Source organism: Romboutsia sedimentorum (genome assembly GCF_030131845.1).
Taxonomy (GTDB): Bacteria; Bacillota; Clostridia; order Peptostreptococcales; family Peptostreptococcaceae; genus Romboutsia_D; species Romboutsia_D sedimentorum.
Window position 1 is genome coordinate 57672 of the sequence record NZ_JASKYM010000003.1, and the last position, 57671, is coordinate 115342.

Here is a 57671-nt window from a genome sequence, read left to right on the forward strand (position 1 = left end):
AAATAATCCTAAAATAAATAAATTTAAAAATAATCTTAAATTTAAAATCCCTCTTATAAAAAATATAACAAACTTAGTTATAACAACCAGATTTTGTAGAGCATTAAATATGTTAGTAGCAAGTGGCGTTCAAATTGTAAAAGCGATAGACATATCTGCACAAACAATAGATGATAAATTTATTTATGAAAAACTATTAATATCAAAAGAATATATTGAAAAAGGAAACAGCATAGGAGATTCTTTAATGAAAGTAAATATTTTCCCTAAGCTATTTATATCTATGATAAATATAGGCGAAGAAAGCGGGAAGCTAGATGATAGTTTAAAGACTATTGATAGTTTTTGTAGCAATGATTTAGATATAAAAATAGAGCAGATTATGAAAATTATAGAACCTTTAATAATAGTAATAGTTGGGGTTTTTATAGGTATATTTATGGTGGCTATGGTTATACCTATGTTTGATGCGATAGTTTCAATATAGATAGAAGGAGAATAAAAATGAAAAATAAAAAAAGAAAACCTGGATTTACACTAGTTGAAATGGTAATAGTTGTTACTATACTAGGGATTTTATCAAGTTTAGGATTTATGAAATTTGGACAAGTTCAAGAAAATGCAAAACTTAATTCAGATTATGTAGCAGCATCTAGCTTAGCGACGGCAACAAATTTAGCGCTAAATGATAATAAAGTAAAAGTTGGAGATAAAGTTACTCCTCAAGTTTTACAAGGTCATGGGTATATAAGTACAGTGCCTAAATCTCAAAGTAAGGATACTGATTTTGAAATAGCTATTGAAAAAGATAGCCAAGTAATTGTAAAAGTAGGGGATGTTGTATTTTATCCTAAAGTAGAAAAACAAAACAGCGCTAGCTAAAAACTTAAATAAAAATTTTCACTATAACGTGAAATTGTGTAAAAGAATTTAGGAGTGATATTATTAAAAAAATAATAAATGTTGAAATAAATAACAATCAAATAAAAATAACTCTTTTAAGAAAATCAAAAAACGAAATAACAATATTCAAATCATCAGAAAAAACAATTCCAAATAAATACATACTAGAAAATGATATAAATATACAGTCAGATTATATATCGCATGTAATAAAACAAGAAGTAAGGGGCGTAGAAAAATCATATAAAAATATAGTCTACAATATTCAAGATGACAAAACAATAATTATAAATATTGAAACACTAAACATTAAAAATAAAAAGGACTTATTAAAAATAATAAAGTGTGAAATTAAACAATATACACCTATAAATATAGATGATTATAGAATCAAATATAAGATAATAAATTCAAATAAAAATAAATTGAATTTGCATGTTATATTAATTGAAAAAGTAACAATAAATTTATGCAATCAAATTTCAACAAAACTAAAAAGTAAACCTAGAATACTAAACGTAAATTGTGATATATTGCAAAAATTATTGAGTTTAAACTTAATACAGGATTTTTCAAAAGAAGGTGTATTTATAGAATGTAAAGATAGAGACTTTATAATAAACATTGTAAAAGAAAATAAAATATATGAATCTCATATACTTCCTAGAACTATTCAATCTTATGAATCAGTAGTAAATTCAATTAAAGATTTTAAAACTATATATTACTATGGAAAAAATGATCCTTTTATAAAAAGTTATCTAAGTGATGATTTCAAAATAAGACCATTAGAAATTGATGATAATATAAAATTAATAAAAAATAAAAAATTACTAAGAGATAAAAGTATAAATTACATAAACAGCATAGGAATGATAATATAATGAAAAAATATAAAACTTTAAATTTTCTTGAGGATAATAAATATGATTTTATAAACAAGTTAGCTTTATTTAGTGTTTTGGTTTTTATATTTTTAAATTTATTAATCCACTTAATAAATTTAAAAGAGTTAAAATCAGAAATAGTAAATAGCGAAACTCAGAAGATAACTACTAATAAAGTTGAAAAAATAAAAGAAGTAGATACAAATAATATAAAATTAATTTATTCAATGTTTGGTCCTGAAAATATAGATGAGATGAAACTTTCAAACGAAAATATTGAGGTGCGTGGAAAATGTAGTGATTTAAATTTACTTTATGACATTGAAGACGTAGAATTGATTAAAAATGCATCAGTAGATGGTATAAAAAAAGAAGAAAATTACTATATGTTTAGATTAGAATATCAAGCTAGGTGATAAATATGAATTTTAATAAAATAACGAAAAAATTTATAGGTGTATTTATAATAATTATAATTGGGATTTTTATAAATAAAATTGTGATAAGACCAGTTGAAGTTGAAATTAATAATTTAGAAAATAAAAAAGTAAAAACAATAACTAATGAACAAAAAAAAGAAATAAAATATAAAAAAGAAAATGACGATTTAGTTTTAAAGATAGAAAACGAATTTAGCAAATTTATTGATGTATTGTATGTAAATAAATTTTTAGAGTGGGATGAAAATAATAACGAATTTATAAATATAGAATTAAAAGTAAGCGGAAGTATAGAAGAATTACTTAAGTTAAATGATGAAATAAAAAAAATAAAAGGAAATAATTCTATACAAAATATACAAATTAATAAAAAAAATACTAACAATGTAGAAATAAAAGATGAGATAAAAGTCGATATTATAGAATGCATAATGACGCTTAGAGTCGGATAGAGAGAGAGATTGAAATAACGGATATGTTAGTATCGATTTGTGATATATATTAAGGGAATTAGTATGAACTTAATTAGAAAAACATAAAGGAATTTAGGTTAATCTTATAGAAAATCTATAAATAATGCATTTAAATGTTATACCAAAGCTTAATAATATACATAAAAATAATAAAATAATATTATAATTATAGAATCGTTGGATAAAAAATGGTATAATAATAAATTGTACTTTAATTTAATTTTAAAAATGAAGGAGTGAAAGTCACATTGTTAGGGAGAAATGAGTTATGCCCTTGTGGCAGCGGCAGAAAATATAAAAGATGTTGTTTAAATAAAGATGTTGTTTCAGAAAGAGCAGGGAGAAAAGTTGTGCTTTCACAAAAACAATATTCAGAATTGTATACAAGAATACAAGAGTATTCAAAACAAGATAAATTTAAAGAAGAATATGAAAAAGCTAAAGAAATGTTTTACATAGTGGAAGATGAATCAATTAATGCAAAGTTTGAAAGATTCTTCAATACTTATTTTGTACAAGACCATATAATGGAAAGCAAAAAAGTTATGACTGTTGACTTCTATGAAGCTAATAGAGATAATTTAAATACAAAAGAAGTAGAAATATTAAGAAACTTATTTGAATCTTACGTAGGTATATATGAAGTTAAAGAAGTTTTAGATGGACAGATTTTATTAACTGATTGTTTAACACAAAAAGAAGTTTATACAGAAGATGTAAACTTATTAAAAGACTTCAAAGTAGGAAGCTGTATGATAGCTAGAATAGTTAGTGTTGAGGATACAAGTATATTAATAGATGTAACTATAAGCATATCTAATGCAGTTAAAGATATTATATGTAGTGACATAGTAAACTTATTCAATCAATACGAAGATTTATACAAAGATATGAGTACTTTCTTAATACATCATACTCATATATTATATAAATATATGCAACAACTATTAGACCCAAGTATAGCTGAATATTTAAAACAACAAAAAGACGAAAAAATGAATAAAGCAACACAAGAAGTAGCATTAACATCTGAAGATTCAAATGAAGATGAATGTAGAGTATGCTTTGCTCTTAGACAAAATGTTGAAAAAGATAATATAGATTCATGCATAGCGTTTTGGAATGAGTATAAACAAGTTCATGGAGAAGTAAAAGGATCTGAAAATGGATGGGCTGCAGCAGTTGAATATCATATTAAAAAAGTTGCTGGAGAAAATATAACTCAAGCACAAATATCTAAAAAATACGAAATAAGTCCTAGTACATTAGGAAAAAGATACAAAGATCTTAAAGTATCTTAGATTTTATTAAAAATTTATAAGGTATTATTTATGAAATTTTATCTATAGTATGATTAAAAAAGTTTATTTAAGAGAATAAATAAACATATATAAAATAATTTAGGAATTATATTAAATATAGTTCCTAAATTTTTGCTCAAAAAAATACAAATAAGTACAAAAAAATTAAATTTAATATAATTTATTAAAAAAAGGTTTTAAAATTTGCGAATAATGTATAATATAATAAATATAAAAAATGTATGGAAAGAGGTATAGTTATGAGTCTTAGTTTAGGAAATGCAATAGCAGTATCAACAAACTTTATAAAATCTAATCCAGCAGTACCTGTATATAAGGGAGAAGAAAATCCAAGTAATCTTTATGCTGTTATTTATCATATAGAGATAGCCTACAATGAAGGTAAAGCTCAAAAAACTAAACAATACATAATAATAGATTATAAAGAATTTAATTTATCTATAGATGCAAAAAATGAATTGATAGAAGTTGCTAAACAATATTGTAGGGCAAATTCAATATCAGAAGATGAACAATTAGAAATAGCTCTTTTAGACAACGAAGAAGCAGAAAACTTCTTAGAAAAAATATTTAACAATATGAAGGTTATAAGAGGTCTTATAACTAAAAAGGACTAACTAATATGAATTTAGTAGGAATTGAAAACATAACACCTTATGAAGGTGTAGTAGAATTTAAAGTATATAAGTATGATGATGAAATTGAATTAGGGAATAAAGACTTATTTGTATGTGATTTAAAAATAGTAATGATTAAAATTAATCCAGCTTACGTACAAAGAATAGGTAAATCAATAGATGCACTAGCTTTAGTTACTAATTTGAATTGCAATATAGAAAAATCATCTATAAAAGAAGAAATCAAAGATTTTATATTAGATGAAATTTATGAAGAAAATCTAGAAAAAGAGAATATAGATATTATGTTTATAGAAAGCTAGGTTTAAAATCCTAGCTTTTATATTGCATTAAATTAAGCGTTGTAAACAATAAAAAATAAAGATAGGAGTAATGAAATGATAAGAATATCTAATTTGAAACTGGGAATAGATGAAGATGTATCAGTATTAAAAAAACTTGTATTAAGAAAATTAAAAATAAAAGAAAATGAACTTATAAAGCATCACATATATAAAGAAGCTATTGATGCTAGAAAAAGAGGTAAAATAGATTTTGTTTATACTGTAGATGTTGAAGTTAAAAATGAAGATAAGTTATTAGAAATGAAGATTAAAGATGTTATTAAAGTAAAAGAAACTAAATATATAGGTGTAGAAATAGGTAGTGAAAAACTAAAAAATAGACCTGTAATAATAGGTAGTGGACCAGCTGGATTATTTAGTGCACTACTTTTAGCACAAAGAGGATATGCACCTATGTTACTAGAACGAGGATTAGACGTTGATAATAGAACTAAAGATATAGATGATTTTTGGAAAAATAGAAAATTTAAAAACAATTCAAATGTTCAATTTGGAGAAGGTGGTGCCGGAACTTTTTCAGATGGAAAACTTACGACTAGAATAAAAGATATTAGGTGTAGAAAGGTTTTAGAAGAACTTGTAAACTTTGGTGCACCAGATGAAATATTATACTCTCATAAACCACATGTAGGTACTGATATATTAAAAGGTGTTGTTAAAAACATAAGAAATGAAATAATAAGACTTGGAGGAGAAGTTAGATTTGATTCTAAAGTAACTGATATTATTCTGGAAAATAATGAAATAAAATCTATAGTAGTAAATGAAAATGAAACTATAGAAACTGAAAATGTAATATTAGCTATTGGGCATAGTGCTAGAGATACTTATAAAATGCTTAATAAAAGAGGTGTAAGAATAATACAAAAACCTTTTGCTATAGGTGCTAGGATAGAACATCCTCAAGAATTAATAAATAAATCTCAATATAAAGAATTCTATAATCATCCTAGATTAGGAGCCGCTGATTATAGATTAATAGAACATACTTCTAATCTTAGAACAGCATATACTTTCTGTATGTGCCCAGGAGGAAGTGTAATAGCTTCAGCATCTAATGAGTGTGAAGTTGTAACAAATGGTATGAGTGAACATGCTAGAGACAAATCTAATGCAAATAGTGCTTTTTTAGTAAATGTATTGCCTGAGGACTTTGGAAGTGAAGATCCATTAGCAGGTATAGCATTCCAAGAAAAGTATGAAAGATTAGCATATGAACTAGGTGGAAAAAATTATAACGCTCCAGCTCAATTAGTGGGAGATTTCTTAAATAATAAAGTGTCAACATCTTTAGGTAGTGTAGAACCGTCATACAAGCCAGGAGTTGAGTTTGTAGATCTTAGAGAGTGTTTACCAGAGTTTGTTACAACTACTATGAAAGAAGCCTTAAAATCGCTTGACAACAGGCTACATGGATTTGCTATGCATGATGCAGTTTTAACTGGTGTAGAAACTAGATCATCAGCTCCTGTAAGAATAGTTAGAGATGAAGAAACATTACAATCATCAAATACTAAAAATTTATATCCTTGTGGAGAAGGCGCGGGATATGCCGGTGGCATAGTTACTGCTGCCGTTGATGGTATAAAATGTGCTGAAAAAATAATAGTTAAATATTGTAATAAATAGAAAATATCAAGTGAGATATTTTACAAAAATTTAACAAAGTATTAATATGAATTTAATATTTAACACAATCTTAACACAACACCCCTTGTATATTTGATAAAATACAAGGGGTGTTTATTTATAAATAAGAAAGACAACTAATCTTAGGAGGATATTTATTTTGGAAATTATAATAAATCTTATGGGAGGATTAGCTCTTTTCTTATATGGTATGAACCTTATGGGAGATGGGCTACAGAAATCCGCAGGAAGTAAATTAAAAAAGATAATAGAAATGCTTACAAGTAATTTAATAATGGGAGTTTTAGTAGGTGCTCTAGTTACAGCAGTTATACAAAGTTCAAGTGCAACTACAGTTATGGTTGTTGGATTTGTTAATGCAGGAATAATGACACTGACACAAGCGGTAGGAGTTATAATGGGTGCTAATATAGGTACAACTATAACAGCGCAGATAGTGTCACTAGATTTAGCTGGAATGGCTCCATTAGCTTTAGGAATAGGTATGATTTTATATTTATTTGCAAACAAACCAAAGCAAAAGCACTTATCAGAAATACTTATAGGATTTGGGTTATTATTTACAGGTATGGATTTTATGAAAGTAGCAGTAGAGCCCCTAGCAGAGTTTAAAGGGTTTACTGATTTATTACTTACTTTTGGTAAATTTCCTATACTAGGTCTTTTATTAGGATTTGGAATAACAGCGATAGTACAAAGTTCAAGTGCATCAATGGGTATGTTAGTAGCATTAGCATCACAAGGCATAATACCATTAAGTGCTGCACTACCTATATTATATGGACAAAATATAGGAACTTGCGTAACTTCTTTAATATCAAGTGTAGGTGCTAATAAAAATGCTAGAAGAGCAGCTATGATGCATTTAGTATTTAATGTATTAGGAACTGCAATATTCTTGATATTCTTAAGTAAACCAGTAGTTTCAATAGTAACAGCAATGGATCCAGGAAATGTGGCTAGACAATTAGCAAATACTCACACATTATTTAACATCGTGTCAGTAATAGCTTTATTACCGTTTACAAAGTTTATAATAAAAATTGCAATAAAATTAGTTCCAGATAAAAAAACTGATGAAGATGAAGAAACTAAAACAATAAAATACATAGATGATAGAATGATAGAAACACCTACAATAGCACTAGCTAATATAATAAAAGAGACTCTAAGAATGGGTGAGAAAGCTAAAGATAGTTTGAATTTAGCTATGCAAGGACTAATAGAAAAATCTCCTAAAAAGCTAGAAAAATCATTTAAAAGAGAAAAATTATTAAATGAATTACAAAAAATCATATTAAGCTATTTACTAAAGCTTTCTAAAGCATCTTTAGATGAAAATTCTAGGGAAAGTGTAGATATATTATTTAATACGGTAAATGATATAGAAAGAGTAGGAGATCATTCAGAAAATATTGCTGAGTTAGCAGAACTTGCCATAGAATCTGATGTTTCATTCTCAGAAGAAGGAAAAATAGAACTTACAGAAATGTACAATAAAGTCGTGTCTACATATACATATTGCCTAGAAGCTATGAGGACATCAGATGTAGATTTGGCTTGTAAAGTTATAAAAATGGAAGAGCAAGTTAATATGATGGAAAAATCATGCAGAGCAAATCATATGTATAGATTAAATAATAATATATGCAGCATTGATAAAGGCGTTATTTATTTAGATGTAATAATGAACTTAGAAAGAATATCAGACCATGCTGTTAATATAGCTCAACAAGTTATAGCAAGTGAAACAGGAAATAATTAAACAAAAAGTTGTCTCTTATGAGACAACTTTTTGTTTATAGGGATAAATTTTATTATTTGAGCAAATAAAAAAGACTGTTTCCGTTACAGTCTTTAAAAAGTGGGAGTTTTGGGGTTAAATACTATTTAAGGGAGATAGTATTTAATTAATTTTGCTTGATGTCTATTAATCTTGAAATTTATCTTTTCTTGTTGTCTATGTATATAGTATACAATTTTTTGTATTTTATTTCTATAATATAAATATATTTTTATATAAAAAAATTATTTTATCTTATTATTATTAATTTTTCTTAAAAAACAAACAATAAAGATAAAATTTTATTAATTTATTTTATAAAATTCATTTAAAAAGTTAAAATAAATGGATAAGTAATATTTTAAAAGGTTTTGTGATAATCTATAAATACAACTTGTTATTTTTTTGTTAATGTAAATAGCTATTTATGTTATAATTTTAATTAAATAATATAAAGGAAAGAGGTACGTTTATGGGAACTATAAACTTTGACTATAGTAATGCTATAGGATTTTTAAATCAACATGAAATAGACTCTATGCAATCTTATGTAGATGTAGCACACAAGATGGTACATGAAAAAACTGGATTAGGTAATGATTTCTTGGGGTGGGTAGACCTTCCAAATAATTATGATAAAGAAGAATTTGCTAGAATAAAAAAATGTTCAGAAAAAATAAAATCAGATTCAGATGTTTTGTTAGTAATCGGAATAGGCGGATCTTATTTAGGAGCAAGAGCTGCAATTGAGATGGCTAGTCATTCTTTTAGAAATAATTTAAACAAAGAAGACAGAAAATCACCAGAGATATACTATGTTGGAAACAATATAAGCTCAACATACATATTAGATTTATTAGATGTAATAAAAGATAAAGATGTATCTATAAATGTTATCTCAAAATCAGGAACTACTACAGAACCTGCAATAGCATTTAGAATATTTAAAGATTTCGTAGAAAAGAAATATGGAAAAGAAGAAGCAAGTAAAAGAATATATGCAACAACAGATGCTAAAAAAGGTGCTCTTAGAGTATTAGCAGATGAAGAAGGGTATGAAACATTTATAATACCTGATGATGTAGGTGGTCGTTTCTCAGTTTTAACACCAGTAGGGTTATTACCAATAGCTTGTGCTGACTTAGATATCGATGCTATGATGAAAGGTTCTCAAGATGCTTGCAAAAACTTAGCAGTATCTGATTTACAATCTAATCATAGTTACCAATATGCAGTAGCGAGAAACGTTTTGCACAGAAAAGGAAAAGACGTAGAGTTATTAGTTAATTATGAGCCACAATTGCACTATGTAGGTGAATGGTGGAAACAATTATATGGAGAAAGTGAAGGAAAAGATAACAAAGGTATATTCCCTGCTGCAGTAGATTTCTCTACAGACTTACACTCTATGGGTCAATATATACAAGAAGGAAAAAGAATTTTATTTGAAACAGTACTTAACGTACAAAATTCAAAAAGAAACATAACTATCGAAGAAGCTGATGTTGATTTAGATGGATTAAATTACTTAGCTGGAAAAACTGTAGATTTTGTTAATCAAAAAGCTTCACAAGGAACTTTACTTGCACATACAGATGGACAAGTACCTAATCTAATAGTAAATATACCTCAATTAGATGAGTATAACTTTGGATACCTTGTTTACTTCTTTGAAAAATCTTGTGCAATAAGTGGATACTTATTAGGAGTTAATCCATTTGATCAACCAGGAGTGGAAGCATACAAAAAAAATATGTTTGCGCTTTTAGGAAAACCAGGATTTGAAAAAGAAAAAGAAGAATTAGAAAAAAGACTTAATAGTTAAGGTTAAGTTAAGAAAAGAATAATATAATCATCATTAAGATATAGTACTTTTTACTACTTAATGGTGATTTTTTAATACTAAAAATAGTTAAAGTACATTTTGTTATATTTAAAATATAAGAATTGTAAATACTATATCAATATAACAAATAAAAAATAATTTTATTATCTAGGAGGGAATACTTTGGCAAATAAAAGAGGAATAGGACTTATTGTACTAGTTTGTATAATAACAGGAGTTTTAAGTAGCTTACTTACAGTAGTGTTAATGAAAGATGTGGTAGGGAAGAATAATAAGGATAACTCTTCACAAATAGTTGTAAATGATGCAGGAAGAAGTCAAAACATATACCACGCAGTGACAGATAAAGCGATGCCATCAGTAGTAGGAATAACTACAACAACTATAGATAAGAATAATATATTTGCAATACCTACTCAATCACAAGGAGTTGGTACAGGTGTTATAGTAGATGCAAATGGATATATACTTACTAACTCTCATGTAGTATCGGATGGTCAAGCAGTAGATGTTAATGTATTATTCAATGATGGGTCTACAACAAAAGGAAAGGTTTTATGGAATGACGACAAGCTTGACTTGGCAATGGTAAAAGTAGATAAAAGAGGATTAACACCAGCTGAACTAGGAGATAGTGATAAAGTTAGAACTGGAGATATAGCAATAGCAATAGGAAATCCATTAGGTCTTGAATTCCAAAAGAGTGTAACTCAAGGTATAATAAGTGGATTAGATAGAACAATACAAACAGAACAATCTAATATGACTGGACTTATGCAAACAGATGCAAGTATAAACCCCGGAAATAGTGGAGGACCGTTATTAAATGAAAAAGGTCAAGTGATAGGTATTAATACAGCTAAAGCATCACAAGCTGAAGGTTTAGGATTTGCAATACCTGTAAATACAGTTAAGCCAATAGTAGAACAAATAATAAAATCAGGAAACTTTGAAAAAGTAACTTTAGGTATAAAAGGAATAGATTTAGCTATATTTGAAGCGTCAACAGGTACTGACTTAGAAGCAGAAGCAGGCGTTTATATAGCAGAAGTAATGGCAAATACACCTGCACAAAAAGCTGGGATTCAAACAGGAGATGTTATAGTGAAAGTTGGAGATGATAATGTTACAACAATGTCAGACCTTAACAAATCATTATATAAATATTCAGTTGGAGACAAAAGCCAAATAGTGATTAACAGAGGTGGAAAAGAAATTAAAGTAGAAGCTAAATTTTAAAAATATATAAATTAAAAAAGCGTGGATTAAATTTTAAATCCACGCTTTTAATATATTAATTTGCAGCTTTTTGCTTAGTCTCAGATGGGCAACTATTTTTGCTAGAACACCCAGAACATCCACTACAACCATTTGATGTTTGTTTAGATACTAGTTTTTTTAGTACTACAGTTACAGAAATTGCTATTATTAATCCACCAATTAAAAGTTCTATTAAAGATCCAGATTGATGCATAAATAATGAATTTCCGATTACATTAACAATAAATGCTGCAACCCAAGCAAGAATAAATTGATAACTAAATGATATAAACATCATTTTATTTCCATATTCTTTTCTCATAGTTGCAAGAGCAGCCATACAAGGTGTGTATAGTGCAGAGAATACTAAAAATGCGTAAGCACTAACACCAGTAAATACTGTTGGAAGAACTGTATTTAAATCACCGTAAAGTACATTCATAGTATTTACAACTATTTCTTTTGCACCAAGCCCAGATAATATAGCAACTGAAGCTCTCCAGTCCCCAAATCCTAAAGGAGCAAATATAGGAGCAATAAGGTCTCCACAATAAGCTAAGAAACTATCATTTAGATTTTCAGTGAATCCATTAAGATTAAATGATGAAAGAAGCCATATAACAACTGACATTGCAAACATTACAGTAACAACTCTTGATAAAAATCCTTTAGATTTGCTCCAAGTGTTTTTAAAAAGAGCATCTATAGTAGGCATTTTATATTCTGGAAGTTCTAATATAAAAGGTTCAACTTCATTTTTAAAAGTACTCTTATTTAAGACTAGAGCAATTAATATAGCAACTACTATACCTAATAAATAAAGAGATGTAGTAACTAAAGCAGCATTAGCAGGGAAAAATATTGCTACAAATACCGCATAAATAGGTAGTCTTGCACTACAAGTCATAAGTGGGGCTATAAGAGCTGTTATTTTTCTATCTTTTTCACTTTCTAAAGTTCTAGTAGCCATTATTGCTGGAGATGAACACCCAAGTCCCATAACCATAGGTATAAATGCTTTACCAGACAAACCAACTTTTCTCATTATGTTATCCATTAAAAATGCTGTTCTTGACATATATCCACTATCTTCAAGTATAGATATTCCAAAGAATAAAGTAAATATTAGAGGGAAAAATGGTAGAGTACCTCCAACACCGCCAACTATACCGTCTAGAATTAGTGATTTAAACCAAGGGCTAGAATTTACCAATAAACCATCAAGCGGAGTAGCTATATAAGTTTCAATAAGTGTAGCTAAGCCTTCTTGCAGAGGTCCACCAACCCAATCAAAAGTAAACTTAAATAGAATTAATAAAGCGCCTATAAATATAGGGTAAGCTAAAATTGGATTTAAAACTATATCATCAACTCTATCACTTATAGATTTCTTTTGATTTGAAGAAGTTTGGCTACAGTTTTCTAATATAGCTTCTAACATTTTATATGTTTGTACTTCAGATCCAAAATCAGTAGGATATTCAAATTTGCTATCAACTGCATTTCTTATTGATATAGATATTTTATCAATACCATTTTTCTTTTTAGCTATTATTGGAACTACTACTACATTAAGTTCTTTTCCTAATTTTTCAGCGTCAATTTTTATACCTTTAGATTCCGCTATATCTAACATATTAAGTAGTAGAACTATTGGTTTATTAAATTTCATAAGCTGAGTTGTTAAATATAGATTTCTAGATAAGTTAGATGCATCAACTACATTAACTATAACGTCTACATCTCCATTTTCTAAAAAATCTTTTGATACTTTTTCTTCATTTGAGAAAGTATCCATTGCATATATACCAGGTAAATCTATAATTTTTATATCTTTATCTAAAATTCCCTCTTTTTTATCAATAGTAACCCCAGGCCAGTTTCCAACGTATTGATTAGATCCTGTAAGTAAATTGAAAACAGTAGTTTTTCCAACGTTAGGGTTACCAAGTAATGCTACGTTAATCATATATTTTCCTCCCTTACTTTAACGCGATGTTTTTAGCATCAGATTTTCTAATAGCAAGATCAAATCCTCTAAATCTTACTACAATTGGGTCACCAAGTGGAGCAACCTTTTTAACTTCTATTTCCGTATCATCTATACATCCTAAAGCAAGTAATCTCTTTGCTAATTTTGCATTTCCGTTTATATTATTAATAATACCTTTTTGGCCTATTCTTAAGTCGTAAACAGTCATCATTAACACCTCCTAATGAAATTCATTATCAATAAGATAAGTATAACAATAATGATATTAACTGTCAACTAACAATGAGTATTTATATATCATTTAATAAGTTTATATATGGTAATTTACAAATAACTATTATTGACAAATTAGAGAAAAATTTGTTATTATGTATATAAAGATAGACAATTTTGTAATAGTGGTGATCATTATGGTGAGTAGCGAGATAGAAGATTTAAAAAGGGAAATAGAAGCATTAAGAGATGAAATTAATACTTACATAGAATATCCAGAAATATTTAAAGAAGAATTAGTTGATTCTAGTGGTAAGATAGACATTTTAATAAACAAATATATGAGTTTAAGTAGTAAATAACCCACATATGTGGGTTTTTTTACGTTTTATATTAACTTAGCATATAAATTAGAAGTGTAGCTTAATATTGAATAGCTTAAGCTTAAAGTGAGAATATTAAATAACTAGAAGAGATTTACTATGAAAATTTAGATATTTAAGGAAGCGATTTATTATGTTAAGTAAAATTATAAATTCTATTTTTATTATAATAATTTCATACATTGTCCTAAAGATAATACATTATCTTTTAGCTAAGCTATTCAAATTCACTAGATTTGATACAAGATATGAAAATACGCTCTTTAGTGTATTTACATCAATTTCTTATTATATTATATTGACAATAAGCATAATATTAGTACTTAGAGAATTTCAAATAGTTGATGTAACTAAATTTGGAACGCTGGTAACTGGAGCAAGTATAGTTGGATTAATTGCTGGTGTTGCATCTCAAAGTATATTAAAAGATATATTTAATGGATTTTTTGTATTATTTGAAAAACAGTTACAAGTTGGTGACTTTGTTGTAATAAATGAACTTTTTAGAGGTACTGTAGAAGAGATAGGAATTAGAAGTACTAGTCTAAGAGATTGGGATTTAAAAAGAATAACTGTTCCAAATGGAAGTATAACTAGTATAAGGAATTACAGTAAAGAAAAAATGAGAGTAGTAGCTCACGTAAGAGTATCTTATGAAGAAGATCCTACAAAGGTGTTAGGGGCATTAGAAGAAGTATGTGGTATAATGAATGAAACATATAAGGATTATTTGTGGAAATCTAAATGTGGTGAAGTTTGTAGTCCATTTAAGATATATGGGGTAACCGATATAGAAGATAATCCAGTTGGAGCGAAGTATACAATTACTGGAGTTGTACAATCGTATAAATACTTTTCTGCGCTTAGGGATACTAAGTTACAAATATTAATAGTATTTAAAAAGAACGATGTACATGTAGCATATCCTACACATATAAATATATTATATCATGATGATACTAATCAAAAAGAGCTATAAATTTTAGCTCTTTTATACATTTAATTGTAAAATAGGGGGGAGATTAATATTATAGGTATGGTAAGTAATAAAGAGATAATAATAAGATTATTGATAGCCTTAATTATGGGAGGACTGACAGGTCTAGAAAGAGAAAAATCACATCAGTTTGCAGGATTTAGGACTCATATATTAGTTTCAGTAGGTTCATGCATTACAGCACTAACATCTCTAGCATTATTTCATGATTACAGTTCATATGCAAATATGGATCCTGCGAGATTGACGGCACAAGTGTTATCAGGAATAGGTTTTTTGGGGGCTGGAGCAATTTTAAAGACATCTAATGGAATAAGAGGGCTAACTACAGCTGCAGGAATATGGGCAACTGCATGTATAGGCATTACTGTAGGATATGGGTACTATGTACTAAGTATATCTGCATGGTTATTTGTAATGATAACTCTTTATATTTTAAAGAATATAGACAGCGTTTTGTTTAGAAAAAAGCAAACCATATTTAATGTTAAGGTAAGTAATATAAATACAATATCTATGCTATATGGAAAATTTGAAAAATCTCAGATTGATGTAAAAAATATAGATATAGAAGATGAAGGCGAAAATTCTTGGAAAGTAAGTTTTTTCATAGTTTATGATAGAAGAATAATAATAGAAGAGCTAGTAAAAGAATTAAATAAATCAAAAAATATAATAAGTGTAGATTATTTACTATAAAATAATATAAAATAAGAGATAATTAGAATTGAAGTTGAGGTGTGTGAATTGAAAAAAAACATAAAAATAATAACAGACGGCTCGTGTGATTTCCCGCAGGAAATACTGGATAGAGTAAAACCAAGCATAGTAGGGATAAATGTGGCTTTTGGAGAAGAACATTATATTGGTGGTGTAGAAATAGATGAAGAAACTTTCTATAATAAGATGAGAGGTTGTAAGGAATTACCTAAAACTTCAAGCCCTTCACCAGAACGATTTTTAGAAATGTATAATTGCGAAGAAGAAGAAATTTTAGTGTTTACATTAACATCAAAATTATCAAGTACGTATTCTAGTGCTGTTTTAGCTAAAAACATGTATTTAGAAGATAATCCAGGTAAAAGAATTGAAGTTATAGATAGTCAAAGTGGATCGATTGGTGTTGCTTTAATGATTTTAAAATGTAGTGAATTAATTGAGAGCGGAAAAACTATGGATGAAATATTAAGTTACATAGAAAAATTTAAAGAAGAAATAATTTTCTTTGGAGCATTAGATACATTAGAAAATGCTATAAAGGGTGGAAGAGTTAATGCACTAGCAGGTAAACTTATAAACGCACTAAATTTCAAAGTTATAATAAAGATAGAAGATGGATTAGTTAAACCTATAGATAAAGCTAGGGGTGGAAGCAATAGTTTAAAGAAAGCACTTGAATATGTTCAAAATAATGTAAATAATCAAATTCAAAGAACAGCTATAATAGGTCACGCTAATTGTCCGGATAAAGCTATGAAAATTAAAAAGATTTTAGAAGAAAATTTAAATTTTAAGGAAATACTAATAGCAGGCATTGGACCTATAATGGGAACTTTCACATCAGAGGGAGCAATATTAGTATCTGTTTTATAATTTAAATAAAATTTTTTGATAAAAGGAGCGAAATCATGGGAATAGATAGAAGTAAAATAGAAGAAAAATTTAAATGGCAAATAGAAAAAATGTATGAAAGCAAAGAAGCCGTAGAAAAAGATATACAACAAGTAAAAGAGCTTATATCTAAGACTAAAGAGTACAAAGGTAAACTTGGTGATAGTTGGGAAAACTTATATGAAGCCTTAAATGTATCTGAAAAGGTTTCTCAAATATTACAAAATTTATATGTATATACTCATATGAAACAACATGAGGATACTAGAATAAATGAAAATCAAGCACTTGCTACAAAAACAGACATGCTATCAACAGAATTATCAATGGCAACATCATATTTAGTTCCAGAATTATTAAGTATTGATGATGAAAAATTAAAAGAATTCTTAAAAAATGAAAAGTTAGATTTTTATAAAAAACATATAGAAGATATATTAAGAGAGAAACCTCATACTTTAAATGAAAGAGAAGAAGAGATATTAGCGGCAACATCTGATTTATCAGGAATAGCTGAGAATGTTTATGAGATGTTGTCATTTGCAGACTTAGAGTTTCCAGAAATAGAAGATGAGCAAGGTAATAAAGTAAAACTTACTCAATCTAACTATTCATTGTTCTTAAAAAGCAAAAATCCAAAAGTTAGAAAAGAAGCATTTGATGCTACTTATTTAGTTTATGGAAAATATAAAAATACTTTTGCATCAACTTTATATGGTGGAATAAAATCAGAAATATTCTATGCTAAGATAAGAAAATATGAATCTGCACTACAATCGTCTTTATTCCAAGATGATATAAGTGTAGATGTATATAATAACCTTATATCTGCTGTAGATGAGAACTTAGATTCTTTAAACAAATATATAAACTTAAGAAAGAAATTTTTAGGATTAGATGAGTTACATATGTATGATTTATATGTACCATTAACAGATAAATTTGATATGAAGATAACTTATGAACAAGCTCAAGAAATAATAATTAAAGCATTGAGCCCTCTTGGAGATGAATATTTAAGCTTAATCAAAAGAGCGTTTGATGAAAGATGGATAGATGTATACGAAAATGAAGGTAAGCAAGGTGGAGCATATTCTTGGGGTAGTTATGATTCTAACCCATATATATTAATGAATTATAACGATGATCTTAATTCTTTATTTACTTTAATACATGAATTAGGTCACTCAATGCATAGCTATTATTCAAAACATAATCAACCTTATCTATATTCAAGTTACAAAATATTTGTAGCAGAGGTTGCGTCTACATTAAACGAGCTACTTTTGATTAATTACTTATTAGAAAACTCTAAATCTAAACAAGAAAAAATATATTTATTAAACTATTATTTAGAACAGTTTAGAACTACAGTATATAGACAAACTATGTTTGGCGAATTTGAAAAATTAACTCATGAAAGCGTAGAGGCTGGAGAGCCTTTAACTGCACAAGAGTTTACAAGCATATATTATAAATTAAATGAAAAATATTATGGTAAATCAACTATAGTAGATGAAGAGATTGGACTTGAGTGGGCTAGAATACCACACTTCTATTCAAACTTCTATGTATATAAATATGCAACAGGATTCTCTGCTGCTAGTGCATTAAGTCAACAAATATTAGAAGAAGGCCAATCAGCAGTGGATAGATATATAACATTTTTAAAAAGTGGTGGATCTGATTATCCATTGAATCAGTTAAGAGCAGCTGGTGTTGATATGGAGAAAAAAGAATCAATAGATGAGGTGCTTAAAAGATTTAGCAATTTAGTAGATGAGTTAGAAAAAGAATATTAAAGGTAAATAATATATTTTAAAGAGAAAATCGCAAAATGGTTTATATCATTAAGTGATTTTCTTTTTTTCATATTTAAATTATATGTATTTAAATATTTCCGATTTTTACACGATTTTAACACACTTTACTTTCAATTAACCTGTTTATAATATTCACTTAACATAAAAACTGTATTATTAAGTTGTAATAACAAAGAATATTATAAAAATTAAGATATAAGCGGAGGTACAAAGTATGTTTAAAAAGAAAATAGCAACATTACTAGCAAGTACTGTATTAATAGGAAGTTTAGCTGTAGGATGTGGATCTAGCTCATCAAATAATGATGCATCAAAAGTTACTGTATCAGGGTCAACTTCAGTTGGGCCAGCAATGGAATCAATAGCGGAAAAATTCCAAGAAAAAAATAAAGATATAGCTGTAGAGATACAACAGGTAGGTTCATCAGCAGGAATAAAAAATGCAATTGAAGGAACTTCACAAATAGGTATGACATCAAGAGACTTAAAAGATGAAGAGAAAAATGCTGGATTAAAAGAAACTCAAATAGCACTTGATGGTATAGCAATAATAACTCATAAAAATAATGAAGTAAAAGACTTAACAATAGATCAAATAAAAGGTATATATACAGGAAAGATAACTAATTGGAAACAGGTTGGAGGAAAAGATACTCCAATAGTAGTGTTGTCTAGAGAAGATGGTTCGGGAACTAGAGATGGATTCCAAGACAAGCTAGGATTTAAATCAGAAGAATTAATTAAAGAAGCTCAAATAAGTGATGGTTCAGGAAATATAAAAAGTACAGTTGCAGGAAATAAAAATGCAATAGGATACATATCATTTGGATATGTTGATGATTCAGTAAATAAATTAAAAGTTGGTGGAGTAGCATTAACTCCTGAAAATGTTAAAGCAAATAAATACACTATGGCAAGACCATTTATATTAGTTAATAAAGAAGATGCTATGACTGAACAATCAACTAAATTAATAGATTTTATATTAAGTGATGAAGGTCAAAAAATAATGGAAGAACAAGGCTTTATAAGTGTAAAATAAATATTAGTATTAAAAAGCACATCGAAAGATGTGTTTTTTTATTTTATATATTAAAAAAGTAAAGTTTATGTTAAAAATTTAAATACAATTTTACGCTAGCTTAACCTAAACCTAATATGGATTTAACGTTTGAGAGTTATTATAAACTTATAGCAAGTGAATTCGCAATAATTAATAAGGAAAATTATTTATAATAGTAAGATATTTTGAGGAGGATTTTTATGTTAATGAAGTCTCAAGCAGTAGAAATAGAGAGAAGAGACAATAAAGAGGGCAATAAAAACAAATATATAGCTGAAAAAGTAGCAAAAAATGTATTTATGGCAAGTGCATTAATAGCGGTTATAAGTTTACTTTTAATAATAGGGTTTGTATTCTATAAAGGATTAACACCATTTTTATTTAAAGGATACTCATTTACAGAATTTATAATGGGTTCAGATTGGGTACCAAGTGCAGATAAATTTGGAATATCATCTATGGTAGCTGCATCAATATTAGCTACAATAGGAGCATTATTAATAGGAGTACCAGTAGGAATATTAACTGCAGTATTTATTGCAGAAGTAGCTCCTAAGAAATTAGCTAAAATAATATCACCAGCAGTAGAATTATTAGCAGGTATACCATCAGTTTTATATGGAGTATTTGGATTAGCAGTTATAGTACCGGCTATACAAAATGTATTTAACCTTCCAAAAGGTCAAAGTCTTTTTGCAGTAATAATTGTTTTAGCAGTAATGATGTTACCAACAATAATATCAGTATCAGAAACTGCTATAAAAGCAGTACCACAAGCGTTTAAAGAAGGATCATTAGCACTAGGTGCTTCAAAAATAGAAACTATATTTAAAGTTGTATTACCAGCTGCAAAATCTGGAATATTAGCGGCAGTTGTATTAGGCGTAGGTAGAGCATTAGGTGAAACTATGGCAGTAATACTTGTAGCAGGAAATTCGCCAGTAATGCCAACATCTATAATGGATAGTGTAAGACCTCTTACTACTAACATAGCGTTAGAAATGGGATATGCATTTGGAACTCATCAAGAGATGTTATTTGCAACAGGAGTTGTATTATTCACATTTATATTAATATTAAACATAGTATTAAACAAACTTTCAAACAAGGCGGTAGATTAGTATGAGAAAGTTAAAGGAAAATATATTAAAATTATTAGTTTATTTATCAGCGGCATTTACAGTTACTACATTAGTAGTAATAGTTGGATATATATTTGTACAAGGAATAGGTGGTATAAACCCAACTTTCTTATTTAGTGATTATTCATCATCAGGAGATGGTGGAATATTACCTATGATAGTTACTACATTATATACAGTAGCACTTTCAATAGCAGTAGCAACTCCAATAGGAGTACTAGCAGCAATTTATTTACAAGAATATGCTAAAAAAGGAAAGATGGTAACAGCAATAAGATTTGCAACTGAAAGTTTGGCAGGAATACCATCAATAATATACGGATTATTTGGAGGAATATTCTTCGTAGTTACATTAGGTATGAGGTATTCAATATTATCGGGATCGCTTACAGTAGCAATAATAATATTGCCAGTAATAATTAGAACTACAGAAGAAGCATTAAAAACAGTACCACAAAGTTATAGAGAAGCATCATTAGCTTTAGGTTCAACTAAGTTTCAAACACTATATAAAGTTGTATTACCAAGTGCAATACCTGGTATATTATCAGGGCTTATATTATCGGTTGGGCGTGTTATAGGAGAATCAGCAGCAATATTATTAACTGCTGGAACAGTAGCTCAAATGCCTGGTGGAATATTTGATAGTGCAAGAACTTTGACTGTTCACGCATATTTATTAACAAAAGAAAAAGGCGATATATCAGGAGCAGCAAGTATAGGGATTGTACTAATAATAATGGTTTTATTATTAAATACGATAGCTAAGGTTATAGCAAAGAAATTAAATAAAGCAAACTATTAATAAATTTTATGAGGTGTAAAAATGAATTCAAATAATATAAAATTAAGTATAAATAAGTTAGATTTATTTTACGGAGATAATCAAGCTTTAAAAAATATAAAAATGGATATAAAAGAAAAAAAAGTAACTGCATTGATAGGACCTTCAGGATGTGGAAAATCAACATTTTTAAGAACTTTAAACAGAATGAATGACCTTATAGAAAATGTAACTATAAAAGGACAAATAGAGGTTGACGGTGAAGATATATATAAGAGTAATGATGTTATAAAATTAAGAACTAAAGTGGGTATGGTATTCCAAAAGCCAAATCCGTTCCCAATGAGTATATATGATAATGTGTCATATGGACCTCGTACACAGGGTATAAAGGATAAGAAAAAATTAGATAAAATAGTAGAAGAAAGTTTAAAAGGAGCTGCTATATGGGATGAAGTTAAAGATAGACTAAAATCATCTGCCCTAGGTTTATCAGGAGGTCAACAACAACGTATATGTATAGCTAGAGCAATAGCTATGAAGCCAGAAGTTATACTTATGGATGAGCCTACATCAGCATTAGACCCAATATCAACTTCTAAGGTGGAAGAATTAATAGAGTCTTTAAAAGATGATTATACAATAGTTATAGTTACTCATAACATGCAACAAGCTGCTCGTATATCTGATGACACAGCATTTTTCTTAAATGGAGAAGTAGTAGAATTTAGCGACACTAAAACTATGTTTACAAATCCAGATGATAAGCGTACAGAAGATTATATAACAGGAAGATTTGGATAAACTAAAAAGAATAAAAGGGGTTTTAAGATGGTTAATACAAACTTAGAATTAAGCATAAATACACTAAAACAATACACTATTACTATGATAGCTAGGTGTGAAGAAGCAATATCTAATTCAGTTGAATATATGGTAAATAAAGACTTAGAAGGATCTAGAAAAATTATAGAAAAAGATGATGAAATCGACAAACTAAGAGAATATATAAGAGATAGAAGTATAGAGTTAATAGCACTAAGACAACCAATGGCTAAGGATTTAAGATATATATATGCACTAGGGAATATAGCTATAGAATTAGAGAGAATAGGCGATTATGCAGTAAATATAGCATTAGAAACTTTAAAAATAGGAAATGAGGAATACATAAAATCATTAGTAGATATTCCTAAAATGGCTCAGGAATGCAAAAATATGCTTGCTGATGTTTCAATAGCATTAGAAAATGAAGATGCAAAATTATGTTATGAAATTGCTTCAAGAGATGATAAAATAGATGATTTATATGATCAAATTCATATCGATTGTTTAAAAGTAATGAATGAAAAAAAGGGTACAATAACTCAAGGTGTAAGGCTTTTATTTGTAGGAAGATATTTAGAAAGAACGGGTGACCATATTACAAATGTATGTGAAAAAGTAATATATGCAATAGATGGAGATATGGTAGAAATAGGATAAATATTATATTTTGGTTACAAAATTAATGAGGTAGTATATCTTAATGATTAAGTTCATTTTGAAATACTACCTCTATTTGCTTTGATTATTTACTTAATAATTTTAATTTTTCAAGATCTATTATTTTTATATTTCCTCTTGAAACTTCGACTATCTGGTCATTTTCAAATTTCTTAAGCATACGGCTTATAACTTCTCTAGCAGAACCTAAATTATTAGCAATAGCATCATGCGTCATATTAATATTTATAGAATCATTTAAATAATATTGATTTATTAAAAAACTAGCCAATCTATTGTCTAAATTAAAAAATACTACTTGTTCAAGTACCCACATAATTTCAGATAGCTTGTCTTGAGTTAAAGTAAGCAAGAAGTTTTGAATGCTAATGTTTTTATTAGAAAGTTCTTTAAAAAACTTACTATCAATTACGATAACAGTACAATCTTTTTCTGCTTGAAGATTTATGTCATAAGCAAGATTTTGATATACGCATGATGATGATAGCATACAAATATCACGCTCAAATAACCTGAAAAGTGTAATTTCTTTTCCAAAGTTTGAAGACATAAAGCTTCTAAGTTGCCCACTTAAAACTAATACAATTCCAGTGCACGTTGAATTTTTGGAATGAACTAGTTCGCCCTTACTATATTTTTGTATATAACTTGCAGAAATAAGGTCTTTGAGTTCATCTTCAGATAAATCATTGAAAAATGGCAAGTTATCTTTAAAATAAAATTCTGTATTTAAATAAGTCATACAATCACATCCTAAGTTAATTACTTTATTTATATTGTAAACTTAAAATTATTTTTTTTATATAGAATAAATGATTTATTTTTTCTTTGATATATAACTAGATATTCCACCTTTTAGGTTATAAATATTATTAAATTCATTTTTAGATAATATTTTTGAAGCTGAGTAACTTCTAGCACCTGAAGCACAATATACAATTATTTTAGAATCTTTATATAAATCTAAGGTATCTAATCTAGACTTTAATTCATGCACAGGTATATTTTTAGATTTTGGAATATGGAAAGAATTATATTCACCAACACTTCTCACATCTAATATTAATACATTTTTATTATTCTTTAAAATTGAATTTAGCTCTAATCCATCAATATCTTCGTGTTTGCTGCTTTGGAAAAGTTGTGATAAAAAACTCATATTATTTTCTCCTTTTAATTATATATTTTGTTCATATTTCTATGTTTTTATTATAAATTAAAAAATAAAAATGATATGTGACTAAGTTACTGAATAAAAAATGAGTTTAGCGTATAATAAAAATATGTTAAAAAAATATCGAATTTAGTAATCTACACTATATAAAAAGGAGATAATTTTATGAATAAAAAAATTATTATAGTAGGTGGAGTTGCAGGTGGAGCGTCAGCCGCTACGAGATTAAGACGTTTAGATGAGAATGCTCAAATTGTAATGTTTGAAAAGGGTGAATATATATCATTTGCAAATTGTGGTCTTCCATATTATATAGGGGGGACTATAAATGAAAGAGAAAAATTAATAGTTCAAACTGTAGAAGCTATGAGTTCAAAATTTAATTTAGACATAAGAAACTTAAGTGAAGTTGTAAATATAGATAAAGAAAATAAAAAAGTAAGTGTAAAAAATCATAAAACAGGTGAAACTTACGAGGAAAGTTATGATGTATTAGTGCTTTCTCCAGGGGCAAATCCTATAAAGCCACCTATTAAAGGGATAAATGAATGTGACAATTTATTTACACTTAGAAATATACCAGATACAGATAAAATTAAATCATATGTAGAAGAAAATAAACCAAAGCATGCAGTAGTTATTGGTGGAGGATTTATAGGTCTTGAAATGGCAGAAAATCTTCATGATCTTGGAATAAAGCTTACATTAGTAGAAGCAGGAGATCAAGTTATGGCTCCGCTAGATATAGAAATGGTAAGTATTATACATGAACATTTAATAGATAAAAATGTAGAATTAATTTTAAAAGATGGTGTAAAGTCATTTAGTAGTAATGGTAAAAAAGTAATATTATCTAGTGGAAAACAAATAGAAACAGACATGATAATATTATCTATTGGAGTTAAGCCAGAAACTACGATAGCAAAAGAAGCAGGGCTTAAATTAAATGAAAGAGGAGCCATAGTAGTTAATGATCATATGAAAACTTCAGATGACAGCATATATGCACTTGGAGATGCAATAGAAGTAATGGACTTTGTAAACAAGAAGCCTACAATGATACCACTTGCTTGGCCTGCAAATAGACAAGGAAGATTAGTTGCTGATAATATATGCGGAAAAGATGTAGCTTATAAAGGTACATTAGGTTCATCAGTAGCTAAAGTATTTGATTATACAGTAGCAACTACTGGAAATAATGAGAAAATACTAAAAAGACTAGGTATAGATTATGAAGTTGTTCATATACATCCAGGTTCACATGCAGGATATTATCCAGGGGCATTTCCAATATCTATTAAGATGACTTTTGATCCTAATAGTGGGAAAATATTTGGAGCTCAAGGAGTAGGTATAGATGGAGTTGAAAAACGTATAGATGTATTGGCTACAGCTATAAAAGGTGGTCTTAATGTATTTGATTTACAGGATGTGGAGACTTGCTATGCACCTCCATATAATTCAGCTAAAGACCCTGTCAATATGTTGGGATACTATGCATCTAACATTATAGACGGAATAGTAGATATTGTACAATGGAGTGAAATTGATAACATATTAGAATCTGGTGGAGTAATAATAGATGTACGAGAAGAATTTGAAATAGTAACAGGACAAATACCTAATTCAATTCATATACCACTAGGTCAATTAAGAGATAGATTAGATGAAGTTCCAAAAGATAAAAAAATATATGCTACTTGTCAAGTTGGACTTAGAGGATATATTGCTTGTAGAATACTAGAGCAGCACAAAATTAAGTGCACCAATATAGATGGAGGAGTAAAAACTTATCTAACTGTAAAAAGAGCAGAAGAAAGTATTTGTAAGCAAAGTGAAAAAATAAATATAAATAGCGAGGAAACTAAGATGGATATGGAAAACTTAGATATAACGCAAATAAACGCAAATGTTACATTAGATGCTTGTGGACTTCAATGTCCAGGTCCAATAAGAAGGGTCTTTGAAGAAATAAATAAAATGCAAGAAGGACAAATATTAGAAGTTAGAGCAAGTGATCCAGGATTTAGTAAAGATATACAATCTTGGTGTGAAAAAACAAGAAACACATTAGTAAAAGCTGAATTTGATAAATCTAAAAAAGCATTTGTTGCATATATCAAAAAAGGAAATACTGTATTAAATGTAAACCCATCTTGTAGTATAAGTCAAAATGGCAAAAATGGAGCTACATTAGTAGTATTTAGTGGAGATTTAGACAAAGCAATAGCATCATTTATAATTGCAACTGGAGCAGCATCTATGGGAAAAGAAGTAACAATGTTTTTCACATTCTGGGGGCTTAATATATTAAAAAGAAAAGATAAGCCAAATGTATCAAAAGATACTATGGAAAAAATGTTTGATGTTATGTTACCATCTCATACAGGAAAATTACCATTATCTCAAATGAATATGGGTGGAATGGGTCCTAAAATGATAAACCAAATAATGAAAAAACACAATGTTGATGATTTAGATACTTTAATAAAAAATGCTATGGATATGGGTGTTAAAGTTGTAGCATGTGCTATGAGTATGGATTTAATGGGTATAAAGGCAGAAGAATTTATAGATGGAGTTGATTTAGGTGGAGTAGCTTCATATTTAGGTGCTACTGAAGATTCTGGATTAAACTTATTTGTATAATTAAATATAAAATATATTTTTAAAGAAAATTATCTGTGATAATATCACAGATAATTTTCTTTATTTGTTATAAACTATAAACATAATAAAAAAACAAAATCATGGAGGATACATAAATGGCACAAATACTTAATAGTGATAACTTTACTAAGGAAATAGAAAAAAATGAGGTTACAGTAGTTGATTTTTTTGCAACTTGGTGTGGACCTTGTAAAATGTTAGCACCTGTGTTTGAAGAATTAGGCAATGAAATGAAAGAGAAAGCTAATTTTTTCAAAGTGAATATAGATAAAAGTTTAGAAATTGCACAACAATATGGAATAAACACAGTACCAACTATGTTAGTATTTAAAAATGGTAAGGTAGTTGATAAATTAGTAGGATTTGTTCCTAAAGAAAATATAAGAAGTAAAGTAGAAAACCAAATATAATATTTAATAAAAGAGTATAATATTTAATGAGTTTAAAATATAGCTATCATAGAAAGGGTAAATAAAAATGACAAAACCATCAATTTATCATAGTCAAGGATATACTTGTGCAGAATCACTAATAAAATCTTACAACGAAGAACATAACACAGATATACCTATTTCAATAGGGAGTGGTATGGGTGTAGGAATGACTGTAGGTAGTCTGTGTGGTGCCGTAAATGCCGCAGTTGTTGTAATAGGATATTTAAAAGGTAGAGACAGTAAGTTAGAACAAAATGATGCAAGACAATATTCAAGAGCGTTAATGACTAAGGTCAAAGACAAATATAATACAGAAATATGTTCAGAATTAAAAAGAAATAAAGTAGGATGTGATGAAATAATAGATTTCACATATGATGCTTTAAATGAAATAATATAAAAAATTAATATGCAATTTTTAAAAAAGCATTCTATTAAAAATACTTAGTAGAATGCTTTTTATTTTAATAAAATAAAGTAAAATTCATTTTTTATTTATTAAAAAAGAAATATAAAAATAAAGTAATAAACAATGAAAACTAAAAAATAAATAAATATAAAAAAAAACATATTTTTACAAAAAAACTTATTGAAAATAAATTAATAAAGGACTATTATTTAATTGAGAAAAGGTTTTTTTATAATAAGGGGGCTATTAATATGGATAATAATGTTAAACAAGTAATTGAAAGCGTAATAGAAGATGTTAAGCTTAGAAACAAAGGGGAAGCTGAGTTTCATCAAACAATTGAAGAAGTATTACATTCATTAGAAGGTGTATTAGTTAAGCATCCAGAATACGTAAAAGAAAGTATATTAGAAAGAATAGTTGAACCAGAAAGACAAATAATGTTTAGAGTACCTTGGGTAGATGATAATGGAAATATACAAGTTAACAGAGGATTTAGAGTACAGTTTAACAGTGCTATAGGACCTTACAAAGGTGGCTTAAGATTCCATCCATCAGTTAACTTAGGAATAATAAAATTCTTAGGATTTGAGCAAATATTTAAAAACTCTTTAACTGGCTTACCAATAGGTGGAGGTAAAGGTGGTTCAGATTTCAATCCTAAAGGAAGATCTGATAGAGAAATAATGAGATTCTGTCAAAGCTTTATGACAGAGTTATATAGACATATAGGACCAAATGTAGACGTGCCTGCTGGAGATATAGGAGTAGGTGCTAGAGAAATAGGATTCTTATTTGGACAATATAAGAGAATAAGAAATTCTTATGATGCTGGAGTATTAACTGGTAAAGGATTAACTTACGGTGGTTCTTTAGCTAGAAAAGAAGCTACAGGATTTGGAGTTGTATACTTTGTAAATGAAATGTTAAACTACCATAACCAAAGTTTCCAAGGTAAGAGAGTTGTAGTATCTGGATCAGGTAACGTTGCTATATATGCAGCAGAAAAAGCTATTGAACATGGAGCTAAAGTAATAGCTATGTGTGACTCTGCAGGATACATAGTAGATGAAAATGGTGTTGACTTAGAAATAGTTAAACAAATAAAAGAAGTAGAAAGAAAAAGAATTAAAGAGTATGTAAGTAGAAAAGAAGGAGCACAATATTTTGAAGGACAAAAACAAATATGGACTGTTAAATGTGATATAGCTCTTCCTTGTGCAACTCAAAATGATATAGATATAAATGATGCTAAATTATTAGTTGGAAATGGAACTACAGTTATAGGAGAAGGTGCTAATATGCCTTGTACAAATGAAGCTGTACAATATTTCTTAGAAAAAGGATTATTAGTAGCTCCAGCTAAAGCTGCAAATGCAGGTGGAGTTGCAACTTCAGCTCTTGAAATGTCTCAAAACAGTATGAGATTATCTTGGACATTTGAAGAAGTAGAAGAAAAATTAAAAGGTATAATGAAAAACATATTTGCAGTATCTAAAGACGCTGCTGAAGAATATGGTTATGCAGGAAATTATGTAGTTGGAGCAAACATAGCAGGATTCTTAAAAGTAGCAGATTCTATGATGAGCCACGGTGTAATATAGATAATATTTAAGGTATAACACATAAAAGGAGCATTCTATAAAGAATAGCTCCTTTTTTGATATAAAAATATATAAATACTCTCGACAAAATCTATATTTATATAGATAATATAAAGATAGAAATAATAAACGTTTTAAAAAATCAGGAGGCAAATTTTGAAGCTAGAAAAAATGGGAATGAGAACTATAAAAACAGGTATAGCAGTAGTACTTTGTACAATAGCAGGAGGATATCTAGTTGAAAATCCATTCTACTCAGCCACTGCATGTATAATATCTATGCAAGATACAGTAAAAGGATCTATGAATTCAGGATTAAATAGAATAAAAGGAACTATTTTAGGCGGAATAATAGGATATTTAGTAGTACTGATTGAACCAGGTAATGCTATATTATGTGGTTTAGGTGTAATGTCTACCATATATGTTTGCAACACTCTTAAGATAAACAAAGGAGTTGTAGTTGCATGTGTAACATTTTTATCTATACATCTAGGAATTACAGACTCTAATCCAGCGCAATATTCTTTCTTTAGGGTAATGGATACATCTATAGGTGTTGTAATCGGAGTATTTATAAATTATATATTAGCTAGACCTAATTATTTAGACAGTACTATAAATGAAATTAAAGAAATGGAAAAAATAACTGCTGAATTTATAGAATCGAAGATAATAAACAAAGAAGGTTTTAATATAACTAAAATTGAAAAAGAAGTAAAAAAGGTAGAAAGTATATATTCTAAATTATTAGATGAACTAGGATACAGTAGAGGAAATATAAATATGGAAAAATTAGAAGAAACAGTAGATATATGCAGAGGAATATATTTCCATATGCAATCAATTGAATTACTAGAAACGAAATTATACTTAAATAAATCTAATTATGAAAATATAAAAAAATTACATCAATTTAATGAAATTGCATGGGATTTAGATGAAAATAAAAGTCCTGTATTTAATTATCATCTAAGCAAAATAATAGAAGAAGTAAAATTGCTTAATGAAATGAATGATAAATCTGAAAATTAAAATAGATATAGAGTAATACCTCTTTAGAACCTTTATGGTACTAAAGAGGTATTTTTTATTGCGAAAATTGTTGTGAAAAAAGATTATAGTATTATAAAAAAATTTGAAGGTAGCAAAGAATATGAATGTTTAATTAAGGATAAGCATATTAATTGTAATGAGTAAAACATTTTAGTTCATGTTTGAGTTATAAAATATAAAATACAGTTTAAGGTAAGATAGGGGGATAAGTAACATGAAAAGATCTAACAAAGGCATTATTATGTTTTTTGCTGCAATATCATTAATTATGATTGTATTAGGGACATGTTTTGTGTTTAAAGATAGTATAAGTAAGCTTGATAGTCCTAAAGAGGGGAATGAGATTTCAGATACCGCAAAAAAACCTGTAGAAAAACCTAAAAAAACAACTTCCAATTCGGGAAAAGTTGCATATATAACTATAGACGATGGACCTTCAAAATATACAAATCGAATATTAGATATATTAGATACTAATGGTGTAAAAGCAACATTTTTCATGATTGATGGTAATATGAAAAAATACCCAGATGAAGTAAAAAGAGTACAAGAAGAAGGGCATAGCGTTGGATTTCATAGTGTAACACATGAAGTTAAAGAATTATATAAGACTCCTGAAGCAACAGTAAAAGAGTTTGAAACTTGCCAAGAAACATTCTTAGACTTAACTGGAGAAGTGTCTAATTTAATAAGGGTACCGTATGGAAGCAAACCTTATATGCCAGAAAAATCTCATGAAGCATTAGCTAAAAATGGATACATAATGTGGGATTGGAATTTAGATACACAGGATTGGAAGGGAACTACTGATAATATAGTAAGCAACGTATTATATTATGGAAGAGATAATCCAAACTTAGTAGTATTAATACATGAAAAGGAACAAACTGTTGAGGCTCTAGATAGTATGATAAAAGTTTTAAAAGAAAGAGATTATAATATAGTTCCAATAAGTGAAGATGTTAAAGCCTTAAATTTCTGGGATAAGAGTATATAATTTGCTTAATTCATTTATTATTAAGACATTAATAATTTGAATATAAGTAACAAAAATTAAAATAATGAATATACTATATAAATAATTGACAATAATAATAGTAATTAGATATAATTAAATAATAAGTTAAAATATAAACTGTGATGAAGAGGAGTATGTAAGTACTACTAAAAGAGAGGAAGACTCATAGGCTGAAAGGTCTTCTTGGTATAGGTTTACAGAATGTAGCTTCGGAGTTTTTAAGCTGAAATAATAGTAGGTTTAGACGGTTGGAATCGTTAAATTCTATTGAGAGCCATAATTATAGTTAGTTATAATGTATATTTAATTATGGAATTAAGGTGGTAACGCGAGCTTTTCGTCCTTATTTATAGGATGAAGGGCTCTTTTTATATTAAACAGGAAAAATTAACTATATAAAAGGAGGAAACAAAATGGAAAACACTAATTTATCAAAAACTTATAATCCTAAAGATTTCGAATCAAGATTATATTCAAAGTGGTTAGAAGATGGACTTTTTAAATCGAAACCAAATCCAGACAAGAAGCCTTTTACAATAATGCTTCCACCACCTAACATAACAGGGCAATTACACATGGGTCATGCACTTGACCATACATTACAAGATATACTTGTAAGATGGAAAAGAATGGACGGGTACGAAACATTATGGCAACCAGGAACTGACCATGCGTCTATAGCAACAGAGGTTAAAGTTGTTGAGAGAATAAAAGAACAAGAAGGAAAAACTAAGTACGAGTTAGGAAGAGAAGAATTCTTAAACAGAGCTATGGACTGGAGAAATGAATTTGGTAGAAAGATAGTAGACCAAATGAAACAGTTAGGAGATTCTTGTGATTGGGATAGAGAAAGATTTACAATGGATGAAGGATGTAACGAATCAGTTACAGAATTTTTCGTAAAATTATATGAACAAGGTCAAATATACAGAGGAAACAGAATAATAAACTGGTGTCCAGATTGTAAGACTACTTTATCAGATGCAGAAGTTGAACATGAAGAGCATGATGGAAAATTCTATCACATAAAATATCCACTAAAGGATAGTAATGACTTCTTAGAAATAGCTACAACTAGACCTGAAACAATGCTAGGGGATAGTGGAATAGCTGTAAATCCAGAAGATGAAAGATATAAGCATTTAGTAGGAAAGCATGCAATACTTCCTATGACAGATAGAGAACTTATAATAGTTGCTGATGATTATGTTGACTTAGAGTTCGGTACTGGTGCAGTTAAAATGACTCCAGCACATGACCCTAATGATTTTGAGGTAGGTAAAAGACATAACCTTGAGAAGATAAACGTAATGAACGAAGACGGTACTATGAATAAGTTAGCTGGAAAATACGAAGGTATGGACAGATATGAATGTAGAAAGCAACTTATAGCTGACTTAGATGAAGCAGGATTTATGATAGCAATAAAAGACCACAACCACAATGTAGGTTCTTGTTATAGATGTAGAACTGTAGTTGAACCAAGATTATCAGATCAATGGTTTGTTAAAATGGACGAGTTAGCTAAGCCTGCACTAGATATGCTAAAGAACAAAGACTTAGAATTTGTACCAGATAAATTTGATAAAACTTACTCACAATGGTTAGAAAATATAAGAGACTGGTGTATATCAAGACAGTTATGGTGGGGTCATCAAATACCAGCTTATTACTGTCAAGAATGTGGAGAAGTAGTAGTATCAAAAGAAATGCCTACAGCTTGTAAATGTGGACACACTCACTTTAAACAAGATGAAGACGTACTTGATACTTGGTTCTCTTCTGCATTATGGCCTTTCTCAACTTTAGGATGGCCAAACGAAACAGAAGACTTAAATTACTATTATCCAACAAGTGTACTTGTTACTGGATACGATATAATATTCTTCTGGGTAGTAAGAATGGCGTTTGCAGGTAAATTCTGTATGGGAGAAAGTCCATTTAAACATGTATTAATACATGGATTAGTTAGAGACTCAGAAGGTAGAAAAATGAGTAAATCTCTAGGTAATGGAATAGACCCATTAGAAGTAATAGACCAATACGGAGCTGATGCACTAAGATTCATGTTAGCTACTGGAAATTCCCCAGGAAATGACATGAGATTCTACATGGAAAGAGTAGAATCATCAAGAAACTTCGCAAATAAATTATGGAATGCATCAAGATTTGTATTCATGAATATAGAAGATGATATAATGGATGGTGTTACTAGAGAATCAGTAGAAGCTAATATGACTTTAGCTGACAAATGGATAATATCAAGAGCAAACAATGTTGTTAAAGAAGTTACTGACAATATGGATAAGTTTGACTTAGGAATAGCTGCTCAAAAGATATATGACTTTGCATGGTCTGAGTACTGTGACTGGTATATAGAAATAGTTAAACCAAGATTATATTCTGAAGATAAAGAAGCTAAACAAACAGCTTTATATACATTAACATATGTATTAGAAAAAATATTAAAACTTCTTCACCCATATATGCCGTTTATAACAGAGGAAATATATACTCATCTACCAACAGTAGAAGGAAGTATAGTAGTAGCTCAGTTCCCTCATTACACAGAAGCTGATAACATGGCTAAAGAAGAAGAAATGATGAACTTAACAATGGATGGTATAAGAAACATAAGAAATGTAAGAGCAGAAATGAATGTACCACCATCAAAGAAAGCTAAGGTTATAATAGTTCCAAGTTCTGATAAGAAAGAAGCTATAAAAGCTGGTAAAGATTACTTTGTAACATTAGCATCTGCATCAGTAGTTGAAATAGTAGAAAATGAAACGAATATACCAGAAGATGCTGTAAGTGTTGTTATAGATGGAGTTAAGATATTTATACCACTTGACGAGTTAGTTGACTTTGCTAAGGAAATAGAAAGATTAAGCAAAGAAAAAGCTAAATTAGAAGGCGAAATAAAGAGAGTTAACGGAAAACTTTCAAACCAAGGATTCTTAGCAAAAGCTCCTGATAGCTTAGTTAAAGAAGAAGAAGCAAAAAAAGAAAAGTTTGAAGAAATGATTAAGTCAGTAGTTGAAAGACTTGAAAATCTAGAAGCTAAAATGAAGTAATTAATATAAAAGGAACACTTGATATCATTTAATGATTGAAAGGCGTTCCTTTTTAAAAAATAAATTTAGGAGGACTATAATGGCAGGAAATATATTTGGGAAGTTAGCAGCAGATACACTTGGTTTATCAGATATTGGTAAAATAATAGATCCAAAGGATTTTGATAAAGTAGACGGGGACGATTATATAATGCACGAAGATGGTGAAAAAATATTCTTCGTAATAAAATCTAAATCAGATGAGTACGTATTTACAAATAGAGGTCTTTTACATGTAGATGGAGCAAGTGCTGTAAGTAAAAAAAGAACTGTAAAAAGACACGAATTTTACTATGAGAAAGTCCACACAGTAACTTTAGAAACAGCAGGAACTGTAGATTTAGATATAGAAATTAAATTTAGTTTTGGAAATGAAAAATTCAGCATAGATGTAGACAAAAAACAAATAGAGCAATTAAAAGACTTATATAAAACATTAGTTGAAGTAAGTAGAATTCAAGGTAAAAACTATACAGCTGTAGAAGATGGATCTAATGGTTTAAAAATGGCAAATGAAGCATTATCAAGATGCGTTATAGAAGGAAATATAACAAATATTGTCCAAGATTTAACTAATTTTAACTTAGATTGGATGGAAGCACTAAGAAAAAATTATAATAATAGAGATTTTACAGAGGTATTTGAAAAATATATAAATAATTAATATAAAGTACAGACAAATTTAAATAAAGTATTTCAAAAGATATTACTGGATGTAGAAAAAAAACAGTAATATTTTTTTGTATTTACATTTAAATTATTTATATATTTTTCATAAAATTCCTATTAAAATCATATAAAATTTTATGATGAAAAATTATTATATTTATAAAAAAAAATTGAAAAAAATAAAACGTTGAAAACGATGTCAAAAGGTGATACTATCAACATTAAGTACGGTAATACAGTTAAGGGGGGCTTTATTAATGAGTATAATAGATAGGGTAGGTAAATTAAGAGAGTATATGAACGAACATAATATGGATGCATATATAGTTCCATCATCAGATAATCATCAAAGTGAGTATGTTGGAGAGTATTTTAAATGTAGAGAATTTATATCTGGATTTACAGGTTCAGCAGGTACAGTAATAGTTACAAAGGATGAAGCTGGACTTTGGACAGATGGAAGATACTTTATACAAGCAGAAAATCAATTAAAAGGAACTGGTATAAAGCTATTTAAAATGGGTGAAGAATGCGTACCAACTACAGATGAATATATATGTAATTGTATTAAAGAGGGTGGAGTATTAGGATTTGATGGTAGATTAATATCTGCAAAAGAAGGTATGAATTTACAACAAAAATTAGCACATAAAAATATAAGTATAAAATATGATTATGATTTAGTTGATAAGGTATGGCAAGATAGACCTAAGCTATCAGACAAAAAAGCATTTTCACTAGATGTGAAGTATGTGGGAGAAACGCTTAGTTCTAAATTATCTAGAGTAAGAGAAGAAATGAACAAAAAAAATGTAGTAAATCATGTTATAACAGCTCTTGATGATATAGCTTGGCTATTTAACATAAGAGGCAGAGATGTTTTATACACTCCAGTAGTACTTTCTTATGCATTAGTAACATTAGAAGATGCTATTTTATTTATTGATGAAAATAAATTAACTACTGAAATGTTAAATGAATTATCTAAGGAAAATGTTAAAATAAGACCTTACAATGATGTATATGAATTTGTTAAAAATATAGATAAAAATGAAAAAATATTAGTTGATTGTACTAAAGTTAACTATGCAATATATAACAATATACCTAATGAAGTTGAAAAAGTAGATGAATTTAACCCAACTATGTTCTTTAAAGCTAATAAAAATGAAATAGAGTTAGAGAACATAAGAAAAAGTCATATAAAAGATGGTGTGGCTTTTACTAAATTTATGTACTGGCTAAAGACTAATATAGGAAAAATAGAAATATCTGAAGTAAGTGCAGCTAAAAAATTAGAAGATTTAAGAAAAGAACAAGAAGGATTTATAGAGCCAAGTTTTTCTACAATAGCAGGCTACAAAGAACATGCAGCTATGATGCATTATAGTGCGACAAAAGAAAGTGATTATAAATTACAACCAGAACATTTATTTTTAATAGATTCAGGTGGACAATATTTTGATGGGACTACAGATATAACTAGAACTATAGCGCTAGGAAGTTTAAATGATGAATTGAAATTACACTTTACAGCAGTGTTAAGAGGTATGATAAACTTATCAATGGCTAAGTTTTTACATGGAACAAGAGGTTATAATTTAGATATATTAGCAAGAACACCAATGTGGAATATGGGTATAGACTATAAATGTGGAACAGGTCATGGTGTGGGATTTGTTGGGGCTATACATGAAGCACCAAATGGATTTAGATGGAGAATAGTACCTGAAAGATTTGATAGTGCAGTACTAGAAGAAGGTATGGTAACTACTAACGAACCAGGTATATACATAGAAGGATCTCATGGTATTAGAATAGAAAATGAATTAGTTGTTAGAAAAACTGATAAAAATGAATATGGTCAATTTATGGAATTTGAAGTTGTAACTTTTGCGCCAATTGATTTAGATGCAGTAAATATAGATGAAATGAACAAAGAAGAAAAAGCTTACTTAAATTACTATCATAAATTAGTATATGACAAAATATCACCTTTCTTAAATGATGAAGAAAAACAATGGTTAAAAGGGTATACAAGAGAAGTATAATAAATCATTGCCTAATAGCTTAAGTCTACATGAGTATAGATGTTAAGCTATTAGGAGGATATTATAAATATATTATAAGGGGGATTTAATATATGGGTTCACAACCAGCAGCTTCACCTACAAAACATCCTAAAGGATTGTATATTTGTGGGCTAACATTTATGTTTGAAAGGTTTGCATTTTATGGGTGCAAAACGTTATTATTATTTTTTTTAGCAGAAACGGTGGTTCATGGAGGATTAGGTGTTGATTACACGGATGCAACAGCTATAGCAGCTAATTTAGCAGCGTTTACTTATTTAGCACCAATATTTGGTGGTATAATATGTGATAGATGGATAGGTGCTAGGTATTGTATAATAGTTGGTTCTATTATTATGGCAGCGGGTTATGCCTTGGGGTATTTTGCAACAAATGTAATGTGGGTTCATGGAATGATAATTTTAATATCTATAGGAACAGGTTTCTTTAAGGGGAATTTAAATGCATTAGCTGGAGAATTATATGATGATGATACAAAGAAAGATGCTGCATTTTCGTTATTATATACGTTTGTAAATTTAGGATCACTTGTAGGGGCATTAATTATAGGTATACTATATACTAAAACTTTTGCAGTAATAGAAAATGGTGTGGTTTTAGAATATGGATATAGACAATGTTTTATGTTAGCGGCTGTAGTTACTTTAATTGGTGGATTAGTATTTACTCTTACAATGAAGTGCTTAGGTGAAGCAGGAAAATATCCACAAAGAATGCTTGATAAACAGGCTGGAAAAACAAGTGATAAAAAAGACTTTGATAGACAATTAACTAAAAAAGAAAAATCTAGAGTTGAAGTTATATTTATATTATCATTCTTTTCAATATTCTTCTGGGTATTTTACAACCAAGCAGGGTTTTCTTTAGCATTATATATGAAAGATTATGTAGACCTTTCAATCGGTAGTTTTCAAATACCTGTAATGTGGATAGAGACAGCATTAAATGGAGCAATGTGTGTTATTTTAGGTCCAGTTATGGCATTTGTATGGACGAAACTATCTAATAGAAAACAAGGCGATTTAAGCATGGCACAAAAAATGGCTTTAGGATATGCATTTTTAGCGATAGCATTTATATTTGTAATAGGAGCTGAGTTAACAAGAGGAGTTGGAGCTCCATCAACAGTTAAAGCGAGCGTATTATGGTTAATATTATTTGTTATATTCCAATCAATAGGAGAAATGTGCTTCTCACCACTAGGAAACTCATTAATAAGTAAGGTTGCACCAGCAAAATATTTATCATTATTAATGGGTGTTTGGGCAGCAGCTACATTCTTTGCAAACAAAGCAGCAGGATATGTTCAAATTATAATAGAAAAAATGGGACTAATGCAAGTATTTATAGCTATTCCAGTGATATTAGCAGTTGGAGTATTTATATTATTAGCTCTTAATAAAAAGCTTACAGCAATGATTGGAAATGACAATGAAGATAAAGCAACTGTTTAATAAAAATAAATTTTAAATATAAAAAATATCACTATTATAAATTTATAATGGTGATATTTTTTATATTTAAAATCTTTTAGTTCTATAAAATCTATATAAAAAATCTTTTTCAAAAACTTTGTTGAGCAAAGCATTTTCTTGAAAATTAATAAATCTAATTTCTAAAGATGATTTGTTAATAGGTATTACCTTGTGAATAAGCCTTAGATTAACAATAAACTGCTTATGGCTTCTAAAAAAGTTAGGTGGTAACCTCATTTCCAAGTCATCAAAATTTTCATAAAAATTTACTATATCATGGTCTTTGGTATGAAGATTTACAGCTCTAGCTTTTTTTTCAAACATAACAATATCATCAAAATTAATCATATGAACTTGTTTTCTAATTTTATAAGTAAAAAGAGTATCCTCTATAAACACTTTATTAGATAATTTATGAGAGTTTATACGGTCTATAGCTATATTAATTGACTCTATAATTTTTTCTTTGGTGAAAGGTTTAACTATAAAATCAACAGGATGAACCTTAAAACTTTCTAAGCTATAATCAGCAAACCCTGTAATAAATATAACATGAACATCTTTATCAATAGAAATTATCTCCTTAGCACTATCAATACCATTTTTATAAGGCATATCAATGTCAATTATTAATAAGTCTATTTTTTCGTTTTTTATAAACTCTATTGCCTCAATTCCATTTTCAACTTTTTTGACATAATCTACACAATCTAGTTCTTTAACAATGTACTCAACTTCATTTCTAACTGCTTTATCATCATCACAAATCAAAACTTTTATCATATAAAATCTCCCATCAGATATATAATTAAACTTATTAATACTTAGGAATAAGTATAGTAAATTCAGTCAAAAACTCATCGCTATCAACAAATATATGATAACCGTATTTGTCTAAAATTTGTTTTACAGCGTACAAACCGTAACCTCGATTTTCACCAATTTTAGAAGAATTACCTTCTAAAAAAATTCTTTGTGTATCGTAAATCATAGGACCATTGTTTACAATAGATATAATATATTGAAATTCATCTTCATAAATAGAAAGCTTTATATATTTGCTTTCTTTATATACTGAAGATAGGGCATCTATGGCATTGTCTATTATGTTTAATAATACTGAAGACATTTCGTTAGGTTCAATTAATAGATTATCTATAAAGTCTTGAATATAAGTATCAAAAGAAATACCTCTTAACAAACAATCTTCATACTTAGCAGCACATATAGCATCAAGATAAGAAACTTTTCCATACCTTGAAGTCTTAGACCTAAAACTATTTGCAATATTAGTAATATAGTTTTTTGCATCTTGTGGCAAATTTGTATTAAGTAAAGAAGATACAACTTGAAGGTGTTTAAGATAATCGTGTTTTTGACTTCTAAGCTTAGAAATTATGCTGTTTTTGTGTTCTATTTTTTTATTTAGATTATCTAATTCAAATTCTTTTTTATCATTTTCATTAATTATCTTTATAAATTCAAAACCTGTATAAATGCAAAAGCATATTAAAATAAAAGATAAAGCTGTACTTATCAAACCTTTTATTAATAAATCATCTCTTAGTTTTATTGATATGTATTGCAATATGTATATAAATAAACAAAAAATAAGTGCAGATATGCAAAGTGTATATAACCCTCTTTTAAATAACGGCCAGTCTTTATAAAATTTATATTTACTTAAAATAACATTGCTACCTATAAATAAAGTAAGCACCCCCATAGGAAATATAAAAATAATATCCATAATTCACCCCTGATTTTTAATTTATACAATAATTATAACATTGATAAAAAAATATGTGAAACTTGAAAATAGACAAGTAAGCTATTTAAACTTGAAAATAGATATAGAAAATTGTACAAATAAGTGGTAAATATTTGAAAAAAAGCAATTTGATACATTTTTTAAATGAAGATATAATTTAATTATTCAAGAGGAAGGAAGTGGTAAATATGGGGAATGATTTAAGTATTGTTTTAAAATATATAAAAAGCTACAAAGCAAGGTCATTAGCAATAATACTTAGTATTATACTTGGGACAGCACTTATAGTAGGGGTAGGGACTTTATCAAGAAGTGCACAACAAGCAGACTTAGATAGAATGAAAAGAGAAACTGGGGCTTATCATGTGCATTTTAAGGATATGAATAAAGAACAATTAGAAATAGTTAAAAATGGAAATGACATAAAAGACTTGGGAACAACATCATATTATGCATCTAGTGATATAGGTGAAAAATTACCAATAAATATAAATCATGCAAGTGAAAAGTACTTAACTAAAACATCACAACTTTTAAAAGGTAGATTTGCAAAAGGTAATAATGAAGTTGTTGTAGAAGAGTGGATTTTAAATAGTATGGGGTTAGAACCAAAATTAAATCAAGAATTAACATTTAAATTATACAAAAAAGATAAACCTGAAACTTTTAAAGTCGTGGGAATACTTAGAGATAGGTATCAAGAAAAGAGTAGAGGTGTATGTGAGATGTTTTTAAGTTTAGATGAATCTAAACTTAATAAATTTGATACATACGTAGAATTTGATGAGAACAGCGATATAAATAAAAACATAAAAGATATATCAAATAAAGCTAAGTTTAACAAAAAGGATAATCTTAAAATAAATAGTATGCTAATAGATTCTGTTGTGGAAAATGGAAGATTAGACAGTGAAAGTAAAGCTACAGCAGCCATTATGAGTTTGTTTGCAGGTCTTGTTATGTATAGTATATATACAATATCAGTATATCAGAGAATAAGAGAATATGGAGTGCTAAAAGCTATTGGCTCAACTAATTTAAAGGTATTTAAGCTTATGTTATATGAATTATTAATACTTAGTATAATAGGAATGCCTTTTGGAATTGGAATTGGTATGGGTGGAGCACAGTTATTTAATAAACTAGGAGGAAATATTAGGTTTGCTGTTAAGGGAGTAGTAACTCCTTTTGTAATACCTTATAGCATAATACTTTTATCAGTAGCATGTACACTTTTAGTAAGTTTTATAATAAGTATATTAGCTTATCTAAAGATAAGAAAAATTTCTCCTATAGAAGCTATAAGGAAGAATCTAAGTGCAAATAAAAAAATTAAGAAAAGTAATTTTATCATAGAAAAATTAAGTGGAAAAATAGCTACAACTAAAAGTATTTCTATGAAGAATATGTTTAGAAATAAAAAAGGATTTATAATGATTATTTTGTCTATGAGTATAGGTGGAATATTAATTATAAAAAATAATTATTCAAGTTTACCATACCCAAAAATGATTGAAGATGGTGACAGAAAGATGTATATGAATGGTGATTTTATTTTAAATAAATTTAGCTTCAATGACGAGAATAATGGAATTAATGATAAACAAATAAGTAAAATAAAAAATATAGATGGAATAAAAGAAGTTAAAACTGCAAGTATACTAAGAACAAGAATGGATATCCCAAAAGATAAAATGCTAGATTTAGCTTACTATAATCAATTAAATGAAGATTCTGCAAGAATTGATAATGGTTATGACCTTATAGAAAATAAAAAAATAAATGGATATACAATAAAGCAACAACTAAAAGGATATAATGATGAAATGCTAAATTCATTAAATGATTATTTAGTAAGTGGAAAAATAGATATAGAAAAAATAAAAAATAGTAACGAAATAGTATTATACATGCCACATACTTATGATGAATATGAAGGGCATAGAGGTACAGTTATAGGCGGTGGAAAACCTGTTGCAGATATAAAAGTAGGAGATACTGTTAAAATAAAAGCACCAAAAGATAAGATAGATGGAGAACTTTATTCCGATATGAAAGATGGAGATAATTACAATTATAATTATTATGAGTTTAAGGTTGGTGCAATAGTTAATTATTCTTTTGCTGATGATAGCTTATATTCTCCTAATCAAGGGATAGATATTATAACAAGTAATAAGTATTTAGAGAAAATAACTAATGTAAATACTTATAATTTAGTCTATGCAAATATGGAAAAAGGTGCAGATCATATAGCTATAAATAAAGAATTAGGAAAGATAGGAAGTGAAAATCCTGGAACGGTAACGATAGATATGGTTCAGGAAAAAGAAACTGATAAAAAAATGGATGAGAAAACTGATATGTATCGATATGGGGTTATAGCTATAATATTTGTAATAAGTACGTTTAATATAGTCAATAACGTAAGTTACAATATAACATCTAGAACTAGTGAATTTGGAATGTTAAGAGCGATAGGTATAACTCAAGAAGACTTTAGAAATATGATAATATATGAAGGTATATTATATGGAATATTCTCAAGTATTATAGTGTTGATTGTGGGGATTTTATTACAGATTAGAATATATGATACGTTTGGTTTTGAAGGATATGGAATAGAGTTTGCAATATCCTACAAAGATTATATATTAATAACTGCCACAAACATAATCATAGGGCTACTTGCAACATACTTCCCAGCAAGAAAAATAAAAGAAAGCAATATAGTTGAAGCTATAAATATTATAGAATAGAGGGATTATTATGATACTTGAAACTATTAATTTAGGTAAAATATATGGAAAAAAAGAAACAACTGTAAATGCACTAAAAAATACAAATTTAAAAGTTAACAAAGGGGAATTTGTAGCAATAATAGGTCCAAGTGGTTCGGGAAAAAGTACATTACTTCACTTAATAGGAGGTCTTGAAAGACCAAGTTGTGGAACTATAAAAATTGATGGTCAAGATATATGTTGTTTAAATGATAAAAAATTAGCAGAATACAGAAGAAAGAAAATTGGATTTGTATTTCAACAATACAACCTTATACCAGTACTAAACGTAAGAGATAATATAGAACTACCTCTAAAGTTAGATAAAGTAAAAGTAGACAAAGAATATATAGATGAGCTTATAGAATTATTAGGACTTACAGATAGACAGTCGCATATGCCAAATCAGCTATCAGGAGGGCAACAGCAACGTGTGGCTATCGGTCGTGCATTATCAGCCAAACCAGCTATAATATTAGCAGACGAGCCAACAGGGAACTTAGATACTAAAACAACAGAAGAGGTTATGAATTTACTAAAGTTATCAATAAAGAAGTTTAACCAAACGTTAATAATGATAACACATAATGAAAAAGTAGCACAAAAAGCAGATAAAGTAATATCTATAGTTGATGGAACTATAGGAACTATAGAAAATAATACTAATATATAATAAATATAAGTTGTGCCAATATAATATAAATTGGCATAGCTTTATTTTTTTGTTCATTTTTGATATAAAAATATACTATAATGAAAGTAGACAATGAAATTGTCCTATATTGTATTTATAGGTCGATTTTAATATATACTGCTAAAGCAAAACGACTAAGGGGGAAGCTAAGATATGAATTACCAAGAAGCACTACACTACATAGATGAGACTCATAAATTTGGTGTTAGATTAGGATTAGACAATATAACTAAATTATTAGAACTTTTAGGAAATCCGCAAGATAAATTAAATATAATACATGTGGCAGGAACTAATGGAAAAGGGTCAACATGTTCATTTATAACTAGTATATTAAAAGAATCTGGATATAAAGTAGGTTTATATACATCTCCATTTTTAGAAACTTTTACAGAGAGAATAAAAGTAAATGGAGAAAATATACCTAAAGAAGATGTAGCAAGAATCGTTAATATAATAAAAGAAAATATAGAAACAATGGTTAGTGAAGGATACTCATACCCGACTGAGTTTGAAATAGTTACTGCTATGGCACTTTATTATTACTGTGAGCAAGAAGTTGATTATGTTGCCCTTGAGGTTGGTTTAGGTGGTAGGTATGATGCTACAAATATAATAAAAAAATCAGAAGTAAGTGTAATAGCTTCTATAAGCTTAGACCATGTAGGAATACTTGGAGATAGTGTTTCGAAAATAGCTTATGAAAAAGGCGGAATAATAAAAGAAAACGGAGTAGCTATAGTTTACGACCAAAGTGATGAAGCTAAAGATGTAATAAAAGAAATATGTAGAGAAAAAAATGCTAAGTACATAGAAGTAAAATTTGATGATATAAATGTTAAGCAATCAGATATATATTCTCAAACTTATGATTGTACTGTATTTAATGAAAAATATGAAAACTTAGAAATAAAGTTAATAGGAGATCATCAAATAAACAACTCTATGCTAGCTTTAGGTGCTATAAATTACTTAAAAGAAAATAAAAAATTAAACATAAGTGAAGAAAGCATAAGAAAAGGTCTTATAAATACTAAATGGCCAGGTAGAATAGAAAAAATAATGGAAAACCCAATATTTATAATAGATGGAGCTCACAATGAAGATGGAGCAAAATCTTTAGCTAAATCAATAGAAAAAAACTTCAATGGAAAAAAAGCTACTCTTTTAATAGGAATGTTAGAAGATAAAGATATAGATGGAGTACTTGAAATACTTATGCCTCATTTTGATAAAGTAATAACTACAACTCCAGACAATCCAAGAGCGATAAGTTGTGAAGTTTTAAAAGAAAAGATATCTAAGTATATTGATAATATTGTTGCAAAACCAAATATAGAAGAAGCTGTTGATTATACACTTAAAAATTCTAAAGAAGACGATATAATAATAAGTGCAGGGTCTTTATATATGATAGGAACAGTTAGAACTTTAATAAATAAATTATATTTATAATTCACGATAACGTGAAAAAATGCAAAAAAAGGTGGTCATTGACCACCTTTTTTTTATAGTAGGGCTGTTTTATAAAGCGCTACGTATTGCCTTAGCTAATTGATCAGGACAAGAAGTAGACTTGTCTCCGCAACGTATGTTAGCTAACTTATCAGCTACCTCAAGAGCGTTTTGACCTATAGCTAAATGCTTAAGTCCGATTAAGTTACCAGGACATCCCCCAACGAAATCAACGCTAGTTATAACATTATTATCATCAACTTCAAACATCATCTCTCTACAACAAACTCCACTTGGCTTAAATGTTATCTTCATAATACAAACTCCTAATAATCTTTAATATTTTTAATCTAATAATACCAATATGTATGTAACATTGCAATACTTAAAAGGCTGTCATAATACAAGCATAGAGAATAATATATTATTGTAGTATATGTATTAAGGAGGGGAGGCTATAATTTGAAAGTCTATATTTCTAATTATTTATCTAAAAGTATAAGTGTATTAAGTTATCCTAAATTTGAGGTAGAAAAGCAAATAGATTTAGATGACAACATAAATCCACATCATTTCTGTATAGATAAAGAAAAAAACCTAATGTATATACCGAGTTCTAGTGACGGTATATTGTACGTATTAGATATAACTACCAATAACATAATAGAAAGCGTATCTATAGGAGGAAATCTAAATCAAATTGGTTTATGCAGGGGAGAATTATTTATATCTAATGAGGATTCAAACAGCATCTATATATTAGACCAAGATACTTTAAACCCTATTGCAGTGATTAGTGTAGATGAAATGCCTCATGGATTTGATTTTAATGAAAGTGAAAATAAGTTATATGTATCTTGTATAAACTCAATTGTGTGTATAGATACTCTTAGCAAATGTATTGATAGGAAGATAGATACAGACTTTAAAGCATGGCATGTAAAAATAGACAAGAAAAAAAGGGAAATATATACCTCTACGCTGGACGGGAAGCTAGTTATTTTAGATGAGATGAAAATGAAAGTAATTAGTATAATAGAGGATTTTTTATTACCAGTTGAAGTATGTTTTAGTTATAGTGCTAAAAAAATATATGTTGCAGACTTAGGATACAAACATATTAAAATTTTAGATTATGATACAGGTAGTTATCTAGATTGCATAAATGTAGAAGGAAATCCTCAAGGTTTAGCAATTTCTAAAGATGAAAAATTATTGTTAGTATCAGATACTCAGAAAAATTCAATTAAAATATATAATACAAACAACAATGAACTTATAAAAGAAGTGAAGACAGGAAAAGAGCCTACAACAATACTGTGTGTGTAGGCTTAATGGCTGTCGCGTATAAGTAAATCTATAACTTCTGCATACATATACGATGCATTTTTTTTCCAATTATTACAAATAAGATTGGCTTGTTTCTCTGAAGAAACATTTAAATTTAAATCTATTAAATTAGATTGGTTTTCTATAACTCTTAAATTAACAATAAACTCGTGATCACTTTGCTTAACAAAACTTGACTTAACTTGTGTATCAGATAATAAACTTTCTTTATTATTCAAAATATACTCGTCTACTTTTTTAGTTATATCTTGAGGTATTCTAGATAAGAAATACTCTAGAATCTCTAACCCTCTTTGAGTAAGAGAATAATATTCTCTATCAGAGTCTTTGTATGTAGCTAAAAATTTAGATTCCATAAGTTGAGACAAGAACTGTTGAAGAGAAAAGTAATTTATCATCTCTGTTTCTAGTACAACTTGCGTTATTTGAGAATTAGTTAAATCCATTTTAATTTTATTTAAGATATATAAAATTAAAAGCTTATGAGAAGCTAATTCTTCAGATGAGTTTTCAAACATAATATCATCCTCCGTAAACTATTTCTATATAATATATTAAACCAAATTATATAAAAATAAAAGCACAATTTGCTTAATAATATATTTAAATATTTTTGCAAATAAAAAGGCTACCAAAATGGTAGCCTTTTTGACTCAGATGTCACAGTTTTAAATCTACTTTCCTGCCATTTGATTTTCAGCCATTTCAACTAATTTCTTAGTCATGTATCCGCCAACATATCCGTTTTCTCTAGCTGTTAAATTACCTTTATCAGCTGTTTCGTAGTTAGCTAAACCTATTTCATTAGCTATTTCTAATTTCATTTGGTTTAATGCAGCTTTAGCTGCTGGAACTGCTTTTTTACTTGACATAGTAGAATTCCTCCTGAAGTTGATTTTTTTGTCAACACACTTTGCAATGTGTTGTTAATACTAATTTGCCCTGTAATACAATTTTATATACATAAAATTTAAAAATTTTTAAAAAATATTTTTATTTACATTTTTTACCCATTTTTATTTTCTTATCTTTACGTATACCTTCTTGAATTCCATGTGCTTCTCTTAGATAGTGTCTGTTTTCAAACTTAATAGTTTCTCTAGCTGTTTCTACTTGGTGACCCTTGATGTTAGAAAATGAACTTCTTATATTTGACATAAATCCACCACCTTTTATTAGTATTGAATATAATTTGCCCAAAAAATAAATTTATCTTTATAGTAATTTTTTGAAATTAAAAAAAATAAAGTTTAAGTATAGGACAAATGCAAAAAGGAGGTGTAAATATGAACAGTAGATTTAAAAAAACAAAATCTTTAATGTCTAGTATGTTCTTTGTAGTATTGATGTTAGTATTATTATTTTTATTGATTTATGGAATAAGATATTTTTGCTACAAACAAGGTGATGCAAATATGCCAATATATAAAGTTGACACTAATGAGAAGAAAGTAGCTTTAAGTTTTGATGTAGCATGGGGATCTGACAACATAGATGGCATTTTACAAACACTAGATCAACATGATATAAAAGCAACTTTTTTCTTGGTTGGAAGTTGGGTAGATGACAATGAAGAATTAGTAAAAAAAATACATAAAGCAGGTCATGAGATAGGAAACCATTCTAATACTCATGCAAATACTAAAGAATTATCAGAACAATCAACAGTAAAAGAAATACAAATAACTTCAGATAAAATTTCAAAAATAACTGGAGAAAAAACAACTTTATATAGACCTCCATTTGGAGAAGTGGATACTAAAACTTTAGATATTTGTAAATCACTAGGATACCAAGTTGTTAAATGGGATGTAGATTCTATGGATTGGAAAGAATTAGGGCCAAATCATGTTATAGAAAGAGTTGTTAAAAATTCACAGCCAGGTTCTATAGTTTTATTCCATGCAAGTTCAAATAATGTTGAGAATTATTTAGGTACTATAATAGGCAAATTTAAAAAAGATGGATACGAAATAGTTCCTATATCAGAAATGATTTATAAAGAAAATTTCACAATAGATAGCAATGGAGTACAAAAAATTAAATAAAATCAATACAAAGCAATAAATTGTAATAAAAATTGTAATGTACAAATATAGTTATTATATAAGAAAAGATAAAACATAAGAATTAACAATTAACAAATTGTGGGGGGATAAAGAAATGATTACTGTTAAGGATGATACTAACATAGTAAACCTAAGAGGAGAATTAGAAAGTGAATTAGAATTTAGCCATGAAATTTTTGGCGAAAAATTTTATAACACAAAAATAAAAATAAATAGACTCAGCAATTCAGATGATGTATTACCGATTACTGTGTCAGAAAGATTGTTAGAAGAAATTGATTTTGAAAATAATAAATTAGTTAGAATAGTAGGTCAATTAAGATCTTATAATAAAAATATAGATAACAAAAATAGATTAGTTCTTACTATATTTGTTAGAGAAATAAAAGTAGCAGAGGAAGACACTAAAGATCCTAATAATATATTCCTAGATGGCTTTATATGTAAAGCACCTATATATAGAAAAACTCCACTAGGAAGAGAAATAACAGATCTATTGGTTGCTATAAACAGACCATACAATAAATCTGACTACATACCATCTATAGTTTGGGGACGTAATGCTAAATTTGCAAAGAGTTTAAAAATAGGTGATAGGATACAAATGTGGGGAAGAGTACAAAGCAGAGAGTACGAAAAGAAACTGGAAAATGGAGAGGTATTAAAAAGAGTTGCTTATGAAGTATCCATCTCTAAAATAAAAAAAACTAGCGAAAATAACAATGAATAGGATTTCATTTGAGTTAGTTAAAATTTATGTGTTGAATAGTTGCTCCTAATTTACTATAATCTATTTTATTATCATGTATTTTATGATATGATTTATAAATGTAAAAAATAAAGAGGGGGAGCACTGTGAAAAGCGTATTATATCACGACTATGAACCTAATGCTGATTTGACAGATACTTCTGATGATGTAACATGTTTTTTGGATACTATCAAGTATAATATCGGAAACAATATATTACTTGTTGGAAACATAGGTAACTTAGGAAAAAGGTTAAGAATGTTAGGAGTTTATGTTACAATATTAGAAAATAGTCTTTATGAAGATGTATGTTATTCTTTAATACACAATGGAAACTGTAACGTTGTCAAAGGAACATTAGAATTATTGCCATTTGAAGATAAATATTTTGACAAGGTAATAGTATTAGACCATTTTAATAATATTAATAATTGCAAACAGGCATCAACAGAAATAAATAGAGTTTTAAAATGTAATGGAGAATTAATATTAGAAGATTTAAATTTAAAAAATTTAAAGGTGAAATTAAAGAATTTAAAGCATAAGCTTTGCGGTGAAAATGTAAGTTACCGTTATCCGAATGAAATAATTAATTTATTTTCTAATTTAGATTTTGAAGGAAATCTAAAAGAAGTTGAAAATAAAAGATATATTTATATAGGAAAACGAAAATAGATAGATAAAAAACAATATGATAAAATAAAAAGACTAGGTCATGCCTGGTCTTTTATGTTTAATTTTATAAAATAGGAGATTATGTGTTATGAATTTAAATTACGGGTTAATTGTAATAGTTATGCTGTTTGTAATATTAATGTCTATTCAATTCACATTAAATAAGATATACGTAATATTAAAAGAAATAAAAGAAATAATTAATTTGAGAAAGATTAAGGATTAATAGATATGAACAATTTAGAATATATAAAAGAAGATATTCAAAACATAGCAGAAGCTATAGTTGCAGTTTTGGGAATAGATGTAACAATTGTAAATCAGAACTTAATAAGAATAGCAGGCACTGGAATATACATAGAAAAGATAGGTGAAAAAGTACGTGGATACTCAGCTTTCAAAAAATCTTTAATAGAACAAGTCGGGATTATAATAGACGACAATAGTTGCAATGATATATGCAACGAATGCCACAATAAAGGTGCATGTAGAGAGTTTGCGGAGGTTTGTTGCCCGATTGTATGTGATGGGGATGCATATGGGGTAATAGGCTTAATAGCATTCACTGATGAACAAGCTGATATTATAAAAAATAATAAAGATAGCTTAATGAACTTTTTAGGAAAAATGGCTGATTTGATTTCTAATAAAATAAAAGCTCAGATAAAAACATATGAATTAGAATTAGAAAAGAAAAAATTAGAAACTTTAGTAGACAGTATTGATAAAGCGATAGTGTCTATCGATGTAGCTGGAAAAATAGATAAATATAATTCTAAATTCAAAGAAGTTTTTAATTTAAAAGAAGATATAAACAATGAAAATATATTTGAGGTATTAAAGTTTATAAAAAATCCTTCAGTTGATAACTTTAAAAAGGACAAGTCTTGCAGTTTTTACTATAAGGTAGACGGATGTGATTTAAAAGGGATTTATAATATTAGTAAGATAATACTTAATAATGAGCTTAAAGGATATGTTATAGATTTTATAGATAAAAGAGAAACTATCAAAAACTATAACAAAATAAACAAAGACTATGGAATAACCTTAGATAACATAATAGGAATCAGTAAAGAAATAGATAGTGTTAAAAAGCAAGCGTTAATGGCGTCTAAATCTACATCTACAGTTCTTGTAAGAGGAGAAAGTGGAACTGGTAAGGAACTATTTGCAAGAGCTATACATAATCATAGTGACAGATGTGATAACCCTTTTATAGCTGTCAATTGTGCAGCTATACCAGATAATTTACTAGAAAGTGAACTATTTGGGTATGAAGAAGGTGCATTTACAGGAGCAAAAAAAGGTGGTAAATTAGGAAAGTTTGAATTGGCTGATAATGGTACTATGTTCTTAGATGAAATAGGAGATATGAGCTTACATTTACAGGCAAAACTACTTAGAGTCTTACAAGAAAAAGAGTTAAATAAAATAGGCTCAAAATCTAATAAACTTATAGACGTAAGAATTATAGCTGCAACTAATAAGGACTTAGAAAATATGATTGATAAAGGTACTTTTAGAGAAGATTTATATTATAGGCTAAATGTTATTCCAATCAATTTACCAAGCTTAAGGGAACGTAGAGAAGATATTCCTTTATTGATACATTTTATGATAAAAGAATACGCTAGAAAGCTAAATAAAAACGTATTCAATATAGATGAAAATGCAGTCAATATGATGGCTGATTATAACTGGCCTGGAAATATAAGAGAGCTTCAAAATGTAATAGAATACAGCGTTAACATGTCTTTAACTTCAAACATAAGCATAGATTTAATTCCAAACAGAATCAAAAATATAGAGACTGAAGAAGTTATAATTAAAGACAATAATATAAGAACATTAGAGGCATTAGAAAAAACAGAAATAATTAAAGCTTTGAATAAATATAAAGAGTATAAAAAAGATAAAGAATTAGTAGCCAAAGCGTTAGGTATATCTAGAGCGACATTGTATAGAAAATTAGAAAAGTATAATATTGTCTCAAAATGATACTAAATCTCATTTTGAGACTTTTTAATGTTCATTTTGAGAAAAATAGGAAAACGTAATCTTGATATTCTTTTGCACACAAGCTTTAAAATGAATTTAATAAAAAAATATAAACTTTAAATTTATAAAATAAATAATAAAAATATAAATTATATAATTTCATAATATTTATAAATATATATCAAATGTAGTGGTTCTAAAGAGCTTAAGATATATTGTATAAAAATATAGGTATTATAATACAGTAGATATTTTATGTGAAAATATAAAAAATTCCTTTGCAATATAATAATTAAAAACTTGGCACGTATATTGCTATATATTAAGGTATAAAACTATTTAACCTATTGGAGGGATTTATTATGACAGATAAAAGAACGAAATTAGTTGAGATATTAAGAGCGGAAGTTAAACCAGCATTAGGATGTACAGAGCCAGTAGCAGTAGCATTAGCTTGTGCAAAAGCAAAAGAATTATTAGGTGAAGAAATAGTAAAGCATACTGTTTTAGTTAGCCCTAACGTATATAAAAATGGAATGTGTGTAGGAATACCAGGAACACAAAGATTAGGATTAAAAATATCAGTAGCATTAGGATTTATAGGTGGTCACTCTGAAAACGGATTAAGAGTATTAGAAACTTTAACAGAAGAACAAGTTAAAGAAGCAGAAAATTATATAGACAATAACCAAATATCTATATCACCAGCAGATACAAAAGAGAAGGTTTATATAGAAGTAGTATTACAAGGTGCTACAAAAACTTCTAAGGTTGTTATAAAAACTAAGCATGACAACTTCGTTTACTTAGAGTCAAATGGAGAAGTATTGCTAGATCAACAACCTCATGTAGAAGTTGCTATAACAACAGAAAAAGAAGAAAATATATTAGATGGCATAACTATAAAAGAATTAGTTGAAAATATAGAAGCTTTAGAGCTTAAAGACATAGAGTTCTTATTAGAAGGAATAGCTATGAACGAAGAAATAGCTAACTATGGATTAAGTGGAAAAATAGGTATAGGTGTGGGTTACGGAATAAAGAAATCTATGGAAGAAGGATTACTTAGTGATGACTTAATGAATCAAGCTATGATGATAACTGCAGGTGCATCAGATGCTAGAATGGCTGGAGTTAAGATGCCAGTTATGAGTTCAAATGGAAGTGGTAATCATGGTATAACAGCTATACTTCCAATAGTTGCTTACAATAAAAAATTCCCACAAACTGATGAAAGATTAGCTAAATCATTAGCAATATCTCACTTAGTAACAGCTTATGTTAAAAACTTTACAGGCAGATTATCAGCAGTATGTGGATGTGGAGTTGCAGCATCAACAGGAGCAACAGCTGGATTATCTTGGTTAATGAGTGGAGATATAAGACAAATAGAAGGTTCTATAGAAAACATGGTAGCAAATTTAAGTGGTATGATATGTGATGGAGCTAAAGCTGGGTGTGCATTAAAATTAGCATCAGCAGCATCAGCAGCAGTACAAAGTGCTATAATAGCTAAACATGAGTGTTTTGTACCATCAATGAACGGTATAGTTGGTGCAAATGTAGAGCAAAGTATACAAAATTTAGGTAGAGTAAGTGACAAAGGAATGTCTGTTACAGATGAAGTTATAATAAATGTTATGGATGATATGAACAAGGTTTGCTAATTGTCCTTGCAAAAGAAGCTAATCTCCGATAAAATGGATAATATCATTACATACAATGGAGGATTAAACTATGAATATAGAGACTAAGAAATGGGAAGTTTTATGTTCAGAAGAACAAATAGCATCTAGATTAAAAGAATTAGGTGCCCAATTATCTAAGGATTACGAAGGAAAAAATCTTTTAGTTGTATCTTTATTAAAAGGAAGCTTTATATTCTGTGCAGATTTAGTTAGAAACATAACTGTACCAGTTAAAATTGAATTTATGACTACTTCAAGCTACGGTCACGGAGAACAAAGTACTGGAAGCGTAAAAGTAGTATCGGATGTAAATTCAAACTTAGAAGGATATGATGTATTAATAGTAGATGATATAACAGATACTGCTCTTACAATGAATCACGTTATGAGTCATTTAAAAGCTAAAAATCCTTCTAGCATAAAGTGTTGTGTATTACTTGATAAACCAAGTAGAAGAAAAGTTGAATTAGTTCCAGATTACTGCGGATTTGAAATAGAAGATAAATTCGTTGTTGGATACGGACTAAACTTTGGTGATTATTATAGAAATATACCATACGTATTTAATGTTACAAATGAAGATAGATAATTTCTAATTATTTAGAACTAGAAAGAAGTTGCTCTTAATTGAGCAGCTTTTTTCTAGTTCTAAATTATACACATATTAACGTTATAAATGGTTAAAAAGTGGATAACTTATGAATGAAAACATTTACAGGAGGATAAAACATGGGGATAAAAATGATACATCACATATGTATTCAAACTGAAAAATATAAAGAATCACTAGATTTTTACACAAGAATACTAGAATTTGAGGTAGTTACAGAGACACAGGATTTTCATAATAGGGAATATAATACATGGTTAAAATTAAACAACTTTATGATAGAATTACAAACACCAAAGAGTGGGGATAACTTTAATAAATGGAGTTCACTAAACGAAGGACCTGTGCATATGGGTTTTTTAGTTGATAATGTTTGTGAAGAATACGAAAGAATAGTAGGACTTGGATATAATGACTTTAAACTTAAAAATGGTGAGATTGTATATAAAGTAGAGGGTGAGAGTTTATTTAAAATAAAAGCTCCAGAAGGAACTGAAATAGAGATTAGAGATACTGATATTAAATAAAAATTTTATCATTTTGGGACAGCAAAACAAGCATCAAAAATTATAACTTATTAATATGATAATAGTAAGGATGTAATAGTGTTTAAGAAGGGGGATTTTTACTTGAGAAATTTTGAAGAAGATTATTCTTTAGTTAGAGTGCTACATGCTGTTCCAGATGGAGAAGAAGTAGATGTGTATATAAATGGATTTCCATTTTATAGCGATATCCAATTTGCTCAATTCACTCCATATATATATGTGCCAGAAGGTGAATATGTTTTTAGTGTTTATCTTAAAGATGAAAAAGAAAAGCCGTTATTAGAAACTAAAATTAAAATTAATAGTGAAGAGTTAATTACAGCAGCTATTATAACAACTAAAGACGGTATAAAATTACTTCGAATACCTGAGGAAATGGGGATTCCAGATGGAGATAAATCTAAAATTAAATTTGTTCATTTAGTGCCAAATGCACCTGCTGTTAATATATTGCTAGATGAGAATGAAGTGTTTAAAAATGTTGAATATGCTATGTATACAAATTATGAAGAAATACCACCAAAAGAATATAAGATGGATATAGAATTATCCGAAAATAAAAAAACAGTAACAAGCAATCAAATAAATATTAATCCAAACAGAGTATATACTTTCTATGCTATAGGTAACGCCCCTAATGTTGATATTATTCAAACCCTAGACGGAGCAACATTTTTAAACTAAACAATTATTTATACATTTGGTATGAGAGTTAGAAATATTCAACAATAATGTCACGCAAACGTGAAATTATTAATTTTGAATTGGACTTAAATTGTCACGTTTGCGTGACAAATAAACATGGATTTATTAACACAACTATCAAGTATTTTTCAAAACTTAGAGAACTTCAAAAGAGAAGCATAATACAATTGTCAAATTTTACAATAGTTACAATATATGGTAAAATTATATTTACACTTTAAATATATCATAATGTATTCTAAGATTATATAAATATAAAAAAGTCTCATTATTTTAGTTCTACACTACTAAGAATAATGAGACTTTTTGTGTTTTGAAGTTTTGTGACGATTTAGGAAAATTAAGGTAGAAAAAATTATAGCATCAGTTATAAATAGGGAAGTAAATATTTAGTGTTTATATAAGGGGGGTGTCTTATGATTTTTAATATAGCTATTTGTGATGACGAGTACATACATAGAAAAGTAATACTAGACTATTTAGGGATGGTCTTTCCTAGTGAATCTTATGAAGTAGTAGAATTTAATAGTGGGGAGGAACTATTAGAAAATTATCCTGAAAAATCAGATATACTATTATTAGATATCCAAATGACAGGTATAAATGGTATTAAAACTGCTAAAAAAATAAGATTATTTGATACAAATGTAATGATAATTTTTACTACAGCTGTCTTAGACTTTATGCAAGATGGTTATGAAGTAAGAGCTTTTAGGTATTTACTAAAACCAATAAACTATAACGAATTTTCAAAACATTTAATCCGGTGTAAAAATGAGGTTCTTAATAACAAATCGAAATATATGACAATAAAGGAAATTGGCGAAGGTAAAACAGTTATTATTACTATAAATTCTATACTATATATAGAAATGGAGTGCAGGGTTACATTAATACATACGGATGCAAAAGTATATAGAACAAAAGATAGTATTAAAAAATTTGAAAATGAGTTAAAAGAATATTCATTTTATAGGTGTCATAGAGCATATTTAATAAATCTAAATAAAGTAAGTTCTATTGCTAAAAATTCGATTTTTATAAAAGACGATGAAATAATGGTTAGTAGATACAAAATAAGAGATTTAAAAATGAAAATAACAGAAATATTGGCAAGTTTAATATGATGGACATACATAATCATCTTTTTAATATATTAAGTTTTATTACTGGGCTAGTATATTTACTTTTGTTTAAATCTATATTAGATAATTTTAGTTGTAAAAAACTTAGTGACCTAATTATTTATATAGTTATTTTTTTAATTTCTATATTTATATTTATATTTAAATTTGAAAGTTCAATAATATTTATATTAATTTGTATTTCTTTTTATAAAATTAACTATAAACAAAATATTTTAAAGTGTTTTTTTATTAGTTTAATATATTGGGTTTTTATATACATACCTATTGAATATATTAGTTTGAATTTAATTTTTTATGTAAATTACAAAAATTTAACTCAATGCTGCCAAATAAATTCTGTAATAGTTGAGATTGAAAGTATGATAATTCAAAATATATTTATGTTAGTTATATTTGAGATATGTACTCAAAAAAAGAAATTTAAGCATTTTAAAAATACATATAAAAAAGTAAATTATATGTTTATATGTATACCTATTTTAATAAATATTTCGATGATGATAGTAGTATTTAGAATAATTGCGATAGATAAAGTTATAACAAAATTTTATGTTGTGATTTTAATAATTACACCTATTGTAGTTTTAATTTCTAAGATTTATAACTTTCATATGATGAAAAAAAATATATATAGTTATAAACTAGATT

General features: G+C 27.9%; 57 protein-coding genes and 1 other annotated feature (2 of these 58 cut by a window edge). Of the genes, 47 read left to right on the top strand and 10 right to left on the bottom strand.

The annotated features are described in order from the left end of the window. The 12 genes from QOZ84_RS08470 to htrA all read left to right on the top strand — a co-directional run. Nucleotides 1-487 carry the final stretch of a type II secretion system F family protein gene (locus QOZ84_RS08470; RefSeq protein WP_284132530.1) on the top strand. It extends 704 nt beyond the left edge of the window, so only the last 487 of its 1191 coding nucleotides appear in the window; its start codon lies off the left edge, out of view; the stop codon is at nucleotides 485-487. A gap of 17 nt (nucleotides 488-504) precedes the next feature. Beyond that, nucleotides 505-882, top strand: a complete 378-nt coding sequence (locus tag QOZ84_RS08475) for a type II secretion system protein (protein WP_284132531.1) — start codon at nucleotides 505-507, stop codon at nucleotides 880-882. An 86-nt stretch (nucleotides 883-968) separates the two neighbouring features. Continuing rightward, nucleotides 969-1787 carry a pilus assembly protein PilM gene (gene pilM / locus QOZ84_RS08480; RefSeq protein ID WP_284132719.1) on the top strand — a complete coding sequence of 273 codons (819 nt, stop codon included), beginning with the start codon at nucleotides 969-971 and terminating at the stop codon, nucleotides 1785-1787. Further along, nucleotides 1787-2206: a hypothetical protein gene (locus tag QOZ84_RS08485; protein WP_284132532.1), complete on the top strand. Its 420-nt coding sequence runs from the start codon at nucleotides 1787-1789 to the stop codon at nucleotides 2204-2206. The genes pilM and QOZ84_RS08485 overlap by 1 nt, the downstream gene beginning before the upstream one ends. 5 nt (nucleotides 2207-2211) lie before the next feature. Further along, nucleotides 2212-2682 carry a hypothetical protein gene (locus QOZ84_RS08490; RefSeq protein WP_284132533.1) on the top strand — a complete coding sequence of 157 codons (471 nt, stop codon included), beginning with the start codon at nucleotides 2212-2214 and terminating at the stop codon, nucleotides 2680-2682. A gap of 269 nt (nucleotides 2683-2951) precedes the next feature. Then, a complete protein-coding gene (locus QOZ84_RS08495) occupies nucleotides 2952-4004 on the top strand; it encodes a YecA family protein (RefSeq protein WP_284132534.1) in 1053 nt (350 codons plus the stop codon). 260 nt (nucleotides 4005-4264) lie between these two features. Beyond that, nucleotides 4265-4642, top strand: coding sequence for a hypothetical protein (locus QOZ84_RS08500; RefSeq protein ID WP_284132535.1), 378 nt, complete (start codon nucleotides 4265-4267; stop codon nucleotides 4640-4642). Between the two features lie 5 nt (nucleotides 4643-4647). After that, complete coding sequence (locus QOZ84_RS08505; protein WP_284132536.1) at nucleotides 4648-4965, top strand: hypothetical protein; 318 nt, start codon at nucleotides 4648-4650, stop codon at nucleotides 4963-4965. 75 nt (nucleotides 4966-5040) lie between these two features. Next, entirely contained in the window at nucleotides 5041-6636 is a 1596-nt protein-coding gene (locus QOZ84_RS08510; RefSeq protein ID WP_284132537.1) for an NAD(P)/FAD-dependent oxidoreductase, read from the top strand. A gap of 160 nt (nucleotides 6637-6796) precedes the next feature. After that, a complete protein-coding gene (locus tag QOZ84_RS08515) occupies nucleotides 6797-8422 on the top strand; it encodes a Na/Pi cotransporter family protein (protein WP_284132538.1) in 1626 nt (541 codons plus the stop codon). 490 nt (nucleotides 8423-8912) lie between these two features. Next, on the top strand, nucleotides 8913-10265 hold the full coding sequence (locus QOZ84_RS08520; protein ID WP_284132539.1) for a glucose-6-phosphate isomerase: 1353 nt from the start codon (nucleotides 8913-8915) through the stop codon (nucleotides 10263-10265). Nucleotides 10266-10448: 183 nt separating this feature from the next. Further along, nucleotides 10449-11525: a serine protease HtrA gene (gene htrA, locus QOZ84_RS08525; RefSeq protein ID WP_284132540.1), complete on the top strand. Its 1077-nt coding sequence runs from the start codon at nucleotides 10449-10451 to the stop codon at nucleotides 11523-11525. A gap of 55 nt (nucleotides 11526-11580) precedes the next feature. Here htrA and feoB read toward each other — a convergent pair whose 3' ends face one another. Both feoB and QOZ84_RS08535 read right to left on the bottom strand, forming a co-directional pair. Continuing rightward, complete coding sequence (gene feoB, locus QOZ84_RS08530) at nucleotides 11581-13515, bottom strand: ferrous iron transport protein B (RefSeq protein ID WP_284132541.1); 1935 nt, start codon at nucleotides 13513-13515, stop codon at nucleotides 11581-11583. 13 nt (nucleotides 13516-13528) lie between these two features. After that, a complete protein-coding gene (locus QOZ84_RS08535) occupies nucleotides 13529-13747 on the bottom strand; it encodes a FeoA family protein (RefSeq protein WP_284132720.1) in 219 nt (72 codons plus the stop codon). A 202-nt stretch (nucleotides 13748-13949) separates the two neighbouring features. Between QOZ84_RS08535 and QOZ84_RS08540 the strand changes: the two genes are divergently transcribed. The 10 genes from QOZ84_RS08540 (at nucleotide 13950) to phoU (ending at nucleotide 23040) form a co-directional block, all read left to right on the top strand. After that, nucleotides 13950-14114, top strand: a complete 165-nt coding sequence (locus QOZ84_RS08540) for an aspartyl-phosphate phosphatase Spo0E family protein (protein ID WP_284132542.1) — start codon at nucleotides 13950-13952, stop codon at nucleotides 14112-14114. A gap of 154 nt (nucleotides 14115-14268) precedes the next feature. Continuing rightward, complete coding sequence (locus tag QOZ84_RS08545; protein ID WP_284132543.1) at nucleotides 14269-15114, top strand: mechanosensitive ion channel family protein; 846 nt, start codon at nucleotides 14269-14271, stop codon at nucleotides 15112-15114. 57 nt (nucleotides 15115-15171) lie between these two features. Continuing rightward, nucleotides 15172-15831, top strand: coding sequence for an MgtC/SapB family protein (locus QOZ84_RS08550; RefSeq protein WP_284132544.1), 660 nt, complete (start codon nucleotides 15172-15174; stop codon nucleotides 15829-15831). 48 nt (nucleotides 15832-15879) lie between these two features. Next, on the top strand, nucleotides 15880-16725 hold the full coding sequence (locus QOZ84_RS08555; RefSeq protein ID WP_284132545.1) for a DegV family protein: 846 nt from the start codon (nucleotides 15880-15882) through the stop codon (nucleotides 16723-16725). A gap of 35 nt (nucleotides 16726-16760) precedes the next feature. Continuing rightward, entirely contained in the window at nucleotides 16761-18545 is a 1785-nt protein-coding gene (gene pepF, locus QOZ84_RS08560) for an oligoendopeptidase F (protein WP_284132546.1), read from the top strand. A 235-nt stretch (nucleotides 18546-18780) separates the two neighbouring features. Beyond that, nucleotides 18781-19608, top strand: coding sequence for a phosphate ABC transporter substrate-binding protein (locus tag QOZ84_RS08565; RefSeq protein WP_284132547.1), 828 nt, complete (start codon nucleotides 18781-18783; stop codon nucleotides 19606-19608). A gap of 221 nt (nucleotides 19609-19829) precedes the next feature. Further along, nucleotides 19830-20750, top strand: a complete 921-nt coding sequence (pstC, locus tag QOZ84_RS08570; protein ID WP_284132548.1) for a phosphate ABC transporter permease subunit PstC — start codon at nucleotides 19830-19832, stop codon at nucleotides 20748-20750. Between the two features lies 1 nt (nucleotide 20751). After that, on the top strand, nucleotides 20752-21576 hold the full coding sequence (gene pstA / locus QOZ84_RS08575) for a phosphate ABC transporter permease PstA (RefSeq protein WP_284132549.1): 825 nt from the start codon (nucleotides 20752-20754) through the stop codon (nucleotides 21574-21576). A gap of 21 nt (nucleotides 21577-21597) precedes the next feature. Further along, a complete protein-coding gene (pstB, locus tag QOZ84_RS08580) occupies nucleotides 21598-22359 on the top strand; it encodes a phosphate ABC transporter ATP-binding protein PstB (protein WP_284132550.1) in 762 nt (253 codons plus the stop codon). 27 nt (nucleotides 22360-22386) lie between these two features. Continuing rightward, nucleotides 22387-23040, top strand: a complete 654-nt coding sequence (phoU, locus tag QOZ84_RS08585; protein WP_284132551.1) for a phosphate signaling complex protein PhoU — start codon at nucleotides 22387-22389, stop codon at nucleotides 23038-23040. Nucleotides 23041-23125: 85 nt separating this feature from the next. Here the strand turns inward: phoU and QOZ84_RS08590 are convergent, their stop codons facing one another. Together QOZ84_RS08590 and QOZ84_RS08595 are read right to left on the bottom strand one after the other, a co-directional pair. Beyond that, entirely contained in the window at nucleotides 23126-23803 is a 678-nt protein-coding gene (locus QOZ84_RS08590) for a Crp/Fnr family transcriptional regulator (RefSeq protein ID WP_284132552.1), read from the bottom strand. A gap of 75 nt (nucleotides 23804-23878) precedes the next feature. Then, on the bottom strand, nucleotides 23879-24220 hold the full coding sequence (locus QOZ84_RS08595) for a rhodanese-like domain-containing protein (RefSeq protein ID WP_284132553.1): 342 nt from the start codon (nucleotides 24218-24220) through the stop codon (nucleotides 23879-23881). A gap of 180 nt (nucleotides 24221-24400) precedes the next feature. Between QOZ84_RS08595 and cdr the strand changes: the two genes are divergently transcribed. The 10 genes from cdr (at nucleotide 24401) to QOZ84_RS08645 (ending at nucleotide 38758) form a co-directional block, all read left to right on the top strand. Next, a complete protein-coding gene (cdr, locus tag QOZ84_RS08600; protein WP_284132554.1) occupies nucleotides 24401-26884 on the top strand; it encodes a CoA-disulfide reductase in 2484 nt (827 codons plus the stop codon). Between the two features lie 116 nt (nucleotides 26885-27000). Further along, a complete protein-coding gene (gene trxA / locus QOZ84_RS08605) occupies nucleotides 27001-27315 on the top strand; it encodes a thioredoxin (protein ID WP_284132555.1) in 315 nt (104 codons plus the stop codon). Between the two features lie 67 nt (nucleotides 27316-27382). After that, on the top strand, nucleotides 27383-27739 hold the full coding sequence (locus QOZ84_RS08610; RefSeq protein WP_284132556.1) for a C-GCAxxG-C-C family (seleno)protein: 357 nt from the start codon (nucleotides 27383-27385) through the stop codon (nucleotides 27737-27739). 260 nt (nucleotides 27740-27999) lie between these two features. After that, on the top strand, nucleotides 28000-29352 hold the full coding sequence (gene gdhA / locus QOZ84_RS08615; RefSeq protein ID WP_284132557.1) for an NADP-specific glutamate dehydrogenase: 1353 nt from the start codon (nucleotides 28000-28002) through the stop codon (nucleotides 29350-29352). Nucleotides 29353-29508: 156 nt separating this feature from the next. Beyond that, entirely contained in the window at nucleotides 29509-30387 is an 879-nt protein-coding gene (locus QOZ84_RS08620; RefSeq protein WP_284132558.1) for an FUSC family protein, read from the top strand. Between the two features lie 235 nt (nucleotides 30388-30622). Further along, a complete protein-coding gene (locus QOZ84_RS08625; RefSeq protein ID WP_284132559.1) occupies nucleotides 30623-31405 on the top strand; it encodes a polysaccharide deacetylase family protein in 783 nt (260 codons plus the stop codon). 131 nt (nucleotides 31406-31536) lie between these two features. Next, nucleotides 31537-31774, top strand: a binding site (T-box leader). Nucleotides 31775-31839: 65 nt separating this feature from the next. Further along, nucleotides 31840-34503, top strand: coding sequence for a valine--tRNA ligase (locus tag QOZ84_RS08630; protein ID WP_284132560.1), 2664 nt, complete (start codon nucleotides 31840-31842; stop codon nucleotides 34501-34503). 79 nt (nucleotides 34504-34582) lie between these two features. Further along, the gene (locus tag QOZ84_RS08635) at nucleotides 34583-35206 is read left to right on the top strand and encodes a PH domain-containing protein (RefSeq protein WP_284132561.1); all 624 of its coding nucleotides are present in this window, start codon (nucleotides 34583-34585) and stop codon (nucleotides 35204-35206) included. 262 nt (nucleotides 35207-35468) lie between these two features. Next, complete coding sequence (locus QOZ84_RS08640; protein WP_284132562.1) at nucleotides 35469-37262, top strand: aminopeptidase P family protein; 1794 nt, start codon at nucleotides 35469-35471, stop codon at nucleotides 37260-37262. 92 nt (nucleotides 37263-37354) lie between these two features. Further along, nucleotides 37355-38758, top strand: a complete 1404-nt coding sequence (locus tag QOZ84_RS08645) for a peptide MFS transporter (protein ID WP_284132563.1) — start codon at nucleotides 37355-37357, stop codon at nucleotides 38756-38758. Between the two features lie 66 nt (nucleotides 38759-38824). On the opposite strand, the gene QOZ84_RS08650 is transcribed toward QOZ84_RS08645, so the two are convergent. Together QOZ84_RS08650 and QOZ84_RS08655 are read right to left on the bottom strand one after the other, a co-directional pair. Further along, complete coding sequence (locus QOZ84_RS08650) at nucleotides 38825-39562, bottom strand: LytR/AlgR family response regulator transcription factor (protein WP_284132564.1); 738 nt, start codon at nucleotides 39560-39562, stop codon at nucleotides 38825-38827. Nucleotides 39563-39596: 34 nt separating this feature from the next. Then, the gene (locus QOZ84_RS08655; RefSeq protein WP_284132565.1) at nucleotides 39597-40529 is read right to left on the bottom strand and encodes a sensor histidine kinase; all 933 of its coding nucleotides are present in this window, start codon (nucleotides 40527-40529) and stop codon (nucleotides 39597-39599) included. A gap of 209 nt (nucleotides 40530-40738) precedes the next feature. On the opposite strand from QOZ84_RS08655, the gene QOZ84_RS08660 reads away from it, so the two are divergent. The 3 genes from QOZ84_RS08660 to QOZ84_RS08670 all read left to right on the top strand — a co-directional run bounded on the left by QOZ84_RS08660 (nucleotide 40739) and on the right by QOZ84_RS08670 (nucleotide 45479). Continuing rightward, entirely contained in the window at nucleotides 40739-43309 is a 2571-nt protein-coding gene (locus QOZ84_RS08660) for an ABC transporter permease (protein ID WP_284132566.1), read from the top strand. A 7-nt stretch (nucleotides 43310-43316) separates the two neighbouring features. After that, the gene (locus QOZ84_RS08665; RefSeq protein WP_284132721.1) at nucleotides 43317-44003 is read left to right on the top strand and encodes an ABC transporter ATP-binding protein; all 687 of its coding nucleotides are present in this window, start codon (nucleotides 43317-43319) and stop codon (nucleotides 44001-44003) included. 174 nt (nucleotides 44004-44177) lie between these two features. Continuing rightward, nucleotides 44178-45479, top strand: coding sequence for a bifunctional folylpolyglutamate synthase/dihydrofolate synthase (locus tag QOZ84_RS08670; protein WP_284132567.1), 1302 nt, complete (start codon nucleotides 44178-44180; stop codon nucleotides 45477-45479). Between the two features lie 69 nt (nucleotides 45480-45548). Here QOZ84_RS08670 and QOZ84_RS08675 read toward each other — a convergent pair whose 3' ends face one another. Beyond that, the gene (locus QOZ84_RS08675; RefSeq protein ID WP_026902250.1) at nucleotides 45549-45794 is read right to left on the bottom strand and encodes a TIGR03905 family TSCPD domain-containing protein; all 246 of its coding nucleotides are present in this window, start codon (nucleotides 45792-45794) and stop codon (nucleotides 45549-45551) included. 147 nt (nucleotides 45795-45941) lie between these two features. Here QOZ84_RS08675 and QOZ84_RS08680 point away from each other — a divergent pair, with 147 nt between their 5' ends. Next, on the top strand, nucleotides 45942-46808 hold the full coding sequence (locus QOZ84_RS08680) for a YncE family protein (protein ID WP_284132568.1): 867 nt from the start codon (nucleotides 45942-45944) through the stop codon (nucleotides 46806-46808). A 2-nt stretch (nucleotides 46809-46810) separates the two neighbouring features. On the opposite strand, the gene QOZ84_RS08685 is transcribed toward QOZ84_RS08680, so the two are convergent. The 3 genes from QOZ84_RS08685 to QOZ84_RS08695 all read right to left on the bottom strand — a co-directional run bounded on the left by QOZ84_RS08685 (nucleotide 46811) and on the right by QOZ84_RS08695 (nucleotide 47987). Further along, nucleotides 46811-47347, bottom strand: a complete 537-nt coding sequence (locus tag QOZ84_RS08685) for a DUF4364 family protein (RefSeq protein ID WP_284132569.1) — start codon at nucleotides 47345-47347, stop codon at nucleotides 46811-46813. Nucleotides 47348-47503: 156 nt separating this feature from the next. Continuing rightward, complete coding sequence (locus QOZ84_RS08690; protein WP_036767568.1) at nucleotides 47504-47701, bottom strand: alpha/beta-type small acid-soluble spore protein; 198 nt, start codon at nucleotides 47699-47701, stop codon at nucleotides 47504-47506. Nucleotides 47702-47822: 121 nt separating this feature from the next. Then, a complete protein-coding gene (locus QOZ84_RS08695) occupies nucleotides 47823-47987 on the bottom strand; it encodes a hypothetical protein (RefSeq protein WP_284132570.1) in 165 nt (54 codons plus the stop codon). 128 nt (nucleotides 47988-48115) lie between these two features. Between QOZ84_RS08695 and QOZ84_RS08700 the strand changes: the two genes are divergently transcribed. From QOZ84_RS08700 to QOZ84_RS08750, 11 genes are all read left to right on the top strand, one after another. Further along, a complete protein-coding gene (locus QOZ84_RS08700) occupies nucleotides 48116-48877 on the top strand; it encodes a polysaccharide deacetylase family protein (RefSeq protein ID WP_284132571.1) in 762 nt (253 codons plus the stop codon). Between the two features lie 115 nt (nucleotides 48878-48992). Next, entirely contained in the window at nucleotides 48993-49628 is a 636-nt protein-coding gene (locus QOZ84_RS08705; RefSeq protein ID WP_284132572.1) for a single-stranded DNA-binding protein, read from the top strand. Nucleotides 49629-49753: 125 nt separating this feature from the next. Further along, nucleotides 49754-50323 (top strand): class I SAM-dependent methyltransferase, encoded by a 570-nt coding sequence (locus tag QOZ84_RS08710; RefSeq protein ID WP_284132573.1) that lies wholly within the window; start codon nucleotides 49754-49756, stop codon nucleotides 50321-50323. A gap of 88 nt (nucleotides 50324-50411) precedes the next feature. Further along, a complete protein-coding gene (locus QOZ84_RS08715; protein ID WP_284132574.1) occupies nucleotides 50412-50549 on the top strand; it encodes a hypothetical protein in 138 nt (45 codons plus the stop codon). A 5-nt stretch (nucleotides 50550-50554) separates the two neighbouring features. Next, nucleotides 50555-52324, top strand: coding sequence for a sigma-54 interaction domain-containing protein (locus QOZ84_RS08720; RefSeq protein WP_284132575.1), 1770 nt, complete (start codon nucleotides 50555-50557; stop codon nucleotides 52322-52324). Between the two features lie 362 nt (nucleotides 52325-52686). Next, a complete protein-coding gene (locus QOZ84_RS08725; protein ID WP_284132576.1) occupies nucleotides 52687-53991 on the top strand; it encodes an L-cysteine desulfidase family protein in 1305 nt (434 codons plus the stop codon). Nucleotides 53992-54061: 70 nt separating this feature from the next. Beyond that, nucleotides 54062-54601 (top strand): hypoxanthine phosphoribosyltransferase, encoded by a 540-nt coding sequence (gene hpt, locus QOZ84_RS08730; RefSeq protein WP_026902241.1) that lies wholly within the window; start codon nucleotides 54062-54064, stop codon nucleotides 54599-54601. A 140-nt stretch (nucleotides 54602-54741) separates the two neighbouring features. Further along, the gene (locus QOZ84_RS08735; protein ID WP_284132577.1) at nucleotides 54742-55149 is read left to right on the top strand and encodes a VOC family protein; all 408 of its coding nucleotides are present in this window, start codon (nucleotides 54742-54744) and stop codon (nucleotides 55147-55149) included. A 102-nt stretch (nucleotides 55150-55251) separates the two neighbouring features. Next, a complete protein-coding gene (locus tag QOZ84_RS08740; protein ID WP_284132578.1) occupies nucleotides 55252-55854 on the top strand; it encodes a DUF4397 domain-containing protein in 603 nt (200 codons plus the stop codon). A gap of 437 nt (nucleotides 55855-56291) precedes the next feature. Beyond that, a complete protein-coding gene (locus tag QOZ84_RS08745) occupies nucleotides 56292-57002 on the top strand; it encodes a LytR/AlgR family response regulator transcription factor (RefSeq protein ID WP_284132579.1) in 711 nt (236 codons plus the stop codon). 380 nt (nucleotides 57003-57382) lie between these two features. Then, a protein-coding gene (locus QOZ84_RS08750; protein ID WP_284132580.1) for a sensor histidine kinase crosses the window boundary here: on the top strand, nucleotides 57383-57671 show its 5' end (the start). It continues 662 nt past the right edge of the window; the window shows 289 of its 951 coding nt (coding positions 1-289); its start codon is at nucleotides 57383-57385; its stop codon lies off the right edge, out of view.

Coding starts and splice junctions, on each gene's coding strand:
- QOZ84_RS08610 (WP_284132556.1), top strand. CDS start 27,383: ATGACAAAACCATCAATTTATCATAGTCAAGGATATACTTGTGCAGAA.
- QOZ84_RS08700 (WP_284132571.1), top strand. CDS start 48,116: ATGAACAGTAGATTTAAAAAAACAAAATCTTTAATGTCTAGTATGTTC.
- gdhA (WP_284132557.1), top strand. CDS start 28,000: ATGGATAATAATGTTAAACAAGTAATTGAAAGCGTAATAGAAGATGTT.
- QOZ84_RS08505 (WP_284132536.1), top strand. CDS start 4,648: ATGAATTTAGTAGGAATTGAAAACATAACACCTTATGAAGGTGTAGTA.
- QOZ84_RS08720 (WP_284132575.1), top strand. CDS start 50,555: ATGAACAATTTAGAATATATAAAAGAAGATATTCAAAACATAGCAGAA.
- pepF (WP_284132546.1), top strand. CDS start 16,761: ATGGGAATAGATAGAAGTAAAATAGAAGAAAAATTTAAATGGCAAATA.
- QOZ84_RS08675 (WP_026902250.1), bottom strand. CDS start 45,794: ATGAAGATAACATTTAAGCCAAGTGGAGTTTGTTGTAGAGAGATGATG.
- phoU (WP_284132551.1), top strand. CDS start 22,387: ATGGTTAATACAAACTTAGAATTAAGCATAAATACACTAAAACAATAC.
- QOZ84_RS08725 (WP_284132576.1), top strand. CDS start 52,687: ATGACAGATAAAAGAACGAAATTAGTTGAGATATTAAGAGCGGAAGTT.
- QOZ84_RS08670 (WP_284132567.1), top strand. CDS start 44,178: ATGAATTACCAAGAAGCACTACACTACATAGATGAGACTCATAAATTT.
- QOZ84_RS08490 (WP_284132533.1), top strand. CDS start 2,212: ATGAATTTTAATAAAATAACGAAAAAATTTATAGGTGTATTTATAATA.
- QOZ84_RS08630 (WP_284132560.1), top strand. CDS start 31,840: ATGGAAAACACTAATTTATCAAAAACTTATAATCCTAAAGATTTCGAA.
- QOZ84_RS08685 (WP_284132569.1), bottom strand. CDS start 47,347: ATGTTTGAAAACTCATCTGAAGAATTAGCTTCTCATAAGCTTTTAATT.
- pstB (WP_284132550.1), top strand. CDS start 21,598: ATGAATTCAAATAATATAAAATTAAGTATAAATAAGTTAGATTTATTT.
- QOZ84_RS08590 (WP_284132552.1), bottom strand. CDS start 23,803: ATGACTTATTTAAATACAGAATTTTATTTTAAAGATAACTTGCCATTT.
- QOZ84_RS08550 (WP_284132544.1), top strand. CDS start 15,172: ATGGTAAGTAATAAAGAGATAATAATAAGATTATTGATAGCCTTAATT.
- QOZ84_RS08535 (WP_284132720.1), bottom strand. CDS start 13,747: ATGACTGTTTACGACTTAAGAATAGGCCAAAAAGGTATTATTAATAAT.
- QOZ84_RS08545 (WP_284132543.1), top strand. CDS start 14,269: ATGTTAAGTAAAATTATAAATTCTATTTTTATTATAATAATTTCATAC.
- QOZ84_RS08655 (WP_284132565.1), bottom strand. CDS start 40,529: ATGGATATTATTTTTATATTTCCTATGGGGGTGCTTACTTTATTTATA.
- QOZ84_RS08520 (WP_284132539.1), top strand. CDS start 8,913: ATGGGAACTATAAACTTTGACTATAGTAATGCTATAGGATTTTTAAAT.
- QOZ84_RS08690 (WP_036767568.1), bottom strand. CDS start 47,701: ATGTCAAGTAAAAAAGCAGTTCCAGCAGCTAAAGCTGCATTAAACCAA.
- QOZ84_RS08715 (WP_284132574.1), top strand. CDS start 50,412: ATGAATTTAAATTACGGGTTAATTGTAATAGTTATGCTGTTTGTAATA.
- QOZ84_RS08625 (WP_284132559.1), top strand. CDS start 30,623: ATGAAAAGATCTAACAAAGGCATTATTATGTTTTTTGCTGCAATATCA.
- QOZ84_RS08540 (WP_284132542.1), top strand. CDS start 13,950: ATGGTGAGTAGCGAGATAGAAGATTTAAAAAGGGAAATAGAAGCATTA.
- QOZ84_RS08640 (WP_284132562.1), top strand. CDS start 35,469: ATGAGTATAATAGATAGGGTAGGTAAATTAAGAGAGTATATGAACGAA.
- QOZ84_RS08745 (WP_284132579.1), top strand. CDS start 56,292: ATGATTTTTAATATAGCTATTTGTGATGACGAGTACATACATAGAAAA.
- feoB (WP_284132541.1), bottom strand. CDS start 13,515: ATGATTAACGTAGCATTACTTGGTAACCCTAACGTTGGAAAAACTACT.
- trxA (WP_284132555.1), top strand. CDS start 27,001: ATGGCACAAATACTTAATAGTGATAACTTTACTAAGGAAATAGAAAAA.
- pstA (WP_284132549.1), top strand. CDS start 20,752: ATGAGAAAGTTAAAGGAAAATATATTAAAATTATTAGTTTATTTATCA.
- QOZ84_RS08650 (WP_284132564.1), bottom strand. CDS start 39,562: ATGATAAAAGTTTTGATTTGTGATGATGATAAAGCAGTTAGAAATGAA.
- QOZ84_RS08645 (WP_284132563.1), top strand. CDS start 37,355: ATGGGTTCACAACCAGCAGCTTCACCTACAAAACATCCTAAAGGATTG.
- QOZ84_RS08595 (WP_284132553.1), bottom strand. CDS start 24,220: ATGAGTTTTTTATCACAACTTTTCCAAAGCAGCAAACACGAAGATATT.
- QOZ84_RS08510 (WP_284132537.1), top strand. CDS start 5,041: ATGATAAGAATATCTAATTTGAAACTGGGAATAGATGAAGATGTATCA.
- QOZ84_RS08500 (WP_284132535.1), top strand. CDS start 4,265: ATGAGTCTTAGTTTAGGAAATGCAATAGCAGTATCAACAAACTTTATA.
- QOZ84_RS08485 (WP_284132532.1), top strand. CDS start 1,787: ATGAAAAAATATAAAACTTTAAATTTTCTTGAGGATAATAAATATGAT.
- cdr (WP_284132554.1), top strand. CDS start 24,401: ATGAATAAAAAAATTATTATAGTAGGTGGAGTTGCAGGTGGAGCGTCA.
- QOZ84_RS08475 (WP_284132531.1), top strand. CDS start 505: ATGAAAAATAAAAAAAGAAAACCTGGATTTACACTAGTTGAAATGGTA.
- QOZ84_RS08705 (WP_284132572.1), top strand. CDS start 48,993: ATGATTACTGTTAAGGATGATACTAACATAGTAAACCTAAGAGGAGAA.
- hpt (WP_026902241.1), top strand. CDS start 54,062: ATGAATATAGAGACTAAGAAATGGGAAGTTTTATGTTCAGAAGAACAA.
- QOZ84_RS08660 (WP_284132566.1), top strand. CDS start 40,739: ATGGGGAATGATTTAAGTATTGTTTTAAAATATATAAAAAGCTACAAA.
- QOZ84_RS08635 (WP_284132561.1), top strand. CDS start 34,583: ATGGCAGGAAATATATTTGGGAAGTTAGCAGCAGATACACTTGGTTTA.
- QOZ84_RS08695 (WP_284132570.1), bottom strand. CDS start 47,987: ATGTCAAATATAAGAAGTTCATTTTCTAACATCAAGGGTCACCAAGTA.
- QOZ84_RS08735 (WP_284132577.1), top strand. CDS start 54,742: ATGGGGATAAAAATGATACATCACATATGTATTCAAACTGAAAAATAT.
- QOZ84_RS08565 (WP_284132547.1), top strand. CDS start 18,781: ATGTTTAAAAAGAAAATAGCAACATTACTAGCAAGTACTGTATTAATA.
- pstC (WP_284132548.1), top strand. CDS start 19,830: ATGTTAATGAAGTCTCAAGCAGTAGAAATAGAGAGAAGAGACAATAAA.